A 57,671-nucleotide genomic window follows, 5' to 3' on the forward strand; every position below is an offset into this window, starting at 1 on the left:
CTGATGCAGGACTATATGCTCGGGATTCTTCACGATCCGTTCCAGGGCATGCATATGGGCATCACGGCTGAAAATGTCGCGCAACGCAATCACATCAGTCGCGAAGCCCAAGACGCCTTGGCGTTTAGCGACCAGCAACGGGCCGCCCACGCTATCGCCCAAGGCTATTTCACCGCGCAAATTGCGGCTGTCGAGGTGCCCGGTCGAAAAGGCATCAGCCTGTTCAATGTCGATGAACACCCGCGTGTGACCACTCTTGCGCAACTGGCGCAGATGAAACCGGCGTTCAAAAAGGACGGCACCGTGACGGCGGGCAATGCTTCGGGCCTGAATGACGGCGCGGCGGCCCTGGTACTGGCCAGTGGTGATGCCGTTCGGGCCTCAAACCTCACCCCTATGGCGCGTCTGGTGGCGTATGCCCATGCCGGGGTCGAACCTGAACTGATGGGCCTGGGCCCCATACCGGCCACACGTCTGGCCCTCAAGCGTGCGGGTTTACGGATTGAGGATATGGACGTGATTGAAGCCAACATCGCCTTTGCAGCGCAGGCGTGTGCGGTGATGGAAGAGCTGGAACTTGACCCGGCCAAGCTCAACCCGAATGGCTCGGGTATAGCGTTGGGTCATCCGGTGGGCGCTACGGGTGCGATCATCGCCACCAAAGCGCTCCACGAACTGCAACGGATAAAAGGCCGCTATGCCCTGGCCACCATGTGCATTGGGGGCGGTCAGGGCATCGCGGTGATTTTCGAGCGGGTCTGAGCGCCAGCCCGGAGTTATCCGGGCATCCGCCCAAATTTACCGGACTGGAAGTCGATAAAGGCCTGTTGAATCTCGGCCTCGGTGTTCATCACAAACGGGCCGTGACCCACAATCGGCTCGTCGATAGGCTCACCGCTCAAGATCAACAACACAGCGTCGTTGTTGGCTTCAAGACGAATGCTGGAACCCTCGCGGCCAAACAGGGCCAACTGCCCTTCACGCACGACTTCCTGACCATTGACCTCCACCGCGCCGCGTAACACGACCAATGCCGTGTTGCGACCTTGATGAAGATCAAAGGCGGCCGATTTGCCTGCATTCAAGCGCACATCCCAAACATCGATCGGTGTGAAGGTACGCGCAGGGCCACGTTGGCCGTCGAACTCGCCGGCAATCAAGCGTAACCGACCGGCATCGTCCTTGAGTTCCAGATCTGGAATGTCACGATCCAGAATACCTTGATAGCCCGGTTCGGCCATTTTGTCCTTGGCGGGCAGGTTGACCCACAGTTGCACCATTTCAAGGGTCCCGCCGCTGCGGGCAAAGGCCTCAGAGTGAAACTCTTCGTGCAGGATTCCCGACGCTGCGGTCATCCATTGCACATCCCCCGGGCCAATTACACCGCCATTGCCGGTGGAGTCGCGGTGCTCCACTTCGCCTTTATAGACAATGGTCACTGTTTCAAACCCGCGATGCGGATGCTGACCTACGCCACGACGCTCTGAGGTGGGCGTGAATTCGGCTGGCCCCGCGTAATCCAGCAACAGAAACGGGCTGACATATTTGCCCATGCTGTCGTAGGAAAACATGGTGCGTACCGGAAAACCATCACCGACCCAATGGCCACGTGGAGCCGCATATACACCTAGGATTTTTTTCATCTAGCACCTCCTGAAATTCATGCCGACACTATAGATTCGCACCACCAAAGAGAGTAGATACTCATTTTGAAACTCATCGTTCCAAAAATAGAACATCCGACCGTGTACCCAAGCGCCTCGCCAGCCTAAATCCTGCGCCCTGCCCCTCGTTCTCTCCTGATAGCAAAGGCCGTGCGCCGGCCCCTTGACGGCGGATTCTGACTGAGATGGCAATGACTAAACCCCGTACAAAAAAAGCTCTGATGATAGGTATCCCCTTGGCATTGGTTGCTGCCCTGGGAGGTGGTTTTCTGGTCTGGGACACGTTTTACAAAGGCAACCCCGGTTACCCGTTGAAAATCGTCAAACAGGCCGACGAGCTTCAAGAGCGGCTTTTGTCGTTCGATAGCCACATCACAGTCCCGCTTGAATTCGGCACCGCAGGCAATGAGGCCGACAAAGACGGGCCTGGGCAATTTGATCTGGTCAAGGCGGCAAAAGGTCGTTTGTCCGGGGCGGCGCTGACCATTTTTGGATGGCCGGAAATATGGAATGGCCCCAACGCCCCGCACCGTCCCACGGCGGGTTTCGTCGAAGCCGCACGCAACGAACAGGAAGCCCGCTACCGGATCATCACCACGATGGTGCGCGACTTTCCCAATCAAGTTGCAATTGCCTACACCCCGGACGACTTCCGACGCTTGCATGGCGAGGGCAAGTTTGCGGTGTTTATCAGCATGCTCAATGCCTACCCGCTGGGTAACGATATCGACCAACTGGATAAATGGGCCGCACGTGGCATGCGCATGTTTGGCTTCAGTTATGTCGGCAACAACGACTGGTCTGACTCTTCGCGCCCGCTGCCCTTCTTCAATGACACACCCGACGCACTCAATGGCCTGTCAGAAACCGGCAAACAGGCCGTGCAGCGCTTGAATGATCTGGGCGTGATCATTGATGTGTCGCAAATGTCGAGCAAGGCGCTGGAGCAAGTCAGCCAGTTGAGCCGCACACCGCTCGTGGCATCGCATTCGGCGCCCCGGGCGCTGGTGGATATACCGCGCAACCTCAGCGACAAGGAAATGCAGTTGATCAAGGCCAGCGGTGGCGTGGTGCGAATTGTTGGCTTTGGCACGTATCTGCGGCCCTTGAGCCAAGACAGTCAGGACAAACTCAACGCCCTGCGCAGCCAGTTCGATTTACCGCCTTTGCACAACCTCGAAATGGCGCTGATGCCGGGTGACCCGATTATCACCGTCTGGCCTGAACAGCGCTTCGGCCAATACGCCAGCGGCCTATACGGCATTGTCGACGAAGAACCCAAAGCCACCCTCAAGGATTACGGCGATGCCATTGATTACGCCGTAAAGAAAATCGGCATTGATCACGTCGGCATCAGCTCCGACTTCAATGATGGCGGCGGTCTGGACGGCTGGAAGGATGTCAGCGAAGCCCGCAACGTCACTGCCGAACTGCTGCAACGCGGTTACTCCGAGGGTGATATTGCCAAGCTGTGGGGCGGCAATTTTCTTCGGGTCTGGGACAGCGTCCAAAAAGCCGCCAAGCCAACGTCTACTGATTAAGTGAAATAACCATGCCTACGTTGAAACCCTTGTACTACCTGCCTTTGCTCGCCTTGCTCGGCGCGCCTGCAGCCCATGCCGATGCACCTGGCACCGTCTTCAAAGACTGCAAGCATTGTCCGGAAATGGTCGTACTGCCCACCGGCAGTTTTATGATGGGTACGCCAGAAGATGAAGTCGGCCGCGAGCCCGATGAAGGCCCGATGCATAAGGTGACCTTCAGCACGCCAGTAGCCATCAGTCGTTTTCAAGTGACGGCGGCTGAGTTTGACGCCTATATCAAAGAAACCGGGGTCAAGATTGCCGATGGTGATGATCGTCCCGGTCGCGCCTGTATTGCCAGCAAACCGCGTTACCCGCAAGGGCCCCGGCAGCCTGCGGTGTGCATGGACTTCAAGGACGTTGAAGACTATGTGGCGTGGATTTCGGAGAAAACCGGTAAGCCGTATCGCATGGTCAGCGAAGCCACCCGTGAGTATGCAGCGCGCTCAGGCTCAACCGGCCCGTTCCCCTTCCCGATGGACGAAGGCAAGGGTTACAGCATCGCCCAACATGCCAACACCTACGGGCCTGCGGATGGCTACAGCTATACCTCGCCAGTGGGCAGTTACCCGCCCAATGCCTTTGGCGTGTATGACATGCACGGCAATGTGTATGAGTTTGTTGAAGACTGCAAACACAGTGACTACGCAGGCGCGCCAACCGATGGCAGCGCGTGGGTGACGGGCAGCACCTGTGAGCTGCGCCAGATTCGTGGCAATGACTGGGGTGAAGCGCCGGTATTTTCGCGCTCGGGCAATCGCAATGACATCTACCCCCAGACTCGCGGCGACTGGATCGGATTTCGGGTTCAGCGCGATCTATAGGGATCAAAAGCCCCTCACCCCAGCCCTCTCCCAAAGGGAGAGGGAGCTTGTACGCGGCGAATGATATTTCATGAACAACTCAAATCAGTCCCCTCTCCCTTTGGGAGAGGGTTAGGGTGAGGGTCGTTCGTTAAATCCACCGCCCAATCACTCGTTCACAAGAGACCGTCTTCCCTTGATCCAAGGAACTCTTGTTTATGAGCCAGTGCGCAACACCCCGAACCTCACCGGGGGTTCTTCGAGAGCTGTTAACCCTGCTCAAGCCGTTCCGCCTTATCGTCTGCCTGTCGGTCCTGCTGGGCATGATCGGCGGGTTAAGCGTGACGGTGCTGCTGGCAACCATCAATAACGCGCTGCATGCCGAAGGTGGCCTCACCCAAAATGTGGTCGCGGTGTTTGCCGGGCTGTGTGTACTGGCCCTGCTCAGCACCATTTGCTCAGACATCGGCAGCAACTATGTCGGCCAGCACATCATTGCCAGACTGCGTAAGGAACTCGGCGAAAAAGTGCTCTCGGCACCCATCTCGCAAATCGAACGCTACCGCAGTCACCGCCTGATCCCAGTGCTGACCCACGACGTCGACACCATCAGCGACTTCGCCTTCGCCTTCGCCCCCCTGGCCATTTCACTGACCGTAACCCTTGGCTGCATGGGCTATCTGGCCATGCTGTCATGGCCGATGTTTCTGATGATGCTGGTGGCGATTGTCATCGGCACAATCATTCAGTACATCGCCCGGGGGTATGGCCTCAACGGTTTCTCTGAAGCCCGCGAAGCCGAAGACGAGCTGCAAAAGCACTACAACGCCATTGCCGAGGGCGCCAAGGAGCTGCGCATTCACCGGCCGCGCCGCCAGCGCATGTTCAACTCGGGCATTGCCCACACCGCGCAAAAAATCTGTGACATTCAGGTCCGCTCGATCAACACCTTCGTGATCGCCAAAAGCCTGGGCTCAATGCTGTTTTTCGTCGTCATCGGTTTGGCGCTGGCCATGCAGTCGCTGTGGCCGAGCAATAACCCCGGCGTCATTAGCGGCTTTGTGCTGGTGCTGCTGTACATGAAAGGCCCGCTGGAGCATTTGATCAGCACCCTGCCGATCATCAGCCGCGCACAAATTGCCTTCCGCCGTATTGCTGATCTGTCTGAACAGTTCAACTCACCCGAACCGCATTTGTTGCTCAATGACCAAGGCACGCCCGACAAGACCGTAAACAGCCTGGAGCTGGTGGACGTCAATTACAGCTTCGCCGCTGTTGAAGGCAGCGCACCGTTTCGACTGGGGCCGGTGAACCTGAAGATCAATCAGGGTGACATTGTGTTTATCGTTGGCGAAAACGGCTGCGGCAAAACCACCCTGATCAAACTGCTGCTGGGTCTGTACGCACCGCAACAGGGTGAGATTCGCCTCAACGGCAAGGCCGTTGACGCCCAAACCCGTGACGACTATCGCCAGCTGTTCACCACCATTTTTGCCGACTACTACCTGTTCGACGACGTGGTGCAGGGCGACATGAAAATCCCTCAGGACGCCGAGCAATACCTCAAGCGTCTGGAAATTTCGCACAAGGTCAGCATCACCGACGGTCAGTTCAGCACCACCGACCTCTCCACTGGCCAGCGCAAGCGCCTGGCGCTGGTCAACGCCTGGCTTGAAGAGCGCCCTGTGCTGGTGTTTGACGAATGGGCGGCCGACCAGGACCCCACCTTCCGGCGCATTTTCTATACCGAGCTGCTGCCGGATCTCAAGCGACTGGGCAAAACCATCATCGTGATCTCCCACGACGACCGCTATTTCGACGTCGCCGATCAACTGGTGCGCATGGACAGCGGCAAAGTCTCTACAGCACTGGAAACAGCCTGATATCGGCACCGCTGCCACAGCCTGTGGTAGCGGCAACCGGGGCTGCAAAAATTAAATTTCACAAATACAGGAACTTCATTCCGGTTTCTTAATCGCGCTGCGTCTAATAACTATTCCCATTAACAAATAATAATTCCCCCTTTGGAGCCTAGGCACGCAATGCAACGACCACACTTGAGCCGGACCCCCCTTTCGATTGCCACCCAACGCCAGACGGTTCGCCAAACCTTGCTGTCCAGTGCTTTGGTTGCCTCGGTATTATTGGGGTCTTCAATGGCCCAGGCGGCTCCGGTTGCCTTGAACATTCCAGCGCAATCGTTGGCCAGCGCGTTGAATGAGTTTGGCAAACAAGCCAATCTGCAAGTGCTGTATAGCCCGGATCAGGTGCAGGGAATCAAGTCGCGTACCGTTTCGGGCTCGCTGGAGCCGGTCAAGGCACTGGAAACCCTGCTGCAAGGCAGCGGCATTTCGTATCAGCTCAATGGCGACACGGTGATTCTGAACGCGCCTCAGGGCCAGGGCCTTGAGCTGGGAGCCACCACCGTTTCCGGCCAAGGGCTGGGCACCTCGCTGACCACGGAAGACACCGGTTCATACACAACGGGGGCCACCAGCAGCTCCACCAAGCTACCGTTGTCGATTCGCGAAACACCCCAGACCGTTACGGTGGTCACCCGTCAGAACATGGACGATCAGGGTGCTCAAAGCATTGGCGACGTACTGCGCAATGCGCCGGGTATTTCCACCCAGGCCTATGACAGTGACCGCATGGAATATTCGGCCCGTGGCTATGCCATCACCAATTACCAATACGACGGCGTCAACTCGATGTATGACGGCGTGTTTGATGAAGGCGCCACCAAGGTCGACATGGCCTTGTATGACCGCGTTGATATCGTCAAAGGGGCCACCGGCCTGCTGTCCGGTTCCGGCGAACCTTCGGCGACCGTTAACATGATCCGTAAAAAACCGACCCGAGAATTCAAGGCGTCAATTACCGGAAGCGTTGGCTCGTGGGACAACTACCGCACCGAAGGCGATATTTCCGGGTCGTTGAATGACGATGGCAGCGTGCGTGGACGACTGGTCGGGGTGTATCAGGATGCTGATTCGTATATCGACCACTACTCCCGAAAGAATGACGTGTTCTACGGCATCATCGAGGCCGACCTGACCCCGGACACGACCCTGACGTTTGGCATGGATTACCAGAACATCAAGCCCCGCGGCTCGTCCTGGACCGGTAACCCGTACTACTTCTCGGACTACAGCAAAACTGACTTCAGCCGCTCGTTCAACCCGGCTACCGACTGGAGCCGTCGCGATGTTCAGGCGCAAACCACGTTTGCCTCCCTTGAGCACCGCTTTGCCAATGACTGGAAAATCAAAGGCACGCTGAACCAGCAAACCAACGACCATGACACCCAATTGGGCTCAGCCAGTGGCGGCACGCCCAATCCAGTCACCGGTGACGGCATGTTCTTCTACTGGGGCAAGTGGGAAGGCCATCGCGTGCAAACCACTGCCGATATCAATGCCAGCGGCCCGTTCACGCTGTTCGGCCGCGAGCATGAACTGGTCGTGGGCGTTACCTCGCAAGACTCCCGCCAAACCGGCGCAACCTTCGACGGTAGCCTGTTCGAAATGGTGCCCGGGAGCATCTTTGACTGGAACGGCCATTACCCGGAGCCGGACTTCCCGAAAAACGGCAAATACGAAACCAACCAGAACCAGAACAGTGCCTACATGGCTGCGCGCTTCAAGCCTACCGACGATTTGTCGCTGATTCTGGGCACCCGCGTCAGCGACTTCCAGTACAACAGCACCTACAAGTACTACGTGCAATCGAGCACGTTCAGCGATAACAAAACCACCTCCAAACAGCACGGTCGTGTCACACCGTATGCGGGTGTGGTGTATGACATCAACGACACTTACTCGGCCTACGCCAGCTACACCTCGATCTACAAACCAGTCACTGACCGCAGCATTTCCGGCACCACGCTGGCACCTACAGAAGGCAACAGCTACGAATTGGGCTTGAAGGCCGAGTACTTCGATGGCCGCCTGAATGCCAGCGTTGCAGCGTTCCGCACTGAACAGAAAAAACTGCCGATTCAGGTCGGCACCAACCCGAATACCAACGAGGGCATCTATGAGTCCCTGGATGGTGCTACCACCAAGGGCATCGAGTTTGAGCTGACCGGCGAAATAATGCGCGACTGGAACGTAATTGCCGGTTACACCTACGCCCAGACCCGTTCCGATGATGGCGAACGGGTGTATGGCTACCCGCTGCAAACCACCAAACCGGAAAACGTCGCCAAACTGTTCACCACCTACCGTCTGCCGGGCGTGCTGAACAAAGTCACCGTGGGCGGTGGTGTGAACTGGCAAAGTCCGTTCTACGGCCAGATCTACAACGATCCCAAGGGCGATTACGACATCATCGAGCAACACAGCTACGCGCTGGTCAACCTGATGACCCGGTACGAATACAATGAACACCTGACCTTCAACCTGAATGCCGACAACGTCTTCGACAAGAAGTACCTGTCAGGTCTGGGCAACTTCAACACCACGTACTACGGCGCGCCTCGCAGTCTGATGCTGACCACCAAGTACACGTTCTAAACGGATAAGTGTTCAACACAAAAGCCCCGGCTCAATGATCCGGGGCTTTTGCATTTCAGGGTTGCCACTGAGTCTTTTGGTGATCCAGCTTTCGGTCCAGAAAACTCGCCGCGCTGATCAACGCCAAATGAGTCAAGGCCTGAGGCGTATTGCCTAAATGACGGGCGTGACTGTCGAACTCCTCGGCGTACAACCCCAGCGGGTTGGCATAGCGCAGTAACTGCTCGAATTCCAGATGCGCCTTTTCAACCTGCCCGGCCCGGGCCAGACATTCCACGTACCAGAATGAACAGGCGGCAAAGGCCCCTTCTGTGCCTTGCAGGCCATCCATGCCACTGTCCTCGTTGCGGTAGCGATAGACCATGCCGTCACGCACCAGGGTTTTTTCTATGGCGGCCAGCGTGGCCAGCCACGCAGGGTCTGTGGCGCCGATAAAACGCACTAATGGCATCAACAACATTGAGCCGTCCAGTGCCGTGCCGCCTTTGTACTGAACAAAATGACCGCGCTCGGCGTTAAAGAAATTAGCCCATATATCGCTGTGAATTGCTTGGCGGGTGTCGTTCCACTGCGCGAATGGTGCGGGCAGTGAGCGCTTTGACGCCAGACGAATAGCCCGGTCGAGTGCTACCCAGCACATCAACCGGGAATGCAGAAAGTGATGTTTCTCACCGCGCATCTCCCAAATACCGACATCGGCCTGATTCCAGGTGTCGCAGACGTGATTCACGATTTGGGTCACATGCTGCCAACCCTCGTGACTGATCGCCTCTCCGTATTTATTGGTCAGGTACACCGCGTCCAGCAACTCGCCGTAAATATCCAGCTGCACTTGCTCAACGGCACCATTGCCGATGCGCACCGGCACCGACCCGCCGTGGCCAGATAAATGACCCAGGGTGGTTTCGGCCAAGTCGGTGCGCCCATCAATGCCGTACATGATCTTGAGTTTGAGCGGTTCAGCGCAGCACTCCCCTACTCGACCGCGCAACCAGCGCATAAACCCGTTGGCCTCCTCGACAAACCCCAGACGCATAAAGGCGTACACTGTAAAGGACGCGTCGCGAATCCAGGTGTAGCGATAATCCCAATTACGCTCGCCGCCGGGGGTTTCCGGCAAACCAAAGGTAGCCGCGGCGATAATCGCGCCGGTATCACGAGAGGTGAGCAACTTGAGGGCCAGCGCCGAGCGATTGATCATTTCTCGCCAGCGGCCTCGATAAGTCGATTGCGCTATCCAGCGGCGCCAGTAATGCAGGGTGCGCTGCAAGGCCAAATCACCCTCGCCGACTTTGACCCGTGGATCGTCGCCCGCGCCCAGTACAAACTCCGCGCTTTCGCCTTCTTTCAAGGTAAAGCGGCTACAGGCTGCTTGAGCCTCAATGTTCAAGGGCTGGGTGGAGGCCAGTCGCAGGGTCGGCTGGCCCTGTGCCTGAAAACACACATCGGCACCGTCCACAATGGCTTGAGTACCAGCCCGTGCATAGTCATGACGCACGGCACAGCGCAGGTCAAAAGTCGCGCTGCCGCTGATAACGCGCACCCGGCGCATCAACAGGGGCAACTCATCCTCATGGTCACTAACGGGTAACAGGTCCGTCACTTCGACCACCGCTTCCTGCGCCAACCAGCGGGTTTGCAGGACATTGCTGTCAGGCAGGTACATCTGTTCGCGGCGAGCATCCGGCAACTGCGGTGCCAACTGAAAAATACCGGCCTGGGGGGTGTCCAGCAGTGAGCAGAAAATGGAAGGACTGTCGAACTCGGGCCAGCAGAAAAAATCCACGCTGCCCCGATCATTGACCAACGCAGCGGTGCGCATGTCACCAATGATGCCGTGGGCTTCAATAGCGCTTTGCGATTGCTCAGAAAGTTTAACCATTGCCACGGAACTCCGGATAAAGGCTCATACCGCCGTCAATAAACAGCGTACTGCCGACGACATAGTCAGAAACGTCGCTGGCCAGCCACACCACAGCGTTGGCCACATCGTCAGCCTCGCCGACACGACCATAAGGAATCAGTTTCAACAATGCTTGCTCAGCAGCGCCCTGAGTGACTTCACGGTTGATCGCGGTGCGAATGGCTCCCGGCGCGATGCCATTGATGCGGATTTTCTGATGGCTGACCTCCTGCGCGAGGCTGCGCATCAGCATCTCGACGCCGCCCTTGGAGGCCGCGTAGTTAACGTGCCCGGCCCAGGGAATCAGCTGGTGAACCGAGCTCATGTGAATAATCTTGCCCGCCGCACAGGACACGCCGGGGCGAATGCCCTGGCGATTGAAGATCCGCAACGCGGAACGTGCACACAGGAACTGGCCGGTGAGATTGACCCCGATCACCGCATTCCATTGCTCCAGCGTCATATCGACCACCGCCGCATCTTTTTGCCAGCCGGAGTTGGCCACCAGGATGTCGAGGTAGCCGAACGCATCCAGGGTCTGGGCAAACAGTTGCTCGACATCCGCCTCTTTGGAGACGTCACCGGGCAACGCGATTGCCCTGCCTCCAGACTGATTGATCTCATCGGCCAACGCTTGGGCGGGGGCTGCCTGTGAATGGTAATTGAGCACCACCGCAGCACCTGCGCCAGCCAGTGCGCGGGCACTGGCGGCTCCCAGTCCGGAGCTTGCGCCAGTGACTAGAGCGACCTGTTGAGCAAGAGATATGTGCATGATTGCCAGTGCCTGTTTTGTGGGAGGGCCTTGACTGCTGACCGGCTCACGGGCGCAGGAGTTCAACCGCTGGGCCATCAATGAACGCCCTTTTGCGCATAACTGCTGTTCCCGTTCAGGCTTTAACCTCAGCAACAGCGCTTCGTATAGTGGCCTTCAGATCACCCACAAGAAGAAATCCTGATGAACAGCCTGACTGCGCCGCTGCAAAACATCGATGTCATAAATGCCGAACGGGACGCCGAGTACTTTGAGTACAGCAAGGCAGCCAACCCCATCAGTGCGGGATTGATTTCCCGTATTCCTTACCAGAACTTTCCGTCTTCTTTGTATGACTCTGGCCCCAGCCGTGTGGTGCCGCTGGATTTGAGCGAAGCACTCGGTTGCGAAGGCCCGGCGACCGGGCCAGGGTTACTGGCCAGTTTTATCCGCCTCAATGCCGGTGACACCCTATGCCTGACCCCCACTGCCACCTCACAAGTGCTGTACGTGATCGCAGGCCAAGGCTCGCTGGGGCAAGGCAGCTGTTCGTTTGAATGGGAAAAAGGCTGCTTTATCGCCCTGCCGGGTATGGAGTCGGTGCAACTCACGGCCAGCGCAGATGCCCGCTTCTATTACGTGCATGACGAGCCGTTGTTGCGCTACTTGGGCGTGGCACCCACCCGGCAATCCTTTAGCGCGACCTTGTACCCCGCACAGAAAGCCAACGCCAAACTGCGCGAAGCCGCCGATGATCCCCGCGCGCAAGATCGCAGCCGTGTCAGCATCCTGCTGGGCAACCGGCACTTCCCGCAGACGCGAACCGTGACGCATGTGCTCTGGGCCATGTACGGCATCTTGCCCGCAGGCTCGGTGCAAAAACCCCATCGCCATCAATCCATCGCCCTGGACTTCATCATCGACTGCCCTGCGGGCTGCTACACACTGGTCGGCAGCGAGATTGATGAAAATGGCCAGATTCGCAACCCGACCCGCGTGGACTGGGCACCGGGGTTAGCCTTTGTCACCCCGCCGGGTTACTGGCATGCGCATTTCAATGAATCCGACAGTGAAGCGTTCTTGATCCCGATTCAGGATGCGGGCTTGCAAACCTATCTGCGCGCACTGGATATCCGCTTCAGCTAACGCTGCCAAAACGCCGGGCTGCCCACCTGCTCCACCATAAAGTCGATAAAACAGCGCACTTTGGACGACACAGTGCGCTTGGGCGGATATACCAGCCACAGCGCCGCAGGCACCTGTGTCGCCTGCACCCGCCAATCAGGCAGCCAGTTGACCAACTCGCCTCGCGCCAGCTTTTCGGTCACCAACCAGTCCGGCAACAGCGCAACGCCCAAGCCCTGTTCAACGGCCAGTAACTGCGCATCCAGCTCATTGATACGCAGCGGGCCGTTGATTGCGACTCGCTGCATGGCTGGGGCAAGGCCTTGGTGCGCGACAAAAAAAACCTCGTTGGGCAGATTGCCATTGAGCACTACCGGCCCCAATGCTTGCGGGGTATCGGGGGCGGGATGCTGTTGCGCATAGGCGGCACTGACACACACCAGCGTGTGCTCACTGGCCAGTTTGCGCGCCTTGAGGCTGGAGTCGGGCAAGGTGCCAATGCGTAATGCCAGGTCCACACCGGTGCTGATGAGGTTGACGTGGTGTTCGTCCAGGGTCAGTTCCAGGTGCACCTCTGGATACCGAGCCGCAAAAGCCCCCAGCAGCGGCACAATGTGATGCCGGGCAAACGCGGGCGGCACAGTCAGTTTGAGCACACCCCGTGGGCGCTGATTGAGCGAGGACGTCGCCTGTCGCGCTTGATCCAGCTCGTCCAGCACACGCAGGGCGTGAAGCAGGAAGGTTTCACCGCCTTCCGTCAAATGCAGCGTGCGCGTTGAACGGTTGAAAAGGGCAATGCCCAGATCCTGCTCCAAGTCTTTGATGTAGCGCGACACCGTCGAGGCTTTGATCGACAGCTTTTCAGCGGCGCGGGAGAAATTATTGGCGTGGGCCGCTTCGACAAAAGCGTTCAAGGCAGCAAAGTAGTCCATTGGCGGCACACATCCGAGAAAAGTCCCTGAAGGCTATCAGAGCCGAGTATTAGTGAGTCAAACCAAATCCCACTACACTGGCTTCTTTGCACAATGGCGCGATCATGGACCTCGACCTGGCCCGTACTTTCCTCGAAATCGTTCGTAGCGGCAGCCTCGCCAGCGCGGCCGAAAAACTTCACGTCACCCAGACGGCCGTTACTGCACGGGTGCAAAAGCTCGAAAGCCTGCTCGGGGTGACGCTGTTCGTGCGTAACCGCGCCGGCGCCAAACTGACCCCCGACGGCGAAGCGTTTGTGGTGTACGCCAACCAATTGCTGCAAACCTGGGAGGCAGCCCGGCGCGATTTACCTCGCCCCGAAGGCTTGCACCAGATGCTGCATATCGGCGGTGAAGTCAGCCTGTGCAACCCGTTGATACTGGACTGGGCCAAAACCGTGCGCCAACACCTGCCAACCCATGCCCTGCGCGTGCAGATTCGCGACTGCGAACAGTTACTGCGCCAAGTGGAAATGGGCCTGCTGGACGCGGCGCTGGTGTACCAGCCAGCGTACTGGCCGGGTGTACAAGTGGAGCAGTTGCTGGAAGAAAAACTGATCCAGATACGTCGTCCCGATCTTCCTGAACCCTACGTCTATGTGGACTGGGGTGACGAGTTCCGTCAGCAACACGATGCCGCCCTGCCCGACAAAGCCCGTGCCGCCATCAGTTTCAATCTGGGGCCGGTGGCGCTGCACTACATTCTGGATAACGGCGGCAGCGGTTACTTTCGTACCCGGGTGGTTGAAAGCTACCTGGCCAGCGGCGCTCTGGAGCGCGTGCCAAAGGCCCCCGAATTCACTTATCCGACCTATCTGGTGTATTCACGCGAACGCGACAGCCCCGCCTTGCAGCAGGCCATCGTGTTATTGCGCGAAAGGGTCAAGCACGACAGCGATTGGTCACAGCGCTGGGGGGCCGAAATTTAAGCGTATCTGACACAGATGAAAGCTTTCAGCTTTGCGGCTGATCCCTTAGTCTGCGTGCGCAGAACATCGCACAAAAACAATACAGGTGGCCCATGACCGACCTTACTCGGGCCAGCGACAGCTGGCTGACATCCTTGCCCCATCAACAGTGGCTGCACGATCAGGGGCAGACACTGCTGGACTTCGCCAAAGCCTCGCGCGTGCCCCTCGGGTTTGCCCAGCTCGACCGCTTTGGCCGCCGCGCAGACACGGCCCCAGCCGACACCATCACCACCGCGCGCATGGTCCACAGTTTCTCGCTGGCCCATATTCAAGGCCTGCCGGGTTGCGCCCCCTTGATCGACCATGGGCTGGCAGCACTGGCCGGTCCTCTGCGTGACCCCGAACACGACGGCTGGTTTGCCAGCCCTCACGCGCAGGACGGAAACACCCGCAAAGCCGCTTATCTGCATGCCTTTGTTGCCTTGGCAGCCAGCTCCGCAGCGGTGGCTGGACGCGGTGGCTCCGCTGAATTGCTGGGCGATGCGGTGGCCATTCTTGAGAACCGCTTCTGGGCCGAGCACGAGGGCGCCTTGCGCGAAAGCTTTACTCGCGACTGGAGCGATTGCGAAGAATATCGCGGCGCCAACAGCAATATGCATGGCACCGAAACGTTTTTGGCTCTGGCCGATGTGCTTGACGAAGACCTGTGGCTGGACCGCGCCCTGCGCATGGCCGAACGGGTGATTCACCAGCACGCCGCTAACGCCGACTACTTGCCCGTCGAGCATTTCGATGCACACTGGCACCCTTTGCCCGACTATAACCGGGACAACCCCGCGGACGGTTTTCGGCCCTTCGGCAAAACACCGGGTCATGCGTTTGAATGGGCCCGCCTGTTGCTGCACCTTGAGGCAGCACGCCTGCAGCGCGGTCTGCCCGTGCCTGAATGGTTGTTGGGCGATGCTCGCCAGTTGTTCGCCAGCGCGTGCCAGTTTGGCTGGAATGTCGATGGCAACCCCGGAGTGGTGTACACCCTGGACTGGGACAACCGCCCGGTGGTGCGCGAACGCCTGCACTGGACGCTGGCCGAAGCCTCGGTAGCCGCGGCAGCACTATTGCAACGTACGGGTGAATCCCTATACGAAGTCTGGTACCAACGCTTTTGGGACTACATCGACCTGCACATGATTGACCGCCAGTATGGCAGTTGGCATCACGAGCTGAACCACGACAACCTGCCTTCTGAAACGATCTGGCCCGGCAAGCCTGATCTGTACCACGCTTACCAGGCCACGTTGCTGCCGCGCCTGCCATTGGCTATCAGTCTGGCCAGTGCGTTGAAATTGCGTCGCTGAATCACAGGCCGAGCAAGAGTAAAAACAGACCGCCTTGCAGCATTTTTTTGTGAAAAGTACAGGGGCTGCCCAGCAGTACTTGCTGCGCGGCCTCGAGCTGCCCTGAACGGTGCAGCGCGACGGCATGCAACGTCGCTACCGGGGCCTTCAACACCCCGGCAACCCGCTGCCAGGCAGCCAAATGCTCGGGGTTTTCAACTAACCAGGCCTTGAACACCTGACGCTGCGAAGGGCAGGCATGCCCGGACTCCAGTCGCAACAGCCAATCAATGGCGGCCTGCGTCGTCGCATCAAGTCTGGCTTTGCCCATCGACACACACTGCGCAAAAGCCCTGCGCAACTCACGTTCGACGGTGCTCAACGAAACACCTAATTGGTCGGCAATGGCTTGCTGCGTCAGCCCTTCCAGACGGTTGAGCAAAAACGAACGTTTGACCCGCAAAGGCAAGCCTGCAAGTGCGCGGTCGATCTCTTCAATCGCATCGCGCATCAAGCGGGAGTCTTCGCCAGACAGGCCGCCGCGCCACCCCGCATCATGAGGGCAATCGTGACGTGTGAGCGCGGTGTCGGATTCCAGAGTGATAGGCACGATAATAATCAGACTCAAATAGCAATAAGTCGCATTATCAGCCTATCAACAGAAAATGCAATCTCGCGTGCGTTAAAGGAGCCTTCGCAGCACCCACTCTCCAACGTGAGCAAAACCCTCGCAGTCAGTGACGAGTTCACCTCCCGCTGGTGTGTTAGCGCCCGCCCCCCAGATCCAGAAAAGTGCCCGTGGTGTAAGACGCTTTATCCGACAGTAGCCAGATAATCGCTTCGGCCACTTCATCCGGGCGCCCGCCCCGGCCCATGGGGATAATCGGCTCGAGCTTGCTGACGCGACCCGGATCACCACTCAACGCATGAAAGTCGGTAAAGATATAGCCCGGCCGCACCGCATTGACTCGAATCCCCTCTCCCGCCAACTCTTTGGACAAGCCCAGGGTGAAGGTATCCAGCGCACCTTTGGAGGCCGCGTAATCGACGTATTCGCCGGGCGATCCCAGTCGTGCAGCAACCGACGAGACATTGACAATATTGCCGCCTTGCCCGCCGTACCGGGGCGACATCCGTAACACCGCATGCTTGGCACACAGTATCGGCCCCAGCACGTTGGTTTTCAGGGTGTGCATGACCCGCAGTTCAGACAGTTCATCAACCCGCGATTTAAGGCCCACGGTGCCCGCATTGTTGACCAGCGCAGTGACCGGGCCCAACTGCTCATCGACCTCAAGAAACAGGCGGATGATGTCTTCTTCGTCGCTCACATCGGCGCGTATGGCGATGGCTTTGGCCCCCAAGCCACGCACCTGCGCCAGCACTTCATGGGCTGCTGCATCGTCAGCCAGATAGTTGATGCAAATCTTGTAGCCCTGCCGCGCCGCCAGCACTGCGGTGGCTGCGCCAATGCCACGGCTGCCACCGGTGATCACGATGACTTTGTCCATAAATACGCGCTCCCTCATCAACGGTGCAAATGTGGCCACCAGAATAACCGCGAACGCTTTGATTTGTCAGGAAGGCGTTAATTTGCTGTGGGACGTATGTTCCGCACGATGAATATCCACCATGAATTGCTCGGCAGGCCGGGGTTCGCCCAGCAAAAACCCTTGCAAGGCATCACACCCCAGCGTGGTCAAAAAGCTTTGCTGCATGTCGGTTTCAACGCCTTCAGCCACGATCCGCAACCCCAGCGCCTGGCCCAACGCCACAATCGCCGAGACGATGGCCGCGTCATCGCTGTCATGTTCCAGGTCACGCACAAAGCCTCGGTCAATCTTGAGCTCATTGGCCGGCAAGCGCTTGAGGTACATCAAACTGGAGTAGCCCGTACCAAAGTCATCGATGGACAGGTCGACCCCCATCTGCGAAAGCCGTTGCAACACGGTCATGCTCGCATCGGCATCACTCATGGCCGTGGTTTCGGTGATTTCCAGGGTCAAGCTGTTGGCCGGTAGCTGGTGACGCTCCAACGCCGAGACCACACTGTCCACCAGCCCCGCATAGCAAAACTGCAAGGCAGACAGGTTGACCGCGATACGCCAGTGGGTATATCCCTCATCGAACCAAAGCCGCATCTGGCGGCAGGCTTCATTGAGCACCCATTCGCCAATCGGAATGATCAGTCCGGTTTTTTCCGCCAAATCTATGAAGTGCTCCGGCAGCAATAACCCCTGCTGTGGATGCTCCCAGCGCAATAACGCTTCGGCGCCCACGGGCTGGCCACTGCCGGCGTCAAACTTGGGTTGGTAATGCAAGCGAAACTGCTTGTGCTCCAGCGCCTGACGCAAGTCTTGCAGCAGTTGCAGTTGCTTGCGTGCATTGGTGTTCATCGACACATCGAAAAAGCTGTAGCCATTTTTACCCGCGCCCTTGGCGTGATACATGGCCGCGTCGGCGTTCATCAACAACTCTTCAGCGGTCAAGCCATTGCCGGGAAACAAGGCAATTCCCACGCTCGCCGAAATCTGCAAATCATGCTCATCCACCCGGAACGCTTTTGACAACAAACTGACTTGGCGTGCCGCCACTCGCGGGGCATCGTCGGGCTCACTCAAGCGCACCAGCAGCACAAACTCATCGCCGCCAATGCGCGCCAATGTGTCCTGACTGCGCAGTTGCTCACGTAAACGCAAGGCGACTTCGCGCAACAGGCGATCGCCCAAATGATGGCCGAAGGCATCGTTGACCGGCTTGAAGCCGTCAAGATCGATAAACATCAAGGAGAACACACCACCTTGCTCAGTGGTTTCAGCCATCGCCTGGCTGATCCGGTCGGCCAACAGAATACGATTGGGCAACCCTGTGAGCGTGTCGTGCAGCGCCAACTGGGTCAATTCTTCATTAGCCTGGCTCAGGGAAGTGGCCAAAACCGCCGTACGTGCCTCAAGCCGCGCATCAAAAATCGAGGTCAGCAATGCAATGACCAATACTGCCAGACTGCTGATCAACACCAGGGTGTCCAGCCCCTTGCCACTTAAACCGTCGAGGGCAGCCCCACAAAAACTGCCCTCTGGAAAGTTAGCCGCCGCCATGCCGGTGTAGTGCATGCCAACAATGGCCAGCCCCATAATGATCGAAGCCCCAGCTCGCGCCAGACGGACATAAGGCATCTGTTTGCGCAGGCGAAAAGCGATCGACAGTGCAGCCGCCGAAGCGCCCACCGCGATCAACAGAGACAGACCAAATAACGCTGGATCGTAATCAATGCCCGGCTGCATGCGCAACGCAGCCATGCCGCTGTAGTGCATGGCGCTGATGCCTGAGCCCATGATCAAGGCACCCAATAACAACTGCAGCGCGGGCAAGCGTGGCTGGCTGACCAGCCAGAGGGCAAAGCCTGAGGAAAGAATCGCCACCAGTAATGACCAAAGCGTCAGCCCCAGGTCGTAGCCGAGCGTGATCGGTAACTCCAGCGCAAGCATCCCGATAAAATGCATCGACCACACGCCAAAACCCATGGCCAGTGCGCCGCCACCGATCCACAGGTACACACTGCGGCCACGCGCAGTGGCAATACGGCCAGTCAGATCCAAGGCAGTGTAAGAGGCCAGAATGGCAACGCAAAGAGAGATGAAAACCAGCGCGGGGGAGTAAGAAGCAGAAACCATGAGCGTTCTCTTGAGCATGTGGCGATTAGCCTGCATGCCCGTTAAAAGGGCGCGATTGTACTGCTTGCTCGCGCAAACGCACATAAAAGTCTTAACAGGCTTGAACACGCTCATCGGACATTGGCGTACCTGCGTCCCCAACAATAGGGCCTGTATGATCCGGCAATTATCGCTATGCTCATGGCCATGAGCCCATCCCCTGCGATTCGCCAGCCTTGCCCGCCCGGAGCCTGCATCTGCGAACGCGAGCGCCTGACGGACGCGTCTGACCCCGACCTGCGCATTTTGAGCCTCGATCGCCGGGCTGAAAAAGTGCTGATTGACCGATTGGAAAACATTCAAAGCCTCAGCGATCTGGAGCACATGCAGCGACGCATGCGCGATCAGTTAGGCATAGAAGTGGTCATCGAGCCGGGTTTCAATGAAGTACGCACCATGCGTGGCATCGCCATCAACGTGGCCGAACAGCCGGGGCTGTGCCGTAAAACCCGTCAAGCCATCCCCGCAGCCATCCGCAGGGCGCTGGAGAAACGCCCCGAGATCGCCTGGAAACTGCTCGACGGTCACGACCTGCTGCGCGATACCTGAAGGCTCCCCCTCATTCCTGCATGAACCTGTCTCAACTTCGTGTTGCGCCGGCCAACAGGTTCAGTACTTGCGTGAACAATCAGTCGTTGATGATGTTCCGAGCACCCGCTTTAAAAACCACTGATCATATTTGTTCAAATATGTACTAGACAGCTCACTTCAGTAAGAGAAATACCCTACATTTAAAACTACCTATTCATTCAGTCTCCACTGATCAGGTCGTTTTCGATGGAAAAGCTTGCGCTCGAAAAACCTGTCGACAGCCACGCACAGCCGGTCACTGCGCCAATGGCTGATTCAGCGAGGCAGAATATTCAGGGCGGCCCAGAACCTTTACATCTTCTAACGCGTAACCACACAGCCTCATCTGACCTGACCGCACCCGTGGCGATGATAGGGCAGCCGATGATCCAGGCCATGCTGGAGCACGTCGGTCAAACCCTGCTCGACTGGTGCTGGAAAGCGTTTGAACAACGCTACGCAGATCAGCTCACAAACCTGCAAATCGCTCGTGCCCTTTCCAGCCAGTTGCTGGATCCGCAGCTATCTCTCACCGCCAAATGCACAGCCCTGCTCAACGTGCTCGAAAACAGCTCGTTCATCGGCGCCACAATCAGGCCCTATCTCGACGTTGCCCGCCATCTCAAAACCATTCTCAGTGGGCTACAACAACCAGGCTCGGGCGTCATCAAACGTGGCATCGATACCCTGAGCAACCTGGTGGCGTTGCTTGATCTACCGGCAGCCCAACAGATGGCGGGAAAAGACACGCTTTCGCCTGTCCGCGATCTGTTAATCGGCGCTCTGGGCTGGGCCCAGACGTTACAACGTTTGAGCAATGCGTCCTGGGACTCCCCTCAAGCTTTCGCCGACAGCCTGCTGCAAAGCGGCGCCCTGCCCCCGTGGGTCACAGAGATCGTCGAGCAAGGGCAGAGGCTGTACGAAACCCTGAGCCGTCAGCTCACCGCGATTAAACACAAGGGGGAACAGCTTCAACGCCTGCGCGGGCTTCTTGATCAATTCAATCAAGCCACTGGCACTCAAGCCAAGTTTGCCGCGCTGCTCACACTGCTGCTCGACGAACAGATGCTGGGGCTGATCGAGCAATACGCCCCTGCGGCTATGGGGGATTCGCTGAAAGTCTACTCCCTGCTCAAACATGCCATCCAAGACGGCGGTGAGCAGGACACCACTGGCCTGCGCACCACCCTGCTCAGCATGGAGCACATCACCAGCCAGCCTTTTATCGACCGACTGGGCAGCGAGGCCGGCGCCGTCGGCCAAATGATGGCCGAGCCTCTGCGCAATGTACGCGCTGCACTTAGGGGGTCAGCCAGTCAAGAAGCGGCGTTCAACCTGCTGTTGGGCTTGAGCGACCCGAAAAAAACCTGGACGGATTTCGTCCTGGAAAGCTCTCGAGAAATATTGCTCCTGCCACAGGTCCAAGACCTCGGGGCTTCGTTTGCCAGCCGTTTCGCATGGCAAGCCCAAGCTATCAGGGCGCTCTACGCCGTACTGGACGACACCTTTTGGGCGCACTACAAAACGGCCGCCTGGGCTGAATTACCTGCACTGATCAGCGACACCGCGTTGCGTGATACGCAAAACCAACAATCACAACTGGCTCTCGCGCTGGCCGCCGCCAGCGGCATACCCGGCGAACACATACAGACGGTGTTCACAGAAGTGTCCAAGGTCTGTCGCTCATGGGGCAATGACTCATGGGCTGAGTTTTTACCCAAGGTGACGGGGTCAATTGAAAATCTGCTCGCCGTACTGGTTAAACATGGCCAGTTGCTGCCGACCTATGTGCAAACGCTGCTCGACATAGGCTTATGGGCCGCCAAGGGTATTTCTCGGCTACTCATGCTGCACGCCGTGTGGAAAGCAAAAGCAGACGACGAAGTCCTGGGTGAAGCAACCCTGGCACTGATACGCAAGGCGATCGAGGAATATGCCGGGGACAACGCCGCCTGGGCGTTTGATAAAGCGGTGATCTGGCTGCCCATGTTGCCCCCTTTGTACAAGGTGCTGGGCAATCTGGAGCCGATAAAAGAAGGCCAGCGCGTGCAATGGCTGGCGAACGTGCTAATGCGCCTGTACAGCCTCCCCGAGGCACAGACCAACAAGGACGTTATCTGGGTACGCGAACAGATTGAGGCCAAGGCAGAGCAATGGTTGGGGAACATTCCGGCGGCCTTGCTGGGCAACGCCATCGTGGAAGAGATCCAGTCGAAACCCGGATTTGACCTCACCCCGATGTTCACCCGGGCCGTTCAGTTACAAGGCTTGGCGTCTTATATGGCTGATTGCTTTGACAGCCTTACGAACACCCTGCAAGGCGTGGATGTCATGAGCGGCATACAAGCCGCCCTGAATCCTGCAGGGGTGCAAATATCCGGTCGCCAGCGTCCAGCATATTTACGAGACCTGACAACTTTTTATGCCGTACTGCCCGATAGTTATCCTCAACAGCCAATCAGCACTACAACGCAGAACATCGCACCAAAATTATGGGGAACGGGAGCAGGAGCAACCTTTTTAGGCGGCATTCTATTTACTTACTTTGCCTATAAAAATTTCCGCAAGGGCAATCAAACGCCGCCCCAAACGGAAGTTGAAATGGACAGCCTTATGGGTGGGGCTAATAACGTTCAAAATGTGGAAAACTCAGAATCGATTGCGACAGAAGAACAGCGTCTCAATGAGAGTCCATATAAACCGACGTCTGTTTTACTGAAACAAAAAAGTTCCCACTGGAAGAAAACAGGCGCACTGACGGCCATGGCCAGCTTGATGTTTGGCGCCAGTGCTTACTCGCTATGGAAAACTCAGAGCGCGCTTGCAGATAACACCGTGCGCGAAAAAATTAATAGACTTGAAGCACTGGAAGTTAAAGCTCGCGAGGACTTTTATGCGGGTAACACGCACACGTTATCGGACGATTTGACTCAGTTCCTTGAAACCCTGTCCACCTTTGAAAGCTTCGATGATGTCACCGTTCCACCGACAACTAATGCAGCACCCGAGATGGCATCTAACATGCCAAGGCCACCGCACAAGGCATACCAACAGCAGAGTGCTCAGAACGCTTTACCCGACCCGGCAGCTTATAACGACTCACTCAAGACATCAGCCAGAGTACGCCGGAGCACACCAGAAGGTCTGAACCCAGCACTCGGCATCGATAATGTACTGCCGCTGATGAAAGAGGCCCAGCTCCTTATCCAAACAATAATAGCGCGTACAGCCGAAGGCAAAACCCAACACGATCTGGCTTACCTGTACGGACGGTTCGGCGAGGTCAAGCTACAACTCAACGCACTGCGCGACTTCACTTCACAACTGACTCCCGACAGCAGTGGACAGCTGCTTACTAATCGCGAAGTATACGCCTACTACTTGCTTGCTGAAATGAAATCCTATTATTCAGAAGAGGACTATCAACTGTGGGGTAGATTTGCGCCCTATAGCAACATCGTATTTAACTATCAGAACACGCAGGGGCAATCACGAACAGCTTCAGCCCCATTGATAGACTTTCTGAATGGAAATATCCAAACCAAACTGGCGACACTAGGGGCCAATGGCTCATACACTTTCTCGGCAGAGCACGAGGACACTGCGGCGGCTCAACAACTGCGCTCGGGAACAGCCCATTACATTCCTGGAAACTGGACAAAAACACAAGAACTACAAATAGGGCGCTTCCAATCTCACGCGGGCGTTCCCGTTAGGATGCCCAGCATGACTGATGAAGTGACAGTGAGAACTCATCCGAAAAACCCCATGGAGCAATCTACAGGTACTGTCCGGGTAACTAAATTGACGCTCGACGATTACTTTACGCAAAAGTTCGCAAACGCTGAGTATGCTGACCCTTACGAAACTGAGGAAGTTATTTGGCCCCAGCACTATACCCCTCTCATGAAAGCATTGCTCAATGCACCCGGCTTCGCCCATAACTATACCGCGGGCCAACGGGCAATCGCGGAATTAAATGAACGACTGGAACAACTGAGAGCGCAGAAAATTGAAGCGTACGACAAGAAAATCAAAACGTACTCCGGTGATGACGTATTAAATAACAGTGAATTAATTACGCAATATAGTTGGCAAGATCTTATATTCGAAAACAATGGAACACCCATTGGGTTCACTGAAAGCGACGTTATTAATCGCGCCATTGCCAGCGTCGAGGCACGAATCGTCCACTATCAACAACAACGCGATCTACTTTCCAACGCCCCTGATTGGCAGCAAGATTATCAATCAGAAATAGAAAAACTCATAAAGACACTGAGCGCACTTCATCAAAAACAGGGCGACAGCGAACGCATTGAAGCCGAAAGCCTAAACGGTGAAGCGCTGTTTGACAAAGAGGTCGAAGACTTTGCCGCTGAATTGTGGACACAAAAAACATACCAAAACCCTCTTAAAGATCACCCACAGCTCAGTCAATTAACACCTCAATCGCTTCTCAGTGTTGCCCTCACACAAGGTTCTCAAATAAATCACATCTCTATGCCCTTTAAACGAATACTCGCTGGGGAACACTTACGTTGGGGCGCATCAGTCAATTCCTCCACCGTCGAGTGGCCCAGTGGCCTTATGGCCAATGACACGCTATTGAATAAGCTGATCAATGAGTGCACACGGTATCGTAAGTCCCTCGAGAGAGGACTCGAAACCGAAAATGCTTCCAAACGTATTAATATCCCAACGATCGACACCGCATTGCAGCAAGGCCTTGATAAGATCAAGGCCCAACAGTCACCTGCATTGAAAAAACAGGGCCCCATTAATTTAAGTGACACGGTGAATGTCAGATTCTATCCACTACCGAAATATTTTATAAGCAACGTCGAAGTGCTAACTGACGTGCTAATGAGCGACTCTTTGGTGAACCCTGATTTCAGGCCCGATCCCGCGCTGATCGTTAACCAGACATACACACTTAAACAAGTGATGGGCAAGGCGCCTGAAGCTAAGTACAGCGGAATGTGGGATTACAATACAATGCAAGTCGATACGGAAGGCAAATACCCCAAAGAATTCATCAAGGCACTACGAGAAATAGACTGGCAACGTAAGCTCGAGGCCGATGTCGATAAACTTCGCAACAACCAGCAATTAAAGGATGATTGGCGATTGGTTTTTAGCCCACTCATCTCTAAAAAAATTAACGCGACTGCGGGGAGTCGGGTCAATACGATCCAACTTAATAGTGTAGGCGTGCCGGGCGTCTATAAAATTGTCCACCCAAATAGAAGTATTGAACTTCATTCGATCTTCAACCCAACGGTCTGGAAATTTGACACTTCTCGAGATTTAATTAGGGCGCTGGATACCCTAGACAATAGTACCGAAAACAGCACAGAAAACAGCACCGGCAATAGTACCCCTACTCATTCAACCTCGCAGACACGGCCTGATACCGCCCAGCAAAATCACAAATTTTATACATGGCTAAATGAACACCAGGAAGATTATTATGTAGAAAAAAATACCGGCCGGAATTATATAACTAGCGTGAACCCCAGAGAAACGGAAAATGCCGATCGCGTGGCTGACCTTGCATTCGATCATCTCATGTCCAGTCTGTATAGCAATATCGACACGTGGTTAAAATCAGATTCTGAATTATACGCCCACCGTGCATTTGAATTCTTCGAAAAAATCGCTGCGCCATTGATCGGAGTATTAACCTACCCTATTACCGGCCCTATGACATTCCTCATAGCGGCAGGGCTTGCAGCAGTTCCCTTCGGCGAATTGGCAATCGCTGATACAAAAGAAGAGTTTAGAGAAACTGCCATCAACGCCGCTATCAACGCCGCGTTTGAACTAGGGACGGGAGTGGTGGCGGGCGGGTTGTCGAAAATTCCCGTGCAAAAAATCATAAAGGTAGCCACTTCGAAAAAAATCAAACCTCCAGTACCCGGAAAATCTGGTCTGCCAACGCCCGCTGCGCCTCTGCGCCTTGAACCCTATCGTCATTCAGCCGTAGGCAAAATTAACAATATTGAAGCGGGCACAGAGCACTACCTCACCAAGCTCAAAGAAAACAATACTATTCTCAATGGCATCGATCAACCAGACGGAAAATGCGCTAATTTGCTCAGTATTGTAGGCCCTCGAATCAGCCAAGCAGACATTGGCATGACGGATATCAAGTACAGAGGCTTACTTATTTGGAACAATGCGATGGAAATAATTCCCAGCAATCATTTCGTCGTGCTGGGAACTAAAAATGGAGAACGATACGTTTTCGACCTATCGGCTGCTCAATTCCACAACAAAGGTATGCCCGATCTCGACGGCCCGCTGATTCTCAAAGAGGCTGACTGGGTGCAAAAATACTCAAATGCCACCACCCGAAAGTTAATAAAATATAAAGACTTTAATGCGCCAGACAGTGCCACAAACTCATTCAGAAGCATGCCGGGTTTATTTTCCCCCAGTGACGTGATAGAGGATGGGGTCCTGCTCACTATGCCTCAATGGTACAAAACCCTTACCCACTGGAATCCAAACAGCAACTCACAACCTTTGAGTCAACTCGTTTATGGCAGTAATGCCGTGAGCGATGCGGCTCAAGCACTTAATGCAAGCACCAGTTCCAATGCCCGCTGGGACTATGCGATTGATGTACTGCGCGACGCTGATGTGCTCACTGCCACTCAGGCGCGAAAACTGACTGAAGGTTTAATAGAGGCTTCCAATAACAGAGGGTTAGGGAATTCCGGACGCATAGATAATCTGCTGTCAGACATCCGCACTGTAAATACAGCAGAGGGGCTTTTGCGTATCAAAAAAGGTGAGTTAGTGGTGTTTATGCAGGCTAACTCCGGTGCGCCCGCCGCAGAACTTCAACCTGTACATATCGTAACGTGCTTGGGCAACGGGCGGTTCGCCGGCGCGCAAAACAGCATAATCGACCCGGCACTAGGAGATCAAAAAGGCATTATAAATGCAGAACAATTCGGGGCCATTGGTTCGGCTGGTTTAACCCGCGCAGGGAGTGCACCCGGCGCACCAACGTTAGAGATCAAGGCAGGATTTCCAATGGGTTATAGATCACCTTATGCACCATCGCTTACAGAAGCGGCAGCTACCGCTGCTCGAATTGTCGACACAGATATATCAAGCGCGCAATACGTTAGCCGAACGCTTGAACTGTCAGGCGATCTGGCTTACGAGCAAGGGCAGGCGTTCAAAAATGCAGCCGCCGATTTAGCGAACCCATCCATTCAAGGCAGTAGAATAACCCTCGATAAAATAATGAATAACCCGCAAAAACTGACGAGCTTACAGGCATTAAAATCCGTTCCAAAAGGCTATATTATGGCTGCAACTTCGAGCGACTCCTACGCCAGCCACCTAATGCTAAGTCTCGGAAATGAAAAGTTCGCCACCTCTGGCCTGAGCACGCTGAGCCCTGATTTACCCCATGCAAACACTATCGTAACAGCTGAGCAACTCTACAGGTCGATGCAAGAAGGGAAGCTGGGCGGACTGGATTTACAATCGGGGGCCGTCAATTTGAATAATTTTAGAGCTGAGGCATTGCGAGTCGGCACTGCCCCTTCCTCACCATCAAAAAATCCTGCACAGTCCCCCTTCTCATCGAACTCAATTGCGCGGACCACAATTGTAAAGTTTCTGTTTAATAACCGTGAATACCAAATAGCCGTGACACAGTTGAATAACAATACAACGCTTTATTCAGTGGTTAATGATCCGGGAGTTGCAGTTTCTGTCAGCAGCCACGCTGAGTACACACCCAGGAGCCCTACCATGAAGGCTCCGACAGACATGAGCCTGGCGTTTCTGAGTCCACATAACAGGGCACTTCAAAATACTGGCGGCACCGGATTTTTTAATGTTCAAAGTGGCATGAACCCTCACTCAATTGTCTCCGATGGAGGGCGCACGGTTGTTTTCAGTCCTTATAAAGCGTCCGATTCTGCGCTGAAACCCCTCGTTCCACATACCCATAACACTTTCTTGTATGACGCTACGGGCTCAACGAAACCGGGTGAAATTATGGATTACTCCTTGAGCCATTTCCCTCAAGAAAAGCCTCAAGACATTATGGCCAATATTGCCTTGAATCGGGAACTCTTGTTACTGAATACCCCTAATATCAAAAAGACTGACTATCTCACCGTTGACCCATCGTCTAAACCCGTTTTGTTTTCGAGTGTCATTACAGAACTGCGGCAGTTACCCGTACCACCGCAAACAGTAACGGCTGTATTTTGTAGATCTCGTCGCCCCTCAACCACCTATTCGTACAACCCTATGGGTCAGAACAGTGGTGCTTCGTACGTCCTTAAAGGCCATCAAAATACGTACGACATAACGGGGTCGGAACCTAAATTGGTATCTCGAGTTTTAGTCACCTTGTCTCGGGTGGACACGTCTTTAAGCATCGATGAATCGAACCGCAACCGCGCCGCACAACAAGCGGCTAATGAGCGAGACACTACAATCATCGCCGGGCCCTTGATAAAGGATATATGGCAGAAAAAAGACATGTGGTTAAATGGCCTTGCTTTTTCTCAATTTGAGGCTCTGGATGATTCCGGAAGCATGCAGTTGGCCGACACTGCCTCAAACTTCATGACCCTCACTGCTAAAGACCCTATTGCCGCGGACCGCTGGTCACTTGAATGGTCAATTAATACCGGGCCACCCCAGGACCGCAAGGGCCGTAAGGTACATTCCACAATGGAGGGTGTGCTGGACAACCTAGGTGCAATACTGACCGCCCTCACTGCGGGCAATTGCACCTATAAGATTTCCACAGGTAACCAGAACCGGATCCTTGCTACAGGCTCAATCATCGATAAGGCATCTCTGGTATGGACGGGGAATTTGCAATATGGGGTTCTTAACTTGGGCATCCCTTCTGAGAATGGGATTTATGATCATAAGCTGCGTTCTTTAAAAGGTGAGAAGCTGATAGATTATTTCGGCATGTACATGTCTGCAAAAAACTTTGCTACCGGATACAATCCCACAGCGTTGGACATCGTGCACTTTCTGCTTAAATATCATGCCATCAAACACCCTGAGGGTTTAAAGTCCCCCGTCAGCCGCAGAAAAATAGAGGCGAAATTTTATGAGCTGTCCATAAGTCAACCGATCGCTGAAGTACTCGCCTACATGCTGACGGCCAATGAGAGCAGTATCACCATTGCTCCCGGCTCATCTCCCTTCTCCGGCAAAGAAATTTCAATCTTTTTGCGCACCCTGACGGAGAGTGTATTCAACACATTGAAGTTCGTCGTTAACGATGATGGCTTGCACCGCTTATCCATGGCAGGCCGTTTTGAATCAGACAAAAACAGATTGATAAACACATGCAACGTACGCCCGGAACTGGCTGCATGGTTAATAGCTATCCGCTATATGGATGCAGATATTGACAACATTCTTGGCCGAGTGAAGCTTGGCTACAAAGCCACTACCATTATCGACAATAAAGCCAAGCATTTTGATGAGATAGGAATGATCATTGCCGCAACAGATGCAAACGGTGGTGTCACCACACTCACACGTGACAACCGCGCCAAGGTAAGCCTGTACAATGGCGACGTTCTTGTTTTTGAAAAAATCTATGAAATACCACCCCGCTTTCGCGGCTCCATGATGTCACGTTACATCGCCAATGCAATCAACGTAGACATGAACAAGATAGAGTTTAACAACGCCGCTCTACGCCCATCGAGCATCGTTGCCGGTCAGTTCAAGACATATGATATCAACGGGGGCAAAAAAGTTTACGGAGTTGTTCCAAGCTATGAGCCAGCAATTTATATCTATAGCGATCTCAACCAAATAAATCCGGGCAACGATTTCAGAGTGCAGGTGGTTTTCTTGTAACGCCGCAGGCAGGCGGATGATCTGCAGTCAGCTACTCCATGCCCTCTCCCTCGGCAATTTTATCGACGAAGCCAGCACCCGTTTTCAACAATGTCTTGTCTTGCGCCCAATAATTCTTTATAAGCCCGGTTTTCAAACCAAATAGAGTCAACACATGAGTACCGGATTCACCGAGGACGAAATGCGCAGAGCACTGGGCCTTGATCTACCTGCTGCGGCCCCTTCTGCACCTGCCCCTGTCCCGGCTGCCCCACCTGCACCCACCGTCGAGACACCTGTCATCGCCAAAGCCGCACCTCGTGCACCGGTAAAACGCCGCGGCCCTGTGCTGCGCGTCAGTATGCAGGTCAGTAAAGTGTTCGACGGCGAAGAAACCCTGTTCGTGCACGACTCCAAATTGTTAAGCCGCTTTGATGCCGAGCAGGAAGCCAAAAAGGCGCTGGCCAAAGCCGGTTATAAATACTTTGTGGTCGACTCTATCGTTCAGGTTGACTGATCGACGCCCACCCGACTCTGCTTTTATGACAGGCAGCGCCAAGGAAACCGCCCATGCAAAATCTCCCCCTGAACGCCGCTGAATTCGACCTCATCGACGAAACCCTGCTCAAATACGGCGACGACAATTCTGTGCTCAACGCGTGTGAGCTTGACGGCTACTTCACCGCGTTGGTTTCAAGCCCGACACAGTTGGACATTGCCCAATGGTTCCCGGGAATCTGGGGTGGACAGAACCCAGACTGGCAAACCACAGACGATGCCAAGCAACTGATTGAGTTGAGCGTGCGCCATATCAACACTCTGGCCCGCCAGTTGGCTGAACACCGCAGTGCCTTTACCCCGCGTTTTGAACAAACCGAGCATTTGGGGCAAACCGTCACACTCGCTGAAGAATGGTGCTTCGGCTACTTGCGTGGTGTCGCGGTGGCCAACTGGTCACCCCTGCCCGCAGAACAGGCGGCACTGTTGCAAGCCATCAGCGACTGCGCCGAGCAGGACAATTTTGAATTGCCGCATGACTTGGATGTGGCCGCTCACCAGCAACGGGTTGCAGCCCTGGCACCGGCTGCACTGGCGCTGCACAGCTTTTGGATGAGCCAGCGCTAAATGAGCACCCTTACCCACTTCAATACGCCACCGGGCGAGGCGATCAACAGTCAGATCCTGCAACTGGTGGTCGATCACCTCACCGACATCAGTGCGATGGAAATTGCGCCGAGCAATCTGCTCTACAGCATCTACCAATATGCCATCGGCTTTGAAGTGCATCTGTATCTGCAAGCGCTCGGCGGGGCCAAGGGCATCGCGGTCGAGCTGATTGTCGCCACCGACGAACACGACCCCGACACCGTGACCGGCTTTGCCCTGTACTTACCGGTCAAGGACGATCCACACGCCTGCGGCATTGCCTACATGGCCGAGCGCGCCAGCCACCGACACCTGGGTGTCCTTCAGGCACTGGTCAACGACGTCGTGCGCCGTTACCCGCACACTGAACTGACGTGTAGCGTAAGCAAAGTCGGCGCTTTCGAAGCCATGGGTTTTCAAGTCATCGGCAGTCGCGGCCCGCAAGTATTGATGAACACCCTCGACCACAGCAGCGACGGCTTGATGGGCGTCCTCGATGTCGCGCCGATCTACAGTTCGACCGAAGTGCGGCAGATTCATACGTACCTGCTGCAACGCAACGGCAAAAAAGCCATGCTCGATGCCGAAAAGAAACGTGATCGGCAAATTGATCAGCTGACCGCCAAGGCCAAAGCCTTTGTGGCCGAGCGTCAAGGCTAAAAAGCCCTTGCCCCTGCCAGGGTGAAATAACGCATGATAGGCGCCTTGCTTCAAAAGGACTCTTTTATGCGTTATACCCCCCTGACTGGCCTTTGCGTCTTGACCCTGACGCTGGCGTTTGCCGCTCCAGCAATGGCCAGTGAAGAATCGCAACTCATCTCATCGATCAACGCCTGGCGCAGCCAGAGCCAACCGTGCGCAGGCCAGTCTTCGCAAGAACTGCCGCCACTGACGGCGGACACACGCCTGATATTGCCCGTAACGGGCTTTGGTAATTTGCAGGACGCTCTCAAGCAAGCCGCCTATCCGATGGTCAGCGTGCAGGCCATTAGCCTGTCCGGCCCGCGTGATGCGCAAGCCGCGATGAAGGCTGTTCAAGAAAGCTTCTGCCGCGTCGTGCTCGACCCGCAATTTGTCGATATTGGCATCAGCCACGATCAACGAGACTGGCGCATCGTACTGGCTCGCCCTCTGCTCGCCCACGGTTTAGGCGACGCACAGGCTGAGGGCCAGAAAGTGCTTGAACAGATCAACAGCGCCCGCAATCAACCCCGTCAATGCGGCACTCAGGCTTTTGTTGCCACGACGCCATTGACCTGGAACGCTACATTGGCAACCGCCGCCGAGACCCATACACGGGATATGGCCAATAACAATTACTTTGATCACAAAGACCGCGAGAATCACACGCCGGGCGATCGTGCCGAGCTGGCCGGTTACAGTGGCCAACAGATCGGTGAGAACATCGCCGCCGGTCAAGACACCGCGCGCAAGGTCGTTGATGGCTGGCTGGCCAGCCCCGGTCATTGCGCCAATGTGATGAACCCGCAGTTTCGCGAGCTGGGCGCGGCCTATGCGCTAGACCCAAAAAGTGACGCAGGGATTTACTGGACGGCCTTGTTCGGCACCCAGTGAATCAAGGGGAGGTAATGCGAGGCGTTAAAGCGAGGTCATACGCTAAAAGCAGCCCCACCCGACAGCGTCAGGTGGGGCTGTTTTTTTACAGCGCCATGTCGGCCGCTGGATTGCTTGGTGCAGGCGCGGCCTGCTCAGCAGGTGCTTCTTGGGCAGCCGTTGCAGCCGGGATAACCGGCGGCGGAGTCAGTTGCAGAACGTCGGCGGTGTACGCCCACTCCTGTGCAACACGCTCAGGCGAACCGTTCAGCTTGGTGCCGTAGCTCGGTACGATCTGGTGCAGCTTGGCTTGCCACTCGGGCGTCGCCACCTTGTCCTTGAACACGGTTTCGAGCACGGTCAGCATGATTGGCGCAGCGGTAGAGGCACCTGGCGATGCGCCCAACAGGCCGGCAATGCTGCCGTCCTTGGCGCTGACGATTTCGGTGCCCAGTTTCAGCACGCCGCCCTTCTCTTCGTCACGCTTGATGATCTGCACGCGCTGACCGGCTTGCCACAGGCGCCAGTCTTCAGTCTTGGCGTTCGGGAAGTACTCTTTCAGTGCATTGAAACGGTCTTCGTCCGACAGCATCAACTGACCGGCCAGGTATTCAACCAGCGGGTATTGTTCGATACCGACTTTGGTCATTGGCCAAATGTTGTGAGTCGTGGTGCTGGTCAGCAGGTCGAAGTACGAACCTTGTTTCAGGAACTTGGTCGAGAACGTTGCGAACGGGCCAAACAGGATCACGCGCTTGCCATCGAGCACACGGGTGTCCAGGTGCGGAACCGACATCGGCGGCGCGCCAACCGACGCTTTACCGTAGGCCTTGGCCAAATGCTGCTCGGCAATGGTCGGGTTATCGGTCACCAGGAACGAGCCGCCTACCGGGAAGCCTGCGTACTCCTTGGCTTCAGGAATGCCGGACTTTTGCAGCAAGTGCAAAGCACCACCGCCTGCGCCGATAAATACAAACTTGGCGTCAGTGGCAGTTTCAGTGCCGTCTTTCAGGTTTTTGTACACTACATGCCAAGTGCCGTCTTCGTTACGCGTGATGTCTTGGACTTCACTCGACAACTTGAGCGAGAAGTTAGGCTGGGCTTGCAGGTGAGCGGCAAACTGACGGGTAATCTCGCCGAAGTTCACGTCAGTGCCGATCGGCGACCAGGTGGCCGCCACTTTCTGGTTCGGGTCACGCCCTTCCATCATCAGCGGAACCCACTTCTTGATCTGAACCGGGTCTTCGGAGTACTGCATGCCCGCGAACAACGGGCTGGCTTGCAGTGCCTCATAACGCTTCTTGAGGAACTTGATGTTGTCATCGCCCCACACAAAGCTCATGTGCGGCGTGGAATTGATAAACGAGCGCGGGTTTTTCAGCACGCCGTTTTTGACCTGCCAAGACCAGAACTGGCGAGAAATCTGAAAGGCTTCATTGATCTCAATGGCCTTCGGAATTTCAACATTGCCGTTCTTGTCTTCCGGGGTGTAGTTCAGCTCGGCCAGTGCCGAGTGACCCGTACCCGCGTTATTCCAGCCATTGGAGCTTTCCAGGGCAACGCCATCGAGACGTTCAATCATCTCCATGGACAGACCCGGTTCCAGCTCATTAAGCCAGACCCCAAGGGTGGAACTCATGATGCCACCGCCGATCAGCAAGACATCAACGTGTTTGGTTTCGGCAGCGTGCACGGAGCTAAGCCCCATGCTCAGCGCCAAGCCCAGTAGCCCCTTATTCATTTTTTTTAACATGTTGTCATACCTAAGATAAAACGCCGCCTGCCCGATACCCTGGGCAGACATAAGAGGCCCCTACACACTCCGGGCCTCGCTTTTATGTACCTTGGGCGCTGATCTCTTATTGGTTTTGGCTTCAGCTACTTGGGTGACATTTATGCTGTGGATCACGCAATTCCATTGCGCTGCAGCCACGCTCAACTCCCTGCCGAGCACGTGCGCGAGCCTTGAAATCCAAGGCGCCCAGCGCAAGGCCGCGACATATTACCTCAGGTGGGACTTTTGACGAAAACGCAATTACACCAAGGTCGTGATTAACCGCGGGCAACGCTTGTCGTCGAGCATATGGGTATAATCGCGGCTTTGCCCCGCCCGCCAACAGGATTCACCCATGTCTTTAAGTACCCGTAATCAGGCCCAAATTGAACGACGCCTGGTTAAATCCCTGACCGAAGCCTGCGAAAAGGCCAAAGGGCAAATCAACGGCTTTGTCTGGCTGACCCACGTGGTCGACTACGCCGCCTTCCCTGCCAGCCTCAAAATCGTATGGGTGTTCGACACTCAGGTCAGCAAAGACTTCGCCCTGGCGGATGGGGAAGCCAGTTATATGGCCGAACTGACTGAAAAAGCACTGAAGAATGCGCAAGTCAACGTGCGCAAGGCCGCCGCCCACGTGTACTTCGATTCCGAAGAAGAATGCCAGCGGGCCTGTGGCGGCGACTGGCCCAAACGCCTGTCGCATAAACGCTGAATGGCCAAGGACATCGAAAACCCGTGTATCGCCGTGTGCCAGCTAAGCGGCGACCTGTGCATCAGTTGCGGGCGCAACAAAGAAGACATCCGTAAATGGAAGCGCATGAAGCGGCCTGAAAAAATGGCCGCCGTGCAACGCGCGACGGCTCGTCTTAAAAGCCTTCAGAAAAAGAACGCTTAAGACAGGTATTTGCCAAACCAGCTGAGCGTCCTGTCCCAGGCCAGCGTCGCCGCGGCCTCGTCGTAGCGAGGTGTGGAATCGTTGTGAAAGCCATGATTCACGCCAGGGTAAATATAAGCCTCGTACGTGACATTATTGGCTTTCAAGGCTTGCTCATAAGCTGGCCAACCTTCATTGATGCGTGTATCCAGCTCAGCCAGATGCACCATGACGGGCGCCTTGATGCGGCTCACATCGCCAGCGTCGGGTTGGCGACCATAAAAGGAAACAGCCGCGCCCAGTTCGGGATAAGCCACCGCCGCCGCATTCGCCACTCCGCCGCCATAACAAAAACCGGTAATCCCGACTTTTCCGGTGCTAGCCTCATGCTGCATCGACCATTCAATGGCCGCAAAAAAATCGTTCATCAGCTTTTGCGGGTCGACGGTTTGTTGCAGGGCGACGCCCTCCTCATCATTGCCCGGATACCCACCCACGGACGACAGGCCATCAGGAGCCAGCGCCATATAGCCCTGTTTGGCCAAACGCCGCGCCACGTCTTCGATATAAGGATTAAGGCCGCGGTTCTCATGCACCACCACCACCGCCGGCACCTTACCCTTGGCGTTCGCCGGTCGAACCAGATAACCGCGAACCTGACCATGCCCTTTGGGTGAGGGATAGGTGATGTACTCGGCCACGATATCCGGATCAGTGATCGCGACTTGCTCAGCCAGGGCATAGTTGGGGCTAAGCGCACCCAACACCGACAAGGCACTGACCCCGGCCGTGAACACCGCTGCCCGGTCCAGAAATTCGCGCCGGCTGATGCGCCCGTGAGCGTAGTAGTCGTATAGCTCCAGCAATTGCGGAGCAAAGTCTTTCGCAGTTAGACGTGGCATCGGGGCAGATCCTCTGACAGCAGATGGTGCCCCTTGTATACCTGAAAACGAAACGTGCTGTCGCCTCAGTCCTTGCCCAGCACCCGGGCAAGGACCCGCGCCAATTGATCCGCAGAGTAGGGTTTGGCCAGAAACTCAAACGCAGAATATCCGTCCTCAGCCAGCTCTTCACTGTAACCGGAGGCCAGAATCACCGGCAGTTGCGCGCGGCGCCGACGCAACTCCCCGGCCAACGCCACTCCGGTCATGCCGGGCATGACCACGTCTGAAAATACCGCATCGAAGGCCATCGCCTCTGGCCCAATCATCAATAATGCCTCTTCGGCATTGGCAGCCCAGGCGGTTTCGTAGCCCAGGTCCTGGAGGATTTGATTGGCAAAACCGCCCACTTCCAGGTTGTCTTCCACCACCAGTACCCGGTATTGGCCCTGCGCGGCTGTTAGCGAAGCGGCTTCATGCACATCGCCCGGAGTGGGAATGATCGCTTCAACCTCCACTTGCGGCAGGTACAAGGTGAAGACCGAGCCTTGCCCGATCACGCTCGACACATCCACATCGCCACCCGACTGCTTGGCAAACCCGAACACTTGGGACAAGCCCAGCCCGGTGCCTTTTCCCACTTCCTTGGTGGTAAAAAAGGGCTCAAAGATATGTTCAAGGGTACGCGCCGAAATACCTGCCCCCGTGTCATGCAATGACACCGCAATAAACTTTCCACTGGAACCGGCATGCCCGCGGATAGAGGGCAGTGCTAGCCCCTGCTCAAGGCGCAAGACCAATTGGCCATGCCCCTCCATAGCATCGCGGGCGTTCAGGGCAATATTGACCAATGCCGTTTCAAACTGGCTGGAATCCGCCTTGATATGGCAGGGCTGGCCCGGCAGCTCGACATTGACTTGTATGCGTGCGCCGGTCAGCGCATCGAGCATTTCGCCGATGGAGCGGATGCGCTCTCCCACATTGAAGACCTGCGGGTTTAACGGTTGGCGCCGGGAGAAGGCCAGCAGTTGGCTGGTCAGCTTGCTGGCCCGATCCACGGTGTCCGAGACGGCATTCATATAGCGCGCCTGACGCGTAGCGGACAGGTTGGGCGTACGCAGAAAGTCCACCGACGCCCGAATGATAGTCAGCAGGTTATTGAAGTCGTGAGCCACGCCGCCGGTGAGCTGGCCGATGGCTTCGAGCTTTTGCGACTGGCGCAGCGCGGCCTCGGTATGCAACAGACGCGCACTGCGCTCCTCCACCCGTTGCTCCAGTGTGGTATTGAGCAGCTCCAGCTCAGCCAGACCGTCGCGCACTGCTGAATCGGCCCGCGCCCTTTCGATATGCGCCCATGACAGCTCGGTCACCTCGCTCAGTAACCCCAGCTCAAAGGGTGTCCATAACCGCGGTGTTTGATCATGAACAGCCATCAAGGCGGTCAAACGCCCACCTTTGATCAAAGGCAGGCAAATCGTGGCCGCAATGCCCATCCCTGCGAAAGTGGCAGCGGCCTGCGGCAAAAGATCCTTCGCCCGGTCATTAATGACCAAAGGTTGACCCGCACGCAGCCGACTGACCGCCATCTCGCCAAAGTCGCTTAAACGGTAAGCCCCCACAATGCTGGGCGTGCCTGGGACGGTCCAGTTGTCACGGATGAAAAACGCATCTTCGTCGGGCTCCATATCGGCGTAGGCGCAATGCGTCACCTTCAAGTACTCAGCCGTCAAACGCATGGTGGCGGCCAATATGCCTTCAGGCTCGGTGAGGTTGACGACCGCGGTGGCAATGGCATCGAGTACCGCCAGACGCTGGCTTAACAGAACAGTGGTGGTCGTTTCAGTGACCGTGTCCAACATGCCCACTACGTTGCCGTTGGGATCACGGATCGGGCTGTAGCAAAAGGTGAAATAGGCAGGCTCTGGCACTTGAGTGCGCTGAATCACCAGTGGGAAGTTCTCGATATAGGTGGCATGCCCGGCAAAGGCCGCATCGGCGATGGGCCTGATTTCATCCCAGACCTCTTCCCAGACATCACTGAATGGCCGCCCCAGCGCTTCAGGCTTGTCGCCCAGAATGGGCAAGAAGCCATCGTTATAAATCGTGATTAGCTCAGGGCCCCAGACAATTGACTTGGGAAAGTGCGAGTCGAGCATCAATAAAACCGTGGTTTTCAACACATCCGGCCAAGCGTGCAAAGGGCCGAGCGAAGTACTCGCCCAATCATGGCTTCTGATTTTGTCAGCCATCAAACCTTCACACCGAAGCCAATTGGCCATTTCACACGCACCTTGTTTGTCACAACTTGTTAAAAGGCTGAATCAATATTAGAGCAGGCCGCAACACTCTGCTAAAACACTGCCTGCGATACGACTGCTAAAACCTGCGCACGTTCGTCTGCAAGGCTGTTAAGTCCCACATCCCCACCTGCAGACATCCCTGCCCCCCCTCACTGAAGAAGACCCTGACGATGAGAATTGCCACTTTATTGCTATTAAGCCTGCTCACCCTGACGGCTCAGGCGGCCAACATCGGCGATCGCTTGGCACCCTGGACGCTCAGCGACCAGCACGACCAGCCCTACACACTGGATACCCAAGCCCGCGTTCTGCTGGTGGCGCGCAACATGGACGGTTCCAAACTGGTCAAGGCTGCCCTGCAAGATCAACCCAAAGATTACCTGGAGTCACGTCACGTCGTGTTTTTGGCCGACATTCAGCGCATGCCTTCTCTGATCGGCAAACTCATCGCCATCCCGGCCATGCGTGACTACAACTACCGGGTTGTACTCGACCGTGACGGCAAGATCGCCGCGCAATACCCCGGTGCCGAAGACAACGTACTGTGGTTGCAACTCGACAACGGGGTTGTAACAGCGCAAAAAGAATTTACCAACGCTGACGAGTTGCGTGAAGCACTGGCCAAGCTTCCCCGGTAAACACCCGCAGTCGCTGACCAAGGCTGCGACTGCAGGTCGAGGCTCAACGCAGTGGCGGTAAACCGTGTGCCGCCAGATCAAAGTCTTCCAGTTTGCGGATAATCTGATCCGCGTGGTGGTACTTGCTGTCCGCCATGGCTTCATCCGGCACAGCAATCGCCCTCATGTTGGCTGCCTTGGCGGCGGTCACACCGAAGGGCGAATCCTCAAATACCAGGCAATCTTCGGGCGCTACATCAAGGCGGCGGGCAGCGGTCAGGAAAATATCCGGCGCGGGCTTCGCGGCCCCCACTTCGGGGTCGTCAGCCGTGACGATGGCGTCAAACAACCCGAACCACTCGCCATGCAGGGTGGTTTTCTGCTCAAAGGAATGGGCCGATGAACTGGTGCCAACGGCAATCGGGATGTGATGCGCCTTCAAATGCCGCACCAGTGCTTCAGCCCCCGGCATCGACTGCGCCAAGGGAAAACGCGCTTTGAGCAAAGGCTCACGTACCGTCAGGAACTCTTGCGCCGTGATCGGCAGCTCCAGCGCCTTGACCAGAAACTGGGCCAGATCCAGTGCACCGCGCCCGATGATGTGCTGTTTGACACCCCAGTCGTAGGTGCGGCCATAACGCTCGGCGATTATCTGCGTCACCTCGGTGTAAATCCCCTCGGTGTCCAGCAGCAACCCGTCCATATCGAAAATCACCGCCTTGATCGGGCGAACAACCGTACGCGCAGCATTCATCACAACAGATCCATTGAGGTCGCTCAGCCAAAGCCGGTGACGTGGATGACAAAAAAGGATTCAGCACAATACCGGCCCAGCCCTTTCAAGAGCAAGGCGTTGCCCATGATGATCAGTGATGCAGCGCTCAAATCGCGGGCAAAAAAAAAGCCGCTATTGCTAGCGGCTTTTTTAACGTCTGGCTCCACGACCTGGACTCGAACCAGGGACCCAATGATTAACAGTCATTTGCTCTACCAACTGAGCTATCGCGGAATGGCGTCTATCTTACTGATCTAAAAAGAGAAGTCAACACTTCGAATGACTTCTCTTTGCAGTTTTCAGATCACCTGAACAATGGCGTCGGTAACCGCTTCAATGTTGCGTTGATTCAACGAAGCCACGCAGATGCGACCTGTGTCCAGCGCGTAAATACCAAACTCGCTGCGCAGGCGCGCCACTTGTTCAACGGTCAGGCCCGAGTACGAGAACATGCCGCGCTGGCGGGCAACGAAGCTGAAATCATGCTCAGGGGCTTTCTTGGCCAACAGCTCAACCATCTGCAAGCGCATGCCGCGAATGCGCAAGCGCATTTCAGCCAGCTCGGCCTCCCACTGGGCACGCAGCTCAGGGCTGTTGAGCACGGCTGCCACAATGCTTGCACCGTGGGTCGGCGGGTTGGAGTAGTTGGTGCGGATCACACGTTTGACCTGGGACAGAACGCGTGCGCTCTCTTCTTTGGATTCGGTGATGATCGACAGTGCGCCCACACGCTCGCCGTATAGCGAGAACGATTTGGAGAACGAACTGGAGACAAAAAAGCTCAGGCCCGACTCAGCGAACAGGCGCACCGCCGCGGCGTCTTCATCAATACCGTCGCCAAAGCCTTGGTAGGCCATGTCAAGGAACGGCACCAGCCCTTTGGCCTTGACCACATCCAGCACGTTCTGCCAGTCAGCCGGGGTCAGGTCAACGCCGGTCGGGTTGTGGCAGCAAGCGTGCAGCACCACGATGGAACCGGCTGGCAAGGCATTGAGGTCTTCAAGCATGCCGACACGGTTGACGTCATGGCTGGCCGCATCGTAGTAACGGTAGTTTTGTACTGCGAAGCCCGCCGTTTCAAACAGGGCACGGTGGTTTTCCCAGCTTGGGTCGCTGATGGCAACCACAGCGTTTGGCTGCAATTGCTTGAGGAAGTCCGCACCGATTTTCAGCGCGCCCGTTCCGCCAACGGCTTGCGTGGTAATCACTCGGCCAGCCGCCAACAAAGGGGACTGCGCACCGAACAGCAACGTCTGAACAGCTTGGTCGTAGGCAGCGATGCCATCGATTGGCAAGTAGCCGCGCGAGGCGTGCTGAGCAACCCGGATCGTTTCGGCTTCGACAACGGCACGCAAGAGTGGAATTCGTCCCTCCTCGTTGCAATAAACACCGACCCCCAGATTGACTTTACTGGTACGAGTATCGGCGTTAAATGCTTCGTTGAGGCCCAGGATAGGATCGCGTGGTGCCATTTCGACAGCGGAGAACAGGCTCATTATTACGGCGGCTCTGAATGGAGTATGGAGGGGGTGACAACGCTCCAGCCGATTGCACTAGAGCGGTGCACAAACGGGGAGCAAGTATAAGGCCGATCGCGAATCGGGCAACAGACTAATGTCGGTTTTTACCCAAGTATTTCAATTTATTGACAGGCCACTGGTCTAATTGCATTTCTCGGCCAACGTGGGGTGTCAGACGCTTGCCTTGAAACAATCAGCCATAGGCTCCATATAAAGCCGTATCCTGTTTTTTCCTGCGGCGTGCGTCGTATGCAGTCTTTCGCGTTTCTCTGCGGTCAATGCATGTAGAGAGGCGAACCCAGAGGTCAGATATGTCCGATTTTCAACTCGTTACCCGCTTTGAGCCCGCAGGCGATCAGCCCGAAGCCATCCGCCAATTGATCGAGGGCATTGAAGCCGGTCTGTCGCACCAGACCCTGCTCGGTGTAACGGGCTCGGGCAAGACCTTCAGCATCGCCAACGTGATTGCCCATGTGAACCGGCCCACGCTGGTGCTGGCGCCAAACAAGACGCTGGCCGCGCAGTTGTATGGCGAATTCAAAGCGTTTTTCCCGAACAACGCGGTGGAGTACTTCGTTTCGTATTACGACTACTACCAGCCCGAAGCCTATGTGCCCTCCTCGGATACCTTTATCGAGAAGGATGCGTCGATCAACGACCATATCGAGCAGATGCGTCTGTCCGCGACCAAGGCACTGCTGGAGCGCAAAGACGCCATCATTGTCACCACCGTGTCGTGCATCTATGGCTTGGGCAGCCCGGAAACATATTTGAAAATGGTCTTGCACGTGGATCGCGGCGACAAGCTCGACCAGCGCGAACTGCTGCGCCGTCTGGCTGACCTGCAATACACCCGCAACGACATGGACTTCGCCCGAGCCACCTTCCGCGTGCGCGGTGACGTGATCGACATCTACCCGGCCGAATCCGACCTGGAAGCCGTGCGCATCGAACTGTTCGATGATGAAGTCGAAAGCATCAGCGCCTTTGACCCGCTGACCGGCGAAGTCATCCGCAAAATGCCGCGATTTACCTTCTACCCGAAAAGCCACTACGTGACCCCGCGCGAGACCTTGCTCGATGCGGTAGAAGGCATCAAGCAAGAGCTTCAGGAGCGCCTTGAATACCTGCGCGCCAACAATAAACTGGTGGAAGCCCAGCGCCTGGAACAGCGCACCCGTTTCGATCTGGAAATGATCATGGAGCTGGGTTATTGCAACGGCATTGAAAACTACTCGCGCTACCTCTCGGGTCGCGAATCCGGCGCACCACCGCCCACCCTGTTTGATTACCTGCCGGCTGATGCCCTGCTGGTCATTGATGAATCTCACGTCAGCGTGCCGCAAGTCGGCGCCATGTATAAAGGCGACCGTTCGCGCAAAGAAACTCTAGTGGAATACGGCTTCCGCCTGCCCTCCGCATTGGACAACCGGCCCATGCGCTTTGATGAATGGGAGCGCATCAGCCCGCAAACCATTTTCGTCTCGGCTACACCTGGCAACTATGAGGCCGAACACTCGGGCCGCGTGGTCGAGCAAGTGGTGCGCCCTACGGGTCTGGTCGACCCGCAAATCGAAATCCGCCCGGCGTTGACGCAGGTGGACGATTTGCTCTCCGAGATTGCCAAACGGGTGGCACTGGAAGAACGCGTGCTGGTAACGACGCTGACCAAGCGCATGTCCGAAGACCTCACCGACTACCTGGCCGATCATGGCGTGCGCGTGCGCTATTTGCACTCGGACATCGACACGGTGGAGCGCGTAGAAATCATCCGCGACCTGCGTCTGGGGGTATTTGACGTGCTGGTGGGGATCAACCTGCTGCGTGAAGGCCTGGACATGCCCGAGGTGTCACTGGTGGCGATTCTGGATGCCGACAAAGAAGGCTTCCTTCGTTCGGAGCGCTCATTGATCCAGACCATTGGCCGTGCCGCGCGAAACCTCAACGGTCGGGCGATTCTGTACGCCGACCGTATCACCGGGTCGATGGAACGGGCCATTGGCGAGACGGAGCGACGTCGCGAGAAACAGATCGCCTTCAACCTGGCCAACGGCATCACGCCTAAAGGCGTGTTCAAGGATGTTGCTGACATCATGGAAGGCGCGGTTGTACCCGGATCGCGCAGCAAAAAACGCAAAGGCATGGCCAAGGCCGCCGAAGAAAGCGCCAAGTACGAAAACGAACTGCGCTCGCCCAGCGAGATCAGCAAGCGTATTCGCCAACTGGAAGAAAAAATGTACGCACTGGCCCGCGACCTGGAATTCGAGGCAGCGGCGCAAATGCGTGATGAAATCGGCAAGCTCAGGGAGCGCTTGTTGCAGGTCTGACCTGGGGCGCCCTATCGCAACAGGCTTTATTTATTTTTGCAGAATCGCGAAAACTCTCGTAGCAGTTGACGAGTAGTACGAGGCTACGTTCGACGATGCAATCGTCGCAGGGCCTTTGAGAATGCTTTACGACGGCTTTGCCGCCGATCGCGGCCTCGCACTACTCGTCAGCTCCTACTGGTTTTTGCACACTGTATATCGACAAGGACGCCCATGACCGCCATCAACACCCAGACGCCTGTTGTTCCCGGCCGTCTCGAACAAATGTCCACCCGTATTGCCTTTTTCATTGCCGGTTTTGGCATTGCGGCCTGGGCACCGCTGGTGCCATACGCCAAGGCCCGTGCCGGGCTGGATGAAGCCACGCTGGGGTTGCTGCTGCTGTGCCTGGGTGCCGGTTCCATTCTGGCCATGCCCATCTCCGGCATTCTCGCGACGCGTTACGGCTGTCGCCGCGTATTCAGCGCAGGCACGGTTCTGATTTGTCTGGCCCTGCCGTTGCTGGCCACGGTCAGCTCAGTCCCCTTGTTGATCGCCACCCTGTTTTTGTTTGGCGCAGGTTTGGGCTCAGTTGACTCCACCGTCAACCTGCAAGCGGTCATCGTCGAGCGCGCCAGCGGACGCACGATGATGTCGGGTTTTCATGGCCTGTTCAGTGTCGGCGGGATTGCCGGGGCCGCCGGGGTCAGCGCCCTGCTGGCGCTAGGGTTGACGCCCCTGTGGGCGATTGCAGTGGTGATTGTGCTGATCCTCGCCGCCCTGATCAAAGCGGCACCGCATCTGTTGCCCTATGGCAGTGAAAGCAGCGGCCCGGCCTTCGCCGTCCCGCACGGGGTAGTGCTGTTTATCGGCTTACTGTGCTTTGTGGTGTTTCTGGCAGAAGGCGCGATGCTGGACTGGAGCGCGGTGTTTCTGACCGCCGACAAGCAGATTGATGAGGCTTATGCAGGTCTGGGTTATGCCGCTTTCGCGCTGACCATGACCGCAGGACGGTTGCTGGGCGATACCATCGTCAGCCATCTGGGGGCACGCCGGGTCATTATCGTGGGTGGGTTGTTAGCCGCCGCCGGGTTGATATTGGCAACACTCGCCACAAGCTGGCAGGTTGCGCTGGTCGGTTACGGGCTGGTTGGCATGGGCTGTTCCAACATCGTGCCGGTGTTGTATACCGCCGTGGGCAAACAAACGCTGATGCCCGCAAGCATTGCCGTACCGGCCATTACGACATTGGGCTATGCGGGCATTCTGGCTGGACCTGCGGCCATCGGCTTTATTGCCCATGCCAGCAGTTTGAGCACCGCCTTTTTGTTAATTGCCACACTGCTAGTTGCCGTGGCCATCAGTGGGCGGATTTTGCGGGTATGACGCGCCCAGTAACCGCAGTATTTGGGTATATATCCATTGCTTCGGTAACGGCTACTTAAGGTTGCGCCCTTACGGCGCGTCCCTTTTAGAAGGACCCCAAAGGAACCAAAAGGTCCTTGCCCCTCCACTCGGTGCCTCGCCGTGGCTCGGCATACCCGCAGGCAGGCATTGCTCCGTGGGCCCGCCGCGATCGGCCATCCATGGCCGTGTCGCGGCTAACCCGGCGTCCTGCCGGGTTACCCACTGCGCAATACCCGCCTGCGGCCAGCGTGGTTTAACGGGGCCCCAAGATCAAACACCCCAATCGCGGCCACGATCCGTAGCCGTTGTCGAGCTCCGCGAGGCTACGTCCGACTGCAAAGCAGTCGTTAATCCTACCTATCGCGTACCTTCACTGGTTTTTAAACTCAGCCTCACGCTTGCCGACAAACGCCGCCATGCCTTCTTTCTGATCCTGAGTTGCGAACAGAGAATGGAACACCCGGCGCTCAAAACGCACGCCTTCCGACAAGCTGACTTCAAACGCACGGTTGACGCTTTCCTTGGTCAGCATCAAGACCGGCAAGGATTTTTTGGCAATCAGCGCCGCCACTTTCAGCGCCTCGTCCAGCAATTCATCCACCGGCACTACACGCGCCACCAGACCGGAACGCTCAGCCTCTTCAGCACCGATCAAACGTCCGCTTAAGCACATTTCCATCGCCTTGGCCTTACCCACGGCACGGGTCAGACGCTGGGTACCGCCCATACCCGGCAGTACGCCCAGATTGATTTCAGGCTGACCAAATTTGGCGTTGTCACCGGCCAAAATAAAATCGCACATCATCGCCAACTCGCAGCCGCCGCCCAAGGCAAAGCCGGCCACAGCCGCAATGATGGGTTTACGCCGTGTCGCTACACGATCACTGTCTGAAAACAGGTCTTCCAAATAGATCTGCGGGTACGTCAGGTCGGCCATTTCCTTGATGTCGGCACCCGCCGCAAAGGCTTTTTTCGAACCGGTGATGACGATACAACCAATGGCGCTATCGGCTTCCAACACATCCAGCGCGTGATTCACTTCACTGACCAGCTGCGCATTGAGGGCATTCAACGCCTGCGGCCGGTTCAGTGTAATCAGGCCAACATGCCCGTGAATGTCCAACAAAATGCATTCGTAGCTCATCGAAAACGTCCTCGATTCAAAAATTGCGCGAAATGAACCTGCGCTGAATATTGTGCTAGATCCGCTCCAGCGAGCAGTCATTCAAATAGCCATAACCGCCAAGGGTTTGCAACGTTTTGGCACGCCTTGGTGAAGCGTTACAGGCACTCCACGGCGATGGCCGTGGCCTCGCCGCCACCAATACAGATCGCCGCAACACCCCGTTTGAGCTTTTGTTGGCGCAGTGCCGAAATCAGTGTGACTAAAATACGTGCACCCGACGCACCAATAGGGTGGCCCAACGCACAGGCACCCCCGTGGATATTGACCTTGTCATGCGGGATGTCCAATTCGCCCATGGTGACCAGGCTGACCACTGCAAACGCCTCGTTGATTTCAAACAAATCAACCTCACTCAGGCTCCAGCCGGTCTTGCTCATCAAACGCTTGATGGCACCCACTGGGGCCGTCGGAAACAGGCCCGGCTCATCGGCAAACGCCGCATGGCCGTGTATCACTGCCAAGGGTTGCAAGCCCTGCTTTTGCGCGTGTGAGCGGCGCATCAACACCAAGGCTGCCGCGCCATCGGATATCGAACTGGAATTGGCAGCGGTCACCGTACCGCCCTCACGGAAAGCGGGTTTGAGGGTCGGGATTTTTGCCAGATTGGCCTTGGGCGGCTGTTCGTCATCCGTGATCAGTCGCGGCTCCTTGCCGACAGTGACCGGCACCGGCACGATTTCATCGCTGAAACGGCCGTCCTTGATGGCCTGCTGGGCACGGGTCAGCGAAGTCACGGCAAACGCATCCTGAGCTTCACGTGAAAAACCATGCGCCTGGGCGCAATCTTCAGCAAAGGTACCCATCAAGCGTCCACGGTCATAGGCGTCCTCAAGACCGTCAAGAAACATGTGATCGAGCACCCGACCATGCCCCATGCGGTAGCCACTGCGCGCGCGGTCGAGCAAATACGGCGCATTGGACATGCTTTCCATGCCCCCCGCGACCACTACATCGACACTGCCTGCCACTAGCCGGTCATGGGCCAGAATGGTTGCCTCCATGCCCGAGCCACACATCTTGTTCAGCGTGGTGCAACGCGTTCCCTTGTCCAGCCCTGCCCCCAAGGCCGCTTGCCGGGCAGGCGCCTGACCGAGGCCGGCTGACAACACACAGCCGAACAGCACTTCTTCAACCCCCTCAAACGCCACACCTGCGCGCTCAACCGCGGCACGAATCGCAATAGCGCCCAGTTGCGGCGCGGTCAGACCTTTCAACTCACCCTGAAAGCCCCCCATAGGCGTACGGGCAATGCTCACAATCACGATCGGGTCATTGCTGACAGTCATTTCTCACCTCTTATTTGGCAGCCATGCGCAAGGCACCGTCGAGACGGATCACCTCGCCATTGAGCATGCTGTTTTCAATGATATGGCGTACCAGCGAGGCATACTCGGCAGGCTTGCCCAAACGCGGCGGAAACGGCACGCCAGCGGCCAGCGACTCGCGCACTTCGGGGGTCATGCCCGCCATCATCGGCGTTTCAAAAATGCCCGGGGCAATGGTCATGACCCGAACCCCGTAGCGCGCCAGTTCCCGTGCCGCCGGTAATGTCAGGCTGGCAATGGCGCCCTTGGAGGCGGCATAGGCCGCCTGCCCTATCTGGCCATCGAACGCGGCAACAGACGCGGTGTTGATAATCACACCGCGCTCACCTTCAGCATCGGCCGGCGCTTGAGCCATCGCGGCAGCTGCCAGACGCAACATGTTGAAACTGCCGATCAGGTTGACGTTAATCACCTGACTGAAGCTCTCCAGTGCATGCGGGCCATTTTTGCCCAGAATCTTTTCGCCGCGCACGATCCCTGCGCAGTTGATCAGCCCGTTAACCCCGCCAAACTGCGTGACGGTAGCGTCCACTGCGGCTTGCGCCGCCTCACTCTGACTGATGTCGGCAACCACGCTGCTTGCCTGCTCGCCCAGTGCCCGTGCTTGTGCCGCGACGGCCTCGGCATTCATGTCGACCAGCATCACCTTGGCACCCGCCTTCACCAGCATTTCAGCCGTAGCGGCCCCCAGCCCCGAAGCACCGCCAGTGACGATAAAAACCTTGTTCTCAATCTGCATGGAATGTCCTGAACGACGTCATTAAAAAAATATCAGGCGGTGCTTTTTGCGCTTGCGGCCATTTCAGCCTTGGCGATTTCCTGATTGCGCAAAATGAAGCGCTGCAACTTGCCGCTCGGTGTTTTCGGCAATTCGCTGACAAATTCGATTTCTCGTGGGTAGGCATGGGCCGCCAGACGCTGGCGCACGTGCAAGCGCAAGGTTTCAGCCAATTGAGCATCGCCCGCGTAGTGCGAACTGAGCACCACAAACGCTTTGACCAACTCGGTTCGCTCGGCATCGGGCTTGCCCACCACAGCGGCTTCAATCACTGCCGGGTGCTCAAGCAAGGCGCTTTCTACATCGAAAGGGCCCACGCGATAACCGGACGTGGTAATCACATCATCACTGCGCCCGACAAAGCTGATGCTGCCATCTGCGTTCAACTCAACGGTGTCACCGCTCAAGTAATAATCGCCGACGAAGGCCTTGGTCTTGATCCCCAGATAGCCACCAAACCAGCACATCGGCGACTGGCTGCGATCAACGGCCAAAATACCCGGCTGGCCCACAGGCAACTCCTGATGGTTGTCATCAAGCACGACAATCCGGTGGCCCGGCGAGGCAAACCCTGCGGCCCCTCTGTGAACCGGGTGAGTAAGCCCGTGGTGGTTGCACAGCACCATGCCGACTTCGGTCTGGCCGTAGTGATCATGAATGGTGACGTTGAGTTGCTCGTCGAACCAGCGAATCACTTCCGGGTTCAGCGGTTCGCCAGCGCTGCTGACCGCGCGCAGTTGACCTTTGATCTTGCTTGAAAACGCCTCGCCGGCGGCAATCAGCAGGCGATAAGCCGTGGGTGAGCCGGTGAGATTGGTGATGGCGTACTTTTTGATTACACGGCAGGTACTGTCGACCGTGAACGGGCCATCGTAAAGCGTGATCGGATGCCCCATCGACAGCGGGCCGGTGATGCCAAAGTAGATCCCGTAGGCCCACCCCGGATCGGCCAGATTCCAGAAAGCATCTTCGGGGCGCAAATCCACCGCATCGCGGGTATAGCTGTTGAAGGCAACGATGGCTTTGAGGGGTACCAGCAGCGGCTTCGCGGGGCCGGTTGTACCTGAAGTAAACATCAGCAGGAAAGGATCTTCGCCGGTCAACATGACGGGGTCGCAGACAGGTGAGTAATTCTCCAGTTCGGCCCAAAAACTGAAATCACCGCGCACCAGGCCCTGCCCTTTTGCGCCAGCAACGGTCACGACAGGCGGGCAGTCGCTGACTTCGGTCAGCTTGGAGCGATTGGTGCCATCGGTGATCACCACGGCCGCGCCTGAACTGTTCAGTCGATGTTCAATGGCTTTAGGACCAAATGCGGTGAACAGCGGTTGATAGATCGCACCAATGCGCCAGGCGGCCAATGCCACAATCAACAACTCAACATTGCGGGGCAATAAACCCGCCACTTTGTCGCCCTGCGTGACCCCTTGAGCCAACAGAAAGTTGGCAAAACGGGCGCTTTTATCCTGTAACTCGGTAAAGGTGTAAGTCGCGCTGCTGGCGTCGCGCCCTTCCCAGAACAGCGCAATCCTGCCCGGCAAGGCGTGGCGATCACAGCACTCGACACAGGCATTGAGCGCAGTCAATTGGCCATGAAGGGTCTCCATGACCGTACGCGGGTATTCGAAGTCATTCATCGCGGTCAGATAGTCACGCATCAACAGAATCCCTCGGTCTTTGTTTTTAGGATGGGAACCGTGAAACATCCCGTTGATATTCGCCTTGCAGAGCCGTTGCCACAATGGCCAAACCGCGCAAGCTGGCTGACTGTTTTGGCCAATGAACCGTCTGGCAACGGGTGACCGGAAGGCTGAAAAGAGACTGCCAAGTCACATATGTAGTGCCTTAAAATAATCACTACATATGTCTTGACGACCCGATTTTCCCGACGCATTATGCAGACGTCTTCCCCACCGGAAGCGCTGGAAAGGGTTGTTGCAAGCATGCTCGACGAGCTGTCGGGCTGTTCCGGGATAGGTACTGCCCACAAGGCAGAATTGATGAAGCTGACCTGGCTTGATCGTCCACGTTTAGTGGCGTGAGGTGCTAGCGAAACGTCCTCAAGAAGCTTGTGGCTGATGCATCATGTCACTCAGGCATCCTGGTTCACGCTGCTCTCCCTCGCTTTACGCTGTAGATGTAGTGCTTTTTACAGCGGCTACATGTTGACGAACTCAAGACCCGATCTGCTTTGGATAAACACTACGTAGCGCTGCACGTGCAGTTGCGCGAATCAATTAGACAGATCAACGCGTGGTCAAGGAGTTAGCTATGAACCTGAATAATCAACCGTCTGTTAATGCGCTGGCTAAACTGTTCGCCACTCGTAAAGACTCGTTGGACAATCATATTCTGTGGATCAACGAAACCGGTGATGTACATCTGGACCCGCTACCTTGCGGCGAAGAAGAGACCCGATTCGAAGAGCAACATCCGCAAATGCGTGCCCGCCTGAAAATGTACCGCCGTGGTCATGGCTATGTTGGCAAGAAGGCCGCAGCCGATAAAGAGTACCTTGAGCGTGTATTGCAAACGTTGTCCCTGAGCTGGAAACAAGCTCAAAGCGAATCAACGCTGGTCAAGGTTAATAGCTACAGCTGATCAAGCGGTTATTCAAAGGCCCTGGAGACTCTCCAGGGCCTTTTTTATTATTAACGTGTGCTTGTTTTAATGCAGCTCTCAGTGCCGCGCCCACCGCCCTTGTAGTCGGGCAGGTAATACGATTTGTGCAAGGTGGTGATGTACTTACCCTCGCTGTCTTGATCGTGGGTGATGACGGCTATCCCCGTGCCCCGATCCGTGGGTGCCTCTGCGCTGTCGTTGGCAAAGAACATGGACAACAACTGGCCTTGAGCCGCTGCATATCCGCTGTAGGTCGCTTTCTCGCCCCCCAGTTCCACAACAAGTTTGAAGGTGTAGGCACCAAAGCTTTTGTCGAAATGGCTGACCGTGTCATTGAGCGTAAACGTCAGGTCGCCGTTGAATGAGCCATCATGGCTGTCAAAGCCTGTGCACTTATAGTTACCGACTATATGCAAAGGGTCAGGCACCGCCGCATGAGCAGTCCCGGTCAGGGATAACAGCGTGGTTACAGAAGCGGCAATTATTGTTTTTAGAATCATTCCCGACATGTCTCATCCTCTAAATAAGTGATTGGGTGCAACTGGGTTACACCCCCGGGAATGTACACATCACTTTAAGAAGGCACAGCACAGTCTACAAAAAGCATTGTTTCAAAAATCGTCTACGCCTAAGGACTTATTCATACAGCAAGTTCCAGTTCAGGCACCGCTTCAAACAAATCCGCAACAAGACCGTAATCAGCCACCTGGAAGATCGGGGCTTCTTCGTCCTTGTTGATCGCGACAATCACTTTGGAGTCTTTCATACCCGCCAAGTGTTGAATCGCGCCAGAAATACCGACCGCGATATACAACTGTGGCGCAACGATTTTGCCGGTCTGGCCAACCTGCATGTCATTGGCTACAAAGCCTGCGTCAACGGCCGCACGGGAAGCCCCCACTGCAGCGCCCATTTTATCGGCCAACGTGTAGAGGTACTTGAAGTTGTCACCGTTCTGCATCCCACGACCGCCAGACACGACGATTTTGGCAGCGGTCAGCTCAGGGCGGTCCGATTTGGCCAGCGCTTCACCGACGAACGACGAACTGCCTGCATCGTGAACCGCTGCAACCGCTTCAACGGCAGCCGAGCCACCTTCAGCGGCAACCGGGTCGAAACCGGTGGCACGCACGGTGATCACTTTGACCGGAGCAGTCGACTGCACGGTAGCAATGGCGTTACCGGCATAGATTGGGCGGGTGAAGGTGTCAGCGCTGACGACCGAAATGATTTCGGAGATTTGATCAACGTCCAGCTGGGCAGCAACGCGCGGCAGGATGTTTTTGCCGTTCGAGGTAGCGGCAGCCAGAATGTGGCTGTAGCTTTTACCCCCCGCCTCTGAACAAAGAGCAGCCACCAGTGGGGCAATGTTTTCTGGCAGTTGATGTGCGTAAGCGGCGTTATCAGCCACCAACACTTTTGCCACGCCAGGGATTTTCGCAGCGGCTTCAATCACGGCGGCTACGCCTTGGCCTGCAATCAGCACGTGAATATCACCGCCGATTTTGATAGCAGCAGCCACGGTGTTCAGAGTGGCCCCAGCCAGTACTTTGTTATCGTGTTCAGCGATTACCAAGATAGTCATAGTCAGATCACTTTCGCTTCGTTTTTCAGTTTCTCGACCAGTTCAGCCACCGACTTGACCTTGATGCCTGCGCTGCGTGCTGCGGGCGCCTCGACTTTCAAGGTTTTGTAGGTCGATGCCGTCGAAACACCCAACGCGTCAGGCGTCAGCACTTCAAGCGGCTTTTTCTTGGCTTTCATGATGTTTGGCAAGGATGCATAACGCGGCTCGTTCAAACGCAGGTCGGTGGTGACGATCGCAGGCAGTTTCAGGGAAACCGTCTGCGCGCCGCCGTCGACTTCGCGGGTAACAGCAACCTTGTCGCCTGCCACTTCAACTTTCGAAGCAAAGGTGCCCTGCCCATAGCCGGTCAGCGCAGCCAGCATTTGGCCAGTCTGGTTGTTGTCGCTGTCTATGGCCTGTTTGCCCAGAATCACCAGTTGAGGCTGTTCCTTGTCCACCACCGCCTTGAGCAGCTTGGCCACGGCCAGCGACGTCAGGTCTTCGCCAGACTCAACAAGAATGGCGCGATCGGCACCCAGAGCCAGCGCGGTACGCAGTTGCTCTTGAGCGGTGGTCGGGCCGATGCAGACGACGACAATTTCAGTCGCAACACCCTTCTCTTTCAGGCGTACGGCTTCTTCCACGGCGATTTCGCAGAAGGGGTTCATCGACATCTTGACGTTGGCGAGGTCAACGCCGGAGTTGTCCGCTTTGACGCGAACTTTAACGTTGTAATCGACCACGCGTTTGATACAGGCCAGCACCTTCATTGTTTCGTCCCCCGATAGGTCCTGTGAGTACAGACACAACACCATAACGCTGAGCCCCTGCCCTGCGTATCGACCATTCGGGTTAGGTGGCACGGCTTTGCATCGCGGGATGATTTAAAGCAGCCGAATGATTTGGTCACACAAAAACAGCTGTTATTAGCTCCTCACGTAGGTCAAATCGTCATTTGACGTAAGTAGAATCGAACCAATGTTGGAAAAGGCGTCTAATAAACACTTCATTAACAGGAAGGAAAGCAACAGGACTTGCGTTAACGACAGGGACAAACACTCGACGCACCCCGTTCGATGTGCCAGGCCGGTCGGCCCTAATAGCAGTACACAGAAGAACCCCATGAACCTGTCAGTCTGGATCAAACCTCGACTCAAACCTTATGCTTTGGCGCTTAGCTCGCTGTTTCTGATCACAGGTGCAACCACCCTCGCCGTACATGCCGATAAAGTCTTTGCTCAGCCGGTCGATGGCGTGCAAACCCTGGTATTTATGCGTCACGCTGAAAAACCGGCCGATGGCCTTGGGCAACTCAATTGCCAGGGTTTGAATCGGGCCATCGACCTTGCCACCTTGCTGCCACAGCGCTACGGCAGCGCTAACTATGTATTTGCCGCCAACCCCTCGCGGGAAGTCGAAGAAGGCGCAGCAGATGACGCGTACAGTTATGTGCGCCCATTGATGACCATCAACCCCAGTGCCATAAAATTGGGCTTGCCGGTCAATCTGCAATTCTCCGCCAACGACACGCGCGCCCTTGCGAACGAATTGACTGACGACAAGTATCACAACTCGACTATCTACACCGCGTGGTCCCACGGTTATTTGCCCGAACTGATCAACAGCGTTGCTGGCAAGGCTCTGGGTAAAAAGACCACATTGACCGAAGATTGGTCTGGCGAGGACTTTGACTCACTGTACGTGCTGACCCTGACCTGGAAAGACGGCAAGGCCACGCTGGTCAGCCGCCTTGATAAGCAAGGCCTTGATCATGGCACGCAGACCTGTCCGACCTGATCAACGCACTCACAGTTTTTGAATTCATACATGAAAACGCCCACACTCTGACGCACTCTTTGGAAAAATCGCTGTCATACCCGGCAATTACTGTTCCAGACGGTTATTGTACTGGGCCTGGCACGATCAACCCCTACTTATTTGCGAACGACTCAAGGACTGGCATGAAGCTCAACGTTATAGGTTTGTCGTGGTTAATGGTGGCGGCATTGGCATTGGCGGGCTGCGCCACCCCTACACTGGTGACCCTGCAAAATGGCACGCAATACCTGACCAAAGACCTGCCCACGACAACCAACAAAGATGGTTTTTACGAGTTTGTGGACATTGCCGGCAAGCACATCAAGGTCAAGGCCGATGATGTAGCCACCGTCAAATCCGACTGATGAAACACCTCGGCCGGGGTCGTTGCCAGCGGTTTTCGTCTCTCGGAAAAGGCTCGTACGATTGCTTTGTGCCACCATCAAACGCCCGTGCCAGAGCGGTTAATTAAGGTTTAGTTAAGTTTGGCCCGCTACTGTGGCCTTGAGTCACCCCTGACTCGAACTTACTCACCTGGCTCTGCCACAAAGGATGAATGATGGATCATAAAGTCACACAGCCGCAGGCTGCAGCAACTGCCCATCCCGCAACGGAGCATGTCGACGCAGCGCTGCAGCAGATCGTAGAAGGATTTCTGCATTTTCATCACGAGGTCTTTCCCCAACAGAAAGACCTGTTCAAAAAGCTGGCGACGGCGCAACACCCTCGGGCCATGTTCATTGCCTGCGCCGATTCCCGAATCGTTCCCGAACTGATCACCCAAAGCGCTCCCGGCGATTTATTTGTCACCCGTAACGTCGGCAATGTGGTGCCGCCCTATGGCGAGATGAATGGCGGCGTCTCCACGGCCATTGAGTACGCCAATCTGGTGCTGGGTGTTCAGCACATCATTGTCTGCGGGCATTCTGACTGTGGCGCCATGCGCGCCGTGCTCAACCCACAAAGCCTGAGCAAAATGCCCACCGTCAAAGCCTGGTTGCGCCATGCCGAAGTCGCCAAAAGCATGCTGCAAGACCACTGCAACTGCACCACTGAAGCGGACAGCATGCACGCGCTGACTGAAGAGAACGTGATCGCTCAATTGCAGCACCTGCGCACTCACCCCTCAGTGGCGTCACGCATCGCCAACGGTCAATTGTTTATCCATGGTTGGGTCTACAACATCGAGACCAGCCAGATTAAAGCCTACGACGCAGAAATGGGGCACTTCCTGCCGCTGGACAACGCACAGGCAATCCCTTGCGCAACACCTAAAGCGCGTTTCTAAACCATCACCCACGGGTTAAGGCAGTGGCCGCTGTAACAGCCGCCAGGTTTCGCTGCGCCTCAACAATCCTTAGGGAGAATCATCATGCGTGCTTCCCAATTAAAAGCAGTACTGCCACGGGAGTTGTTGGCTTCTGTGGTTGTGTTTCTGGTCGCCCTGCCCTTGTGCATGGGCATTGCCATCGCCTCGGGCATGCCACCGGCCAAAGGCTTGATCACCGGCATCATCGGCGGCCTGGTAGTGGGCTGGATGGCCGGTTCGCCCCTGCAAGTCAGTGGCCCGGCAGCCGGCCTGGCCGTGCTGGTGTTCGAGTTGGTGCGCCAACATGGCATCGCCATGCTCGGGCCTATTTTGCTATTGGCCGGGTTTTTACAACTGGTGGCTGGGCGGCTTCGTCTGGGCTGCTGGTTTCGCGTGACCGCTCCGGCGGTTGTCTACGGGATGCTCGCCGGCATTGGTGTGTTGATCGTCTTGTCGCAAGTGCATGTGATGCTCGACGGAGTGCCCAAACCGTCAGGACTGGACAACCTCTCGGGCTTCCCGGCAGCGGTCGCCCAGGCCATTCCAAGCCTTGGCTGGCAAGCCGGCCTGCTGGGCCTGAGCACCATGCTGGTGATGTGGACATGGGATAAATGGCGCCCCCAGACGTTGCGTTTTGTGCCGGGAGCCTTGCTCGGCGTGGGTTTGACCACCGGGGTCAGTTTGCTGCTGGCTTTGCAGGTCAAACGGGTTGAAGTCCCGGAAAATCTGGCAGAAGCGATTGACTGGTTGCGCCCTGCCGACCTGTTGAACCTGGCCGACCCCAGCTTGCTTGTCGCAGCCTTCGCGGTCGCCTTTATCGCCAGTGCCGAAACCCTGTTATCAGCGGCAGCGGTAGACCGCATGCACAACGGCCAACGTTCCGATTTCGACAAAGAACTGACCGCCCAAGGCGTGGGCAACATGCTCTGCGGCATTGTAGGTGCGCTGCCCATGACGGGGGTTATCGTGCGCAGCTCAGCGAATGTTCAGGCGGGGGCAACCACGCGGCTATCCGCTATTTTTCATGGCGTGTGGCTGCTGGCCTTTGTGTTGCTGCTGTCCAGTGTGCTGCAAAGCATTCCAATAGCGAGTCTGGCGGGGGTATTGGTTTATACCGGCTTCAAGCTGGTCGACCTGAAGGCCTTTCGCGGTTTGGCACGCTATGGGCGCATGCCGATGTTCACCTACGCTGCCACAGCGCTGGCAATCATCTTCACCGACTTGTTGACCGGCGTTCTGGTGGGGTTCGGCCTGACGCTGGCAAAACTGGCGTGGAAGGCATCGAGGCTCAAAATCAGCCTGGTTGACTTGCCGCAGGCAGACGAAATGGAATTACGTTTGAACGGTGCTGCGACCTTCCTCAAAGTGCCAGCCTTGACCCAGATACTGGCGAAGGTGCCTGCTGGAAGCACCCTGCATGTGCCGCTCAACTACCTGAGCTACATCGACCACGCCTGCCTTGAACTGTTTGAAGAGTGGGGCCGGGCCAATGCGGCCAAAGGGTCTAAATTGATGATCGAACCTCGCGGCCTCAAACGCAGGTTGGAGGGGCGCTTGCGAACAACCACGGGCATAGGCTCGGCCCCTGCGCAAGAGACTCTCGCGTAGCAGCTGCCGAAGGCTGCGTCCGGCGGCGCAGCCGTCGTAAACCCGGAGAATGCGGTGTGACAGGTTCACGACTGCTACGCAGCCTACGGCAGCTGCTACAGGTGTGCGGTAATGCCCCGGTTTGGAGCCGCTCCATTTGATGCATGTAGCCGCTGACGAGGCACGAAGGCTGCGTTCGGCGGCGCAGCCGTCGTAAACCCGGAGAATGCGGTGTGTCAGGTTCACGACTGCTACGCAGCCGAACGCAGCCTACGGCAGCGGCTACAGGTGTGCGGTAATGCCCCGGTTTAGAGCCGCCCCATTTGATGCATGTAGCCGCTGACGAGGCACGAAGGCTGCGTTCGGCGGCGCAGCCGTCGTAAATCCGGAGAATGCGGTGTGACAGGTTCACGACTGCTACGCAGCCGAACGCAGCCTACGGCAGCTGCTACAGGTGGGCGGTAATGCCCCGGTTTAGACCCGCTCCATTTGATGCATGTAGCCGCTGACGAGGCACGAAGGCGGCGTTCGGCGGCGTAACCGTCGTCAATCCTGAGAATGCGGTGTGTCAGGTTCACGACTGCTACGCAGCCGAACGCAGCCTACGGCAGCGGCTACAGGTGGG

General features: G+C 56.3%; 44 protein-coding genes and 1 tRNA gene (1 of these 45 running past the window's edge). 25 read left to right on the forward strand and 20 right to left on the reverse strand.

Annotation, left to right across the window (positions count from 1 at the left end):
* On the forward strand, positions 1-762 hold the 3' portion of the coding sequence (locus FJD38_RS16425; protein WP_146386307.1) for an acetyl-CoA C-acyltransferase family protein. It extends 420 nt beyond the left edge of the window; 762 of the gene's 1,182 nt are visible here — the last part of the coding sequence; the start codon falls outside the window, past its left edge; it ends in the stop codon at positions 760-762.
* Between the two features lie 14 nt (positions 763-776).
* On the opposite strand, the gene FJD38_RS16430 is transcribed toward FJD38_RS16425, so the two are convergent.
* Positions 777-1,643 carry a pirin family protein gene (locus FJD38_RS16430; RefSeq protein ID WP_146386309.1) on the reverse strand — a complete coding sequence of 289 codons (867 nt, stop codon included), beginning with the start codon at positions 1,641-1,643 and terminating at the stop codon, positions 777-779.
* A 212-nt stretch (positions 1,644-1,855) separates the two neighbouring features.
* Between FJD38_RS16430 and pvdM the strand changes: the two genes are divergently transcribed.
* The 4 genes from pvdM (at position 1,856) to FJD38_RS16450 (ending at position 8,567) form a co-directional block, all read left to right on the forward strand.
* Positions 1,856-3,205 (forward strand): pyoverdine-tailoring dipeptidase-like protein PvdM, encoded by a 1,350-nt coding sequence (pvdM, locus tag FJD38_RS16435; protein ID WP_146386311.1) that lies wholly within the window; start codon positions 1,856-1,858, stop codon positions 3,203-3,205.
* 11 nt (positions 3,206-3,216) lie between these two features.
* Entirely contained in the window at positions 3,217-4,071 is an 855-nt protein-coding gene (gene pvdO / locus FJD38_RS16440; protein WP_146386313.1) for a dihydropyoverdine dehydrogenase, read from the forward strand.
* 197 nt (positions 4,072-4,268) lie between these two features.
* The gene (locus FJD38_RS16445) at positions 4,269-5,933 is read left to right on the forward strand and encodes a cyclic peptide export ABC transporter (protein WP_146386315.1); all 1,665 of its coding nucleotides are present in this window, start codon (positions 4,269-4,271) and stop codon (positions 5,931-5,933) included.
* Positions 5,934-6,092: 159 nt separating this feature from the next.
* Complete coding sequence (locus FJD38_RS16450) at positions 6,093-8,567, forward strand: TonB-dependent siderophore receptor (protein WP_146386317.1); 2,475 nt, start codon at positions 6,093-6,095, stop codon at positions 8,565-8,567.
* A gap of 55 nt (positions 8,568-8,622) precedes the next feature.
* Here FJD38_RS16450 and FJD38_RS16455 read toward each other — a convergent pair whose 3' ends face one another.
* Positions 8,623-10,449, reverse strand: a complete 1,827-nt coding sequence (locus FJD38_RS16455) for a glycoside hydrolase family 15 protein (RefSeq protein ID WP_146386319.1) — start codon at positions 10,447-10,449, stop codon at positions 8,623-8,625.
* Positions 10,442-11,242 carry a glucose 1-dehydrogenase gene (locus FJD38_RS16460; RefSeq protein WP_122782369.1) on the reverse strand — a complete coding sequence of 267 codons (801 nt, stop codon included), beginning with the start codon at positions 11,240-11,242 and terminating at the stop codon, positions 10,442-10,444. The genes FJD38_RS16455 and FJD38_RS16460 overlap by 8 nt, the downstream gene beginning before the upstream one ends.
* Before the next feature lie 183 nt (positions 11,243-11,425).
* On the opposite strand from FJD38_RS16460, the gene FJD38_RS16465 reads away from it, so the two are divergent.
* The gene (locus FJD38_RS16465) at positions 11,426-12,367 is read left to right on the forward strand and encodes a cupin domain-containing protein (RefSeq protein ID WP_146386321.1); all 942 of its coding nucleotides are present in this window, start codon (positions 11,426-11,428) and stop codon (positions 12,365-12,367) included.
* Here FJD38_RS16465 and FJD38_RS16470 read toward each other — a convergent pair.
* Positions 12,364-13,278, reverse strand: coding sequence for a LysR family transcriptional regulator (locus FJD38_RS16470; protein ID WP_146386323.1), 915 nt, complete (start codon positions 13,276-13,278; stop codon positions 12,364-12,366). The genes FJD38_RS16465 and FJD38_RS16470 overlap by 4 nt on opposite strands.
* A gap of 104 nt (positions 13,279-13,382) precedes the next feature.
* Between FJD38_RS16470 and FJD38_RS16475 the strand changes: the two genes are divergently transcribed.
* Both FJD38_RS16475 and FJD38_RS16480 read left to right on the forward strand, forming a co-directional pair.
* Positions 13,383-14,246 (forward strand): LysR family transcriptional regulator, encoded by an 864-nt coding sequence (locus FJD38_RS16475; protein ID WP_122782313.1) that lies wholly within the window; start codon positions 13,383-13,385, stop codon positions 14,244-14,246.
* Positions 14,247-14,338: 92 nt separating this feature from the next.
* On the forward strand, positions 14,339-15,583 hold the full coding sequence (locus tag FJD38_RS16480; protein ID WP_146386325.1) for a D-mannose isomerase: 1,245 nt from the start codon (positions 14,339-14,341) through the stop codon (positions 15,581-15,583).
* 1 nt (position 15,584) lies between these two features.
* Here FJD38_RS16480 and FJD38_RS25060 read toward each other — a convergent pair whose 3' ends face one another.
* The 3 genes from FJD38_RS25060 to FJD38_RS16500 all read right to left on the reverse strand — a co-directional run bounded on the left by FJD38_RS25060 (position 15,585) and on the right by FJD38_RS16500 (position 19,236).
* Positions 15,585-16,172 carry a sigma factor-like helix-turn-helix DNA-binding protein gene (locus FJD38_RS25060; RefSeq protein WP_341874138.1) on the reverse strand — a complete coding sequence of 196 codons (588 nt, stop codon included), beginning with the start codon at positions 16,170-16,172 and terminating at the stop codon, positions 15,585-15,587.
* A 154-nt stretch (positions 16,173-16,326) separates the two neighbouring features.
* A complete protein-coding gene (locus FJD38_RS16495; protein WP_122782311.1) occupies positions 16,327-17,073 on the reverse strand; it encodes an SDR family oxidoreductase in 747 nt (248 codons plus the stop codon).
* A gap of 66 nt (positions 17,074-17,139) precedes the next feature.
* On the reverse strand, positions 17,140-19,236 hold the full coding sequence (locus FJD38_RS16500; protein ID WP_146386327.1) for a putative bifunctional diguanylate cyclase/phosphodiesterase: 2,097 nt from the start codon (positions 19,234-19,236) through the stop codon (positions 17,140-17,142).
* A 186-nt stretch (positions 19,237-19,422) separates the two neighbouring features.
* On the opposite strand from FJD38_RS16500, the gene FJD38_RS16505 reads away from it, so the two are divergent.
* From FJD38_RS16505 to FJD38_RS16530, 6 genes are all read left to right on the forward strand, one after another.
* A complete protein-coding gene (locus FJD38_RS16505) occupies positions 19,423-19,824 on the forward strand; it encodes a hypothetical protein (protein WP_122782367.1) in 402 nt (133 codons plus the stop codon).
* A gap of 228 nt (positions 19,825-20,052) precedes the next feature.
* The gene (locus tag FJD38_RS16510; protein ID WP_146386329.1) at positions 20,053-29,718 is read left to right on the forward strand and encodes a putative adhesin; all 9,666 of its coding nucleotides are present in this window, start codon (positions 20,053-20,055) and stop codon (positions 29,716-29,718) included.
* Between the two features lie 154 nt (positions 29,719-29,872).
* On the forward strand, positions 29,873-30,214 hold the full coding sequence (locus tag FJD38_RS16515) for a hypothetical protein (RefSeq protein ID WP_122782308.1): 342 nt from the start codon (positions 29,873-29,875) through the stop codon (positions 30,212-30,214).
* A gap of 53 nt (positions 30,215-30,267) precedes the next feature.
* A complete protein-coding gene (locus tag FJD38_RS16520; protein ID WP_146386331.1) occupies positions 30,268-30,822 on the forward strand; it encodes a UPF0149 family protein in 555 nt (184 codons plus the stop codon).
* Positions 30,823-31,503: a GNAT family N-acetyltransferase gene (locus FJD38_RS16525; protein ID WP_146386333.1), complete on the forward strand. Its 681-nt coding sequence runs from the start codon at positions 30,823-30,825 to the stop codon at positions 31,501-31,503.
* Between the two features lie 66 nt (positions 31,504-31,569).
* Positions 31,570-32,418, forward strand: a complete 849-nt coding sequence (locus FJD38_RS16530; protein ID WP_146386335.1) for a CAP domain-containing protein — start codon at positions 31,570-31,572, stop codon at positions 32,416-32,418.
* A gap of 85 nt (positions 32,419-32,503) precedes the next feature.
* On the opposite strand, the gene mqo is transcribed toward FJD38_RS16530, so the two are convergent.
* Complete coding sequence (gene mqo, locus FJD38_RS16535) at positions 32,504-34,150, reverse strand: malate dehydrogenase (quinone) (protein WP_146386337.1); 1,647 nt, start codon at positions 34,148-34,150, stop codon at positions 32,504-32,506.
* A gap of 376 nt (positions 34,151-34,526) precedes the next feature.
* Between mqo and FJD38_RS16540 the strand changes: the two genes are divergently transcribed.
* Positions 34,527-34,886, forward strand: a complete 360-nt coding sequence (locus FJD38_RS16540) for a hypothetical protein (protein WP_122782304.1) — start codon at positions 34,527-34,529, stop codon at positions 34,884-34,886.
* Positions 34,887-35,069: a DUF1289 domain-containing protein gene (locus tag FJD38_RS16545; protein ID WP_122782303.1), complete on the forward strand. Its 183-nt coding sequence runs from the start codon at positions 34,887-34,889 to the stop codon at positions 35,067-35,069. It begins immediately after the preceding gene.
* Here the strand turns inward: FJD38_RS16545 and yghX are convergent.
* Complete coding sequence (gene yghX, locus FJD38_RS16550; RefSeq protein WP_146386339.1) at positions 35,066-35,950, reverse strand: YghX family hydrolase; 885 nt, start codon at positions 35,948-35,950, stop codon at positions 35,066-35,068. The genes FJD38_RS16545 and yghX overlap by 4 nt on opposite strands.
* Positions 35,951-36,015: 65 nt before the next feature.
* A complete protein-coding gene (locus tag FJD38_RS16555) occupies positions 36,016-38,208 on the reverse strand; it encodes a response regulator (protein WP_146386341.1) in 2,193 nt (730 codons plus the stop codon).
* Positions 38,209-38,399: 191 nt separating this feature from the next.
* On the opposite strand from FJD38_RS16555, the gene FJD38_RS16560 reads away from it, so the two are divergent.
* Positions 38,400-38,867 carry an FAD/FMN-containing dehydrogenase gene (locus FJD38_RS16560; protein WP_146386343.1) on the forward strand — a complete coding sequence of 156 codons (468 nt, stop codon included), beginning with the start codon at positions 38,400-38,402 and terminating at the stop codon, positions 38,865-38,867.
* A gap of 43 nt (positions 38,868-38,910) precedes the next feature.
* Here the strand turns inward: FJD38_RS16560 and FJD38_RS16565 are convergent, their stop codons facing one another.
* The 3 genes from FJD38_RS16565 to FJD38_RS16575 form a co-directional block, all read right to left on the reverse strand.
* On the reverse strand, positions 38,911-39,600 hold the full coding sequence (locus FJD38_RS16565; RefSeq protein ID WP_122782300.1) for an HAD-IA family hydrolase: 690 nt from the start codon (positions 39,598-39,600) through the stop codon (positions 38,911-38,913).
* Between the two features lie 179 nt (positions 39,601-39,779).
* A tRNA-Asn gene (locus FJD38_RS16570) sits at positions 39,780-39,855 on the reverse strand.
* A 65-nt stretch (positions 39,856-39,920) separates the two neighbouring features.
* Positions 39,921-41,117 (reverse strand): amino acid aminotransferase, encoded by a 1,197-nt coding sequence (locus tag FJD38_RS16575; RefSeq protein ID WP_122782299.1) that lies wholly within the window; start codon positions 41,115-41,117, stop codon positions 39,921-39,923.
* Positions 41,118-41,452: 335 nt separating this feature from the next.
* Between FJD38_RS16575 and uvrB the strand changes: the two genes are divergently transcribed.
* Both uvrB and FJD38_RS16585 read left to right on the forward strand, forming a co-directional pair.
* Positions 41,453-43,468 (forward strand): excinuclease ABC subunit UvrB, encoded by a 2,016-nt coding sequence (gene uvrB, locus FJD38_RS16580; RefSeq protein ID WP_122782298.1) that lies wholly within the window; start codon positions 41,453-41,455, stop codon positions 43,466-43,468.
* A gap of 213 nt (positions 43,469-43,681) precedes the next feature.
* A complete protein-coding gene (locus tag FJD38_RS16585) occupies positions 43,682-44,833 on the forward strand; it encodes an MFS transporter (RefSeq protein ID WP_146386345.1) in 1,152 nt (383 codons plus the stop codon).
* Positions 44,834-45,224: 391 nt separating this feature from the next.
* Here FJD38_RS16585 and FJD38_RS16590 read toward each other — a convergent pair whose 3' ends face one another.
* From FJD38_RS16590 to FJD38_RS16605, 4 genes are all read right to left on the reverse strand, one after another.
* A complete protein-coding gene (locus FJD38_RS16590) occupies positions 45,225-45,998 on the reverse strand; it encodes an enoyl-CoA hydratase (protein ID WP_122782296.1) in 774 nt (257 codons plus the stop codon).
* A gap of 137 nt (positions 45,999-46,135) precedes the next feature.
* On the reverse strand, positions 46,136-47,326 hold the full coding sequence (locus tag FJD38_RS16595) for an acetyl-CoA C-acyltransferase (RefSeq protein ID WP_146386347.1): 1,191 nt from the start codon (positions 47,324-47,326) through the stop codon (positions 46,136-46,138).
* A 10-nt stretch (positions 47,327-47,336) separates the two neighbouring features.
* Positions 47,337-48,104: an SDR family NAD(P)-dependent oxidoreductase gene (locus FJD38_RS16600; RefSeq protein WP_122782294.1), complete on the reverse strand. Its 768-nt coding sequence runs from the start codon at positions 48,102-48,104 to the stop codon at positions 47,337-47,339.
* A gap of 32 nt (positions 48,105-48,136) precedes the next feature.
* Positions 48,137-49,801: an AMP-binding protein gene (locus FJD38_RS16605; RefSeq protein WP_146386349.1), complete on the reverse strand. Its 1,665-nt coding sequence runs from the start codon at positions 49,799-49,801 to the stop codon at positions 48,137-48,139.
* 237 nt (positions 49,802-50,038) lie between these two features.
* Between FJD38_RS16605 and FJD38_RS24465 the strand changes: the two genes are divergently transcribed.
* Together FJD38_RS24465 and FJD38_RS16610 are read left to right on the forward strand one after the other, a co-directional pair.
* The gene (locus tag FJD38_RS24465; protein ID WP_153380443.1) at positions 50,039-50,185 is read left to right on the forward strand and encodes a hypothetical protein; all 147 of its coding nucleotides are present in this window, start codon (positions 50,039-50,041) and stop codon (positions 50,183-50,185) included.
* A gap of 229 nt (positions 50,186-50,414) precedes the next feature.
* Positions 50,415-50,744: a hypothetical protein gene (locus tag FJD38_RS16610; RefSeq protein WP_122782293.1), complete on the forward strand. Its 330-nt coding sequence runs from the start codon at positions 50,415-50,417 to the stop codon at positions 50,742-50,744.
* Between the two features lie 50 nt (positions 50,745-50,794).
* On the opposite strand, the gene FJD38_RS16615 is transcribed toward FJD38_RS16610, so the two are convergent.
* From FJD38_RS16615 to FJD38_RS16625, 3 genes are all read right to left on the reverse strand, one after another.
* Positions 50,795-51,274 (reverse strand): hypothetical protein, encoded by a 480-nt coding sequence (locus tag FJD38_RS16615; RefSeq protein WP_146386351.1) that lies wholly within the window; start codon positions 51,272-51,274, stop codon positions 50,795-50,797.
* Between the two features lie 131 nt (positions 51,275-51,405).
* The gene (locus tag FJD38_RS16620; protein ID WP_146386353.1) at positions 51,406-52,350 is read right to left on the reverse strand and encodes an electron transfer flavoprotein subunit alpha/FixB family protein; all 945 of its coding nucleotides are present in this window, start codon (positions 52,348-52,350) and stop codon (positions 51,406-51,408) included.
* 2 nt (positions 52,351-52,352) lie between these two features.
* On the reverse strand, positions 52,353-53,102 hold the full coding sequence (locus FJD38_RS16625; protein WP_146386355.1) for an electron transfer flavoprotein subunit beta/FixA family protein: 750 nt from the start codon (positions 53,100-53,102) through the stop codon (positions 52,353-52,355).
* Positions 53,103-53,454: 352 nt separating this feature from the next.
* On the opposite strand from FJD38_RS16625, the gene FJD38_RS16630 reads away from it, so the two are divergent.
* The 4 genes from FJD38_RS16630 (at position 53,455) to FJD38_RS16645 (ending at position 57,067) form a co-directional block, all read left to right on the forward strand.
* A complete protein-coding gene (locus FJD38_RS16630; protein ID WP_146386357.1) occupies positions 53,455-54,129 on the forward strand; it encodes a histidine phosphatase family protein in 675 nt (224 codons plus the stop codon).
* Positions 54,130-54,293: 164 nt separating this feature from the next.
* Entirely contained in the window at positions 54,294-54,515 is a 222-nt protein-coding gene (locus FJD38_RS16635; protein ID WP_122782288.1) for a YgdI/YgdR family lipoprotein, read from the forward strand.
* A gap of 194 nt (positions 54,516-54,709) precedes the next feature.
* Positions 54,710-55,438 carry a carbonic anhydrase gene (locus tag FJD38_RS16640; RefSeq protein WP_122782287.1) on the forward strand — a complete coding sequence of 243 codons (729 nt, stop codon included), beginning with the start codon at positions 54,710-54,712 and terminating at the stop codon, positions 55,436-55,438.
* 84 nt (positions 55,439-55,522) lie between these two features.
* Positions 55,523-57,067, forward strand: a complete 1,545-nt coding sequence (locus FJD38_RS16645) for a SulP family inorganic anion transporter (protein ID WP_146386359.1) — start codon at positions 55,523-55,525, stop codon at positions 57,065-57,067.
* Positions 57,068-57,671 lie beyond the last annotated feature (604 nt).

The organism is Pseudomonas saxonica, from assembly GCF_007858365.1.
Taxonomy (GTDB): Bacteria; Pseudomonadota; Gammaproteobacteria; order Pseudomonadales; family Pseudomonadaceae; genus Aquipseudomonas; species Aquipseudomonas saxonica.

Bases quoted from the DNA above. Each gene is read 5' to 3' on its own strand.
- FJD38_RS16430 (WP_146386309.1), bottom strand. From the start codon at position 1,643: ATGAAAAAAATCCTAGGTGTATATGCGGCTCCACGTGGCCATTGGGTC.
- pvdM (WP_146386311.1), top strand. From the start codon at position 1,856: ATGACTAAACCCCGTACAAAAAAAGCTCTGATGATAGGTATCCCCTTG.
- pvdO (WP_146386313.1), top strand. From the start codon at position 3,217: ATGCCTACGTTGAAACCCTTGTACTACCTGCCTTTGCTCGCCTTGCTC.
- FJD38_RS16445 (WP_146386315.1), top strand. From the start codon at position 4,269: ATGAGCCAGTGCGCAACACCCCGAACCTCACCGGGGGTTCTTCGAGAG.
- FJD38_RS16450 (WP_146386317.1), top strand. From the start codon at position 6,093: ATGCAACGACCACACTTGAGCCGGACCCCCCTTTCGATTGCCACCCAA.
- FJD38_RS16455 (WP_146386319.1), bottom strand. From the start codon at position 10,449: ATGGTTAAACTTTCTGAGCAATCGCAAAGCGCTATTGAAGCCCACGGC.
- FJD38_RS16460 (WP_122782369.1), bottom strand. From the start codon at position 11,242: ATGCACATATCTCTTGCTCAACAGGTCGCTCTAGTCACTGGCGCAAGC.
- FJD38_RS16465 (WP_146386321.1), top strand. From the start codon at position 11,426: ATGAACAGCCTGACTGCGCCGCTGCAAAACATCGATGTCATAAATGCC.
- FJD38_RS16470 (WP_146386323.1), bottom strand. From the start codon at position 13,278: ATGGACTACTTTGCTGCCTTGAACGCTTTTGTCGAAGCGGCCCACGCC.
- FJD38_RS16475 (WP_122782313.1), top strand. From the start codon at position 13,383: ATGGACCTCGACCTGGCCCGTACTTTCCTCGAAATCGTTCGTAGCGGC.
- FJD38_RS16480 (WP_146386325.1), top strand. From the start codon at position 14,339: ATGACCGACCTTACTCGGGCCAGCGACAGCTGGCTGACATCCTTGCCC.
- FJD38_RS16495 (WP_122782311.1), bottom strand. From the start codon at position 17,073: ATGGACAAAGTCATCGTGATCACCGGTGGCAGCCGTGGCATTGGCGCA.
- FJD38_RS16500 (WP_146386327.1), bottom strand. From the start codon at position 19,236: ATGGTTTCTGCTTCTTACTCCCCCGCGCTGGTTTTCATCTCTCTTTGC.
- FJD38_RS16505 (WP_122782367.1), top strand. From the start codon at position 19,423: ATGAGCCCATCCCCTGCGATTCGCCAGCCTTGCCCGCCCGGAGCCTGC.
- FJD38_RS16510 (WP_146386329.1), top strand. From the start codon at position 20,053: ATGGAAAAGCTTGCGCTCGAAAAACCTGTCGACAGCCACGCACAGCCG.
- FJD38_RS16515 (WP_122782308.1), top strand. From the start codon at position 29,873: ATGAGTACCGGATTCACCGAGGACGAAATGCGCAGAGCACTGGGCCTT.
- FJD38_RS16520 (WP_146386331.1), top strand. From the start codon at position 30,268: ATGCAAAATCTCCCCCTGAACGCCGCTGAATTCGACCTCATCGACGAA.
- FJD38_RS16525 (WP_146386333.1), top strand. From the start codon at position 30,823: ATGAGCACCCTTACCCACTTCAATACGCCACCGGGCGAGGCGATCAAC.
- FJD38_RS16530 (WP_146386335.1), top strand. From the start codon at position 31,570: ATGCGTTATACCCCCCTGACTGGCCTTTGCGTCTTGACCCTGACGCTG.
- mqo (WP_146386337.1), bottom strand. From the start codon at position 34,150: ATGTTAAAAAAAATGAATAAGGGGCTACTGGGCTTGGCGCTGAGCATG.
- FJD38_RS16540 (WP_122782304.1), top strand. From the start codon at position 34,527: ATGTCTTTAAGTACCCGTAATCAGGCCCAAATTGAACGACGCCTGGTT.
- FJD38_RS16545 (WP_122782303.1), top strand. From the start codon at position 34,887: ATGGCCAAGGACATCGAAAACCCGTGTATCGCCGTGTGCCAGCTAAGC.
- yghX (WP_146386339.1), bottom strand. From the start codon at position 35,950: ATGCCACGTCTAACTGCGAAAGACTTTGCTCCGCAATTGCTGGAGCTA.
- FJD38_RS16555 (WP_146386341.1), bottom strand. From the start codon at position 38,208: ATGGCCAATTGGCTTCGGTGTGAAGGTTTGATGGCTGACAAAATCAGA.
- FJD38_RS16560 (WP_146386343.1), top strand. From the start codon at position 38,400: ATGAGAATTGCCACTTTATTGCTATTAAGCCTGCTCACCCTGACGGCT.
- FJD38_RS16565 (WP_122782300.1), bottom strand. From the start codon at position 39,600: ATGAATGCTGCGCGTACGGTTGTTCGCCCGATCAAGGCGGTGATTTTC.
- FJD38_RS16575 (WP_122782299.1), bottom strand. From the start codon at position 41,117: ATGAGCCTGTTCTCCGCTGTCGAAATGGCACCACGCGATCCTATCCTG.
- uvrB (WP_122782298.1), top strand. From the start codon at position 41,453: ATGTCCGATTTTCAACTCGTTACCCGCTTTGAGCCCGCAGGCGATCAG.
- FJD38_RS16585 (WP_146386345.1), top strand. From the start codon at position 43,682: ATGACCGCCATCAACACCCAGACGCCTGTTGTTCCCGGCCGTCTCGAA.
- FJD38_RS16590 (WP_122782296.1), bottom strand. From the start codon at position 45,998: ATGAGCTACGAATGCATTTTGTTGGACATTCACGGGCATGTTGGCCTG.
- FJD38_RS16595 (WP_146386347.1), bottom strand. From the start codon at position 47,326: ATGACTGTCAGCAATGACCCGATCGTGATTGTGAGCATTGCCCGTACG.
- FJD38_RS16600 (WP_122782294.1), bottom strand. From the start codon at position 48,104: ATGCAGATTGAGAACAAGGTTTTTATCGTCACTGGCGGTGCTTCGGGG.
- FJD38_RS16605 (WP_146386349.1), bottom strand. From the start codon at position 49,801: ATGCGTGACTATCTGACCGCGATGAATGACTTCGAATACCCGCGTACG.
- FJD38_RS24465 (WP_153380443.1), top strand. From the start codon at position 50,039: ATGCAGACGTCTTCCCCACCGGAAGCGCTGGAAAGGGTTGTTGCAAGC.
- FJD38_RS16610 (WP_122782293.1), top strand. From the start codon at position 50,415: ATGAACCTGAATAATCAACCGTCTGTTAATGCGCTGGCTAAACTGTTC.
- FJD38_RS16615 (WP_146386351.1), bottom strand. From the start codon at position 51,274: ATGTCGGGAATGATTCTAAAAACAATAATTGCCGCTTCTGTAACCACG.
- FJD38_RS16620 (WP_146386353.1), bottom strand. From the start codon at position 52,350: ATGACTATCTTGGTAATCGCTGAACACGATAACAAAGTACTGGCTGGG.
- FJD38_RS16625 (WP_146386355.1), bottom strand. From the start codon at position 53,102: ATGAAGGTGCTGGCCTGTATCAAACGCGTGGTCGATTACAACGTTAAA.
- FJD38_RS16630 (WP_146386357.1), top strand. From the start codon at position 53,455: ATGAACCTGTCAGTCTGGATCAAACCTCGACTCAAACCTTATGCTTTG.
- FJD38_RS16635 (WP_122782288.1), top strand. From the start codon at position 54,294: ATGAAGCTCAACGTTATAGGTTTGTCGTGGTTAATGGTGGCGGCATTG.
- FJD38_RS16640 (WP_122782287.1), top strand. From the start codon at position 54,710: ATGGATCATAAAGTCACACAGCCGCAGGCTGCAGCAACTGCCCATCCC.
- FJD38_RS16645 (WP_146386359.1), top strand. From the start codon at position 55,523: ATGCGTGCTTCCCAATTAAAAGCAGTACTGCCACGGGAGTTGTTGGCT.